Annotated in this window: 45 protein-coding genes; 7 read left to right on the forward strand and 38 right to left on the reverse strand. The window is 40.0% G+C overall.

Features of this window, described 5'->3' with window-relative positions; all coding sequences use genetic code 11:
• Together DW000_RS08230 and tnpA are read right to left on the reverse strand one after the other, a co-directional pair.
• A partial coding sequence (locus DW000_RS08230) for an ESPR-type extended signal peptide-containing protein (RefSeq protein WP_279386767.1) occupies positions 1-1,614 on the reverse strand: 1,614 nt, incomplete at its 3' end.
• Positions 1,615-2,076: 462 nt separating this feature from the next.
• Positions 2,077-2,538 (reverse strand): IS200/IS605 family transposase, encoded by a 462-nt coding sequence (gene tnpA / locus DW000_RS08235; RefSeq protein WP_120055985.1) that lies wholly within the window; start codon positions 2,536-2,538, stop codon positions 2,077-2,079.
• A 263-nt stretch (positions 2,539-2,801) separates the two neighbouring features.
• Between tnpA and DW000_RS08240 the strand changes: the two genes are divergently transcribed.
• On the forward strand, positions 2,802-2,990 hold the full coding sequence (locus DW000_RS08240; RefSeq protein ID WP_032506803.1) for a cysteine-rich KTR domain-containing protein: 189 nt from the start codon (positions 2,802-2,804) through the stop codon (positions 2,988-2,990).
• A gap of 57 nt (positions 2,991-3,047) precedes the next feature.
• Here the strand turns inward: DW000_RS08240 and DW000_RS08245 are convergent, their stop codons facing one another.
• On the reverse strand, positions 3,048-3,401 hold the full coding sequence (locus DW000_RS08245; protein ID WP_001227350.1) for a helix-turn-helix domain-containing protein: 354 nt from the start codon (positions 3,399-3,401) through the stop codon (positions 3,048-3,050).
• A 504-nt stretch (positions 3,402-3,905) separates the two neighbouring features.
• Here DW000_RS08245 and DW000_RS08255 point away from each other — a divergent pair.
• Both DW000_RS08255 and DW000_RS08260 read left to right on the forward strand, forming a co-directional pair.
• On the forward strand, positions 3,906-4,328 hold the full coding sequence (locus DW000_RS08255; protein ID WP_120055987.1) for a sigma-70 family RNA polymerase sigma factor: 423 nt from the start codon (positions 3,906-3,908) through the stop codon (positions 4,326-4,328).
• Positions 4,325-4,555 carry a helix-turn-helix domain-containing protein gene (locus DW000_RS08260; RefSeq protein ID WP_000857133.1) on the forward strand — a complete coding sequence of 77 codons (231 nt, stop codon included), beginning with the start codon at positions 4,325-4,327 and terminating at the stop codon, positions 4,553-4,555. The genes DW000_RS08255 and DW000_RS08260 overlap by 4 nt, the downstream gene beginning before the upstream one ends.
• Positions 4,556-4,780: 225 nt before the next feature.
• Here the strand turns inward: DW000_RS08260 and DW000_RS09915 are convergent, their stop codons facing one another.
• Positions 4,781-5,032, reverse strand: a complete 252-nt coding sequence (locus tag DW000_RS09915; RefSeq protein ID WP_120055989.1) for a hypothetical protein — start codon at positions 5,030-5,032, stop codon at positions 4,781-4,783.
• On the opposite strand from DW000_RS09915, the gene DW000_RS08270 reads away from it, so the two are divergent.
• On the forward strand, positions 5,016-5,219 hold the full coding sequence (locus DW000_RS08270; protein ID WP_000814511.1) for an excisionase: 204 nt from the start codon (positions 5,016-5,018) through the stop codon (positions 5,217-5,219). The genes DW000_RS09915 and DW000_RS08270 overlap by 17 nt on opposite strands.
• Positions 5,220-5,300: 81 nt before the next feature.
• Positions 5,301-6,518, forward strand: coding sequence for a tyrosine-type recombinase/integrase (locus tag DW000_RS08275; protein WP_001291561.1), 1,218 nt, complete (start codon positions 5,301-5,303; stop codon positions 6,516-6,518).
• A 266-nt stretch (positions 6,519-6,784) separates the two neighbouring features.
• Here DW000_RS08275 and DW000_RS08280 read toward each other — a convergent pair whose 3' ends face one another.
• From DW000_RS08280 to rpsD, 34 genes are all read right to left on the reverse strand, one after another.
• Entirely contained in the window at positions 6,785-7,033 is a 249-nt protein-coding gene (locus DW000_RS08280; RefSeq protein WP_101928444.1) for a hypothetical protein, read from the reverse strand.
• 56 nt (positions 7,034-7,089) lie between these two features.
• Positions 7,090-7,518, reverse strand: coding sequence for a hypothetical protein (locus DW000_RS08285; RefSeq protein WP_120055991.1), 429 nt, complete (start codon positions 7,516-7,518; stop codon positions 7,090-7,092).
• Positions 7,519-7,822: 304 nt separating this feature from the next.
• Positions 7,823-8,284, reverse strand: a complete 462-nt coding sequence (locus DW000_RS08290; protein ID WP_005385599.1) for a helix-turn-helix domain-containing protein — start codon at positions 8,282-8,284, stop codon at positions 7,823-7,825.
• A gap of 68 nt (positions 8,285-8,352) precedes the next feature.
• Entirely contained in the window at positions 8,353-9,657 is a 1,305-nt protein-coding gene (gene hemL / locus DW000_RS08295; RefSeq protein ID WP_120055993.1) for a glutamate-1-semialdehyde 2,1-aminomutase, read from the reverse strand.
• 9 nt (positions 9,658-9,666) lie between these two features.
• Complete coding sequence (hemB, locus tag DW000_RS08300; RefSeq protein WP_120055995.1) at positions 9,667-10,641, reverse strand: porphobilinogen synthase; 975 nt, start codon at positions 10,639-10,641, stop codon at positions 9,667-9,669.
• A gap of 9 nt (positions 10,642-10,650) precedes the next feature.
• Entirely contained in the window at positions 10,651-12,159 is a 1,509-nt protein-coding gene (gene cobA / locus DW000_RS08305; RefSeq protein WP_120055997.1) for a uroporphyrinogen-III C-methyltransferase, read from the reverse strand.
• On the reverse strand, positions 12,156-13,094 hold the full coding sequence (hemC, locus tag DW000_RS08310) for a hydroxymethylbilane synthase (protein WP_120055999.1): 939 nt from the start codon (positions 13,092-13,094) through the stop codon (positions 12,156-12,158). The genes cobA and hemC overlap by 4 nt, the downstream gene beginning before the upstream one ends.
• Before the next feature lie 4 nt (positions 13,095-13,098).
• Positions 13,099-14,370 carry a glutamyl-tRNA reductase gene (hemA, locus tag DW000_RS08315; RefSeq protein ID WP_004695233.1) on the reverse strand — a complete coding sequence of 424 codons (1,272 nt, stop codon included), beginning with the start codon at positions 14,368-14,370 and terminating at the stop codon, positions 13,099-13,101.
• Positions 14,339-14,986, reverse strand: a complete 648-nt coding sequence (locus DW000_RS08320) for a bifunctional precorrin-2 dehydrogenase/sirohydrochlorin ferrochelatase (protein ID WP_120056001.1) — start codon at positions 14,984-14,986, stop codon at positions 14,339-14,341. Before DW000_RS08320 ends, hemA begins: the two co-directional genes overlap by 32 nt.
• Positions 14,987-15,043: 57 nt before the next feature.
• The gene (locus DW000_RS08325; RefSeq protein ID WP_004695229.1) at positions 15,044-15,829 is read right to left on the reverse strand and encodes a YlmH/Sll1252 family protein; all 786 of its coding nucleotides are present in this window, start codon (positions 15,827-15,829) and stop codon (positions 15,044-15,046) included.
• A 2-nt stretch (positions 15,830-15,831) separates the two neighbouring features.
• Positions 15,832-16,626 (reverse strand): pyrroline-5-carboxylate reductase, encoded by a 795-nt coding sequence (proC, locus tag DW000_RS08330; protein ID WP_120056003.1) that lies wholly within the window; start codon positions 16,624-16,626, stop codon positions 15,832-15,834.
• 26 nt (positions 16,627-16,652) lie between these two features.
• Entirely contained in the window at positions 16,653-17,150 is a 498-nt protein-coding gene (gene sepF / locus DW000_RS08335) for a cell division protein SepF (protein ID WP_004695224.1), read from the reverse strand.
• A gap of 53 nt (positions 17,151-17,203) precedes the next feature.
• Complete coding sequence (locus DW000_RS08340; RefSeq protein WP_077707616.1) at positions 17,204-17,890, reverse strand: YggS family pyridoxal phosphate-dependent enzyme; 687 nt, start codon at positions 17,888-17,890, stop codon at positions 17,204-17,206.
• Positions 17,891-18,063: 173 nt separating this feature from the next.
• Entirely contained in the window at positions 18,064-18,918 is an 855-nt protein-coding gene (locus DW000_RS08345) for a polyphenol oxidase family protein (protein WP_039965269.1), read from the reverse strand.
• A 9-nt stretch (positions 18,919-18,927) separates the two neighbouring features.
• Positions 18,928-20,655, reverse strand: a complete 1,728-nt coding sequence (locus tag DW000_RS08350; RefSeq protein ID WP_008602571.1) for a radical SAM protein — start codon at positions 20,653-20,655, stop codon at positions 18,928-18,930.
• 120 nt (positions 20,656-20,775) lie between these two features.
• Positions 20,776-21,495: a DUF421 domain-containing protein gene (locus tag DW000_RS08355; RefSeq protein ID WP_038125705.1), complete on the reverse strand. Its 720-nt coding sequence runs from the start codon at positions 21,493-21,495 to the stop codon at positions 20,776-20,778.
• Between the two features lie 12 nt (positions 21,496-21,507).
• Positions 21,508-21,969: a DUF3290 family protein gene (locus DW000_RS08360; RefSeq protein WP_008602566.1), complete on the reverse strand. Its 462-nt coding sequence runs from the start codon at positions 21,967-21,969 to the stop codon at positions 21,508-21,510.
• A gap of 173 nt (positions 21,970-22,142) precedes the next feature.
• Positions 22,143-23,150 (reverse strand): ketol-acid reductoisomerase, encoded by a 1,008-nt coding sequence (gene ilvC / locus DW000_RS08365; protein ID WP_004695212.1) that lies wholly within the window; start codon positions 23,148-23,150, stop codon positions 22,143-22,145.
• 141 nt (positions 23,151-23,291) lie between these two features.
• On the reverse strand, positions 23,292-24,077 hold the full coding sequence (locus DW000_RS08370; RefSeq protein WP_008714969.1) for an ABC transporter ATP-binding protein: 786 nt from the start codon (positions 24,075-24,077) through the stop codon (positions 23,292-23,294).
• Between the two features lie 11 nt (positions 24,078-24,088).
• On the reverse strand, positions 24,089-24,577 hold the full coding sequence (ilvN, locus tag DW000_RS08375) for an acetolactate synthase small subunit (RefSeq protein ID WP_004695208.1): 489 nt from the start codon (positions 24,575-24,577) through the stop codon (positions 24,089-24,091).
• Positions 24,577-26,286, reverse strand: a complete 1,710-nt coding sequence (ilvB, locus tag DW000_RS08380; RefSeq protein WP_039965267.1) for a biosynthetic-type acetolactate synthase large subunit — start codon at positions 26,284-26,286, stop codon at positions 24,577-24,579. The genes ilvN and ilvB overlap by 1 nt, the downstream gene beginning before the upstream one ends.
• 18 nt (positions 26,287-26,304) lie before the next feature.
• The gene (ilvA, locus tag DW000_RS08385; protein ID WP_008602558.1) at positions 26,305-27,528 is read right to left on the reverse strand and encodes a threonine ammonia-lyase; all 1,224 of its coding nucleotides are present in this window, start codon (positions 27,526-27,528) and stop codon (positions 26,305-26,307) included.
• 42 nt (positions 27,529-27,570) lie between these two features.
• Entirely contained in the window at positions 27,571-29,241 is a 1,671-nt protein-coding gene (gene ilvD / locus DW000_RS08390) for a dihydroxy-acid dehydratase (protein ID WP_008602556.1), read from the reverse strand.
• Positions 29,242-29,776: 535 nt separating this feature from the next.
• Entirely contained in the window at positions 29,777-31,180 is a 1,404-nt protein-coding gene (locus DW000_RS08395) for a DASS family sodium-coupled anion symporter (RefSeq protein WP_120056005.1), read from the reverse strand.
• Positions 31,181-31,196: 16 nt separating this feature from the next.
• Positions 31,197-31,640: a cupin domain-containing protein gene (locus tag DW000_RS08400; RefSeq protein ID WP_004696849.1), complete on the reverse strand. Its 444-nt coding sequence runs from the start codon at positions 31,638-31,640 to the stop codon at positions 31,197-31,199.
• Between the two features lie 68 nt (positions 31,641-31,708).
• Positions 31,709-32,017 (reverse strand): heavy metal-associated domain-containing protein, encoded by a 309-nt coding sequence (locus DW000_RS08405; RefSeq protein WP_120056007.1) that lies wholly within the window; start codon positions 32,015-32,017, stop codon positions 31,709-31,711.
• 14 nt (positions 32,018-32,031) lie between these two features.
• Entirely contained in the window at positions 32,032-32,274 is a 243-nt protein-coding gene (locus DW000_RS08410; RefSeq protein WP_008602548.1) for a twin-arginine translocase TatA/TatE family subunit, read from the reverse strand.
• 36 nt (positions 32,275-32,310) lie between these two features.
• Positions 32,311-33,066, reverse strand: coding sequence for a 6-phosphogluconolactonase (pgl, locus tag DW000_RS08415; RefSeq protein ID WP_120056009.1), 756 nt, complete (start codon positions 33,064-33,066; stop codon positions 32,311-32,313).
• A 170-nt stretch (positions 33,067-33,236) separates the two neighbouring features.
• A complete protein-coding gene (locus tag DW000_RS08420; RefSeq protein ID WP_004695189.1) occupies positions 33,237-34,028 on the reverse strand; it encodes an enoyl-CoA hydratase in 792 nt (263 codons plus the stop codon).
• Between the two features lie 535 nt (positions 34,029-34,563).
• On the reverse strand, positions 34,564-35,532 hold the full coding sequence (locus tag DW000_RS08430) for a toll/interleukin-1 receptor domain-containing protein (protein ID WP_120056013.1): 969 nt from the start codon (positions 35,530-35,532) through the stop codon (positions 34,564-34,566).
• Between the two features lie 914 nt (positions 35,533-36,446).
• Positions 36,447-36,839, reverse strand: coding sequence for a 30S ribosomal protein S9 (gene rpsI / locus DW000_RS08440; RefSeq protein WP_004695188.1), 393 nt, complete (start codon positions 36,837-36,839; stop codon positions 36,447-36,449).
• A 20-nt stretch (positions 36,840-36,859) separates the two neighbouring features.
• A complete protein-coding gene (rplM, locus tag DW000_RS08445) occupies positions 36,860-37,300 on the reverse strand; it encodes a 50S ribosomal protein L13 (protein WP_120056015.1) in 441 nt (146 codons plus the stop codon).
• A 194-nt stretch (positions 37,301-37,494) separates the two neighbouring features.
• On the reverse strand, positions 37,495-38,256 hold the full coding sequence (locus tag DW000_RS08450; RefSeq protein ID WP_120056017.1) for a PDZ domain-containing protein: 762 nt from the start codon (positions 38,254-38,256) through the stop codon (positions 37,495-37,497).
• A 73-nt stretch (positions 38,257-38,329) separates the two neighbouring features.
• Positions 38,330-38,917, reverse strand: coding sequence for a 30S ribosomal protein S4 (rpsD, locus tag DW000_RS08455; RefSeq protein WP_008602541.1), 588 nt, complete (start codon positions 38,915-38,917; stop codon positions 38,330-38,332).
• Positions 38,918-39,214: 297 nt separating this feature from the next.
• On the opposite strand from rpsD, the gene DW000_RS08460 reads away from it, so the two are divergent.
• Positions 39,215-40,114: a LysR family transcriptional regulator gene (locus DW000_RS08460; protein WP_004695178.1), complete on the forward strand. Its 900-nt coding sequence runs from the start codon at positions 39,215-39,217 to the stop codon at positions 40,112-40,114.
• A gap of 222 nt (positions 40,115-40,336) precedes the next feature.
• Positions 40,337-40,660 (forward strand): YnfA family protein, encoded by a 324-nt coding sequence (locus tag DW000_RS08465; protein WP_008602538.1) that lies wholly within the window; start codon positions 40,337-40,339, stop codon positions 40,658-40,660.
• Positions 40,661-40,757: the final 97 nt, after the last annotated feature.

A 40,757-nucleotide genomic window follows, 5' to 3' on the forward strand; every position in this document is an offset into this window, starting at 1 on the left:
GCCGTTTGTAATGACATCTCCGCCGCTGGCAACGTTTGTGATTTGTTTGTTGCCCGCATCAATACCGTCTTTTACGATTTTCGGACCTCCGGTGATAGTCACACCATCAGTGTTCATTACGGTATTGCCGGTCGTTACACTAGTCAAGCCTTGTAGTTCTTTAGCCAATTTAACATTTAGTGTATTAGATCCATTGGATACTACACCGATATTGTTATCACTCAATTTAGATACATCAGCCACGCCACCAACAACATTAGTTTGCGCGCCTAATCTTTGAGTAAATTTATTATCATTAGCCCCTGCAGCCTTTACATCACCTGCATACACTACGCCTTTATTTACTTCCGTATTTACCGCATATAGTTGGCTGCCGTTGACAGCATCCGTAGATGTAGCGGAAAGGCGACCTGCCGCAACATTGGTAATAGTACGTTCCGCGCCTGCCTTACCTACACTTACCGTAGAACCAGGGTTAGCACCTGCAAAATTATGTACTTCGCCATTAATCATTTCAGATGCTGTACCAACCGCTGCTGCAGTTTCAGATCCGGCACCGATAGCCACGGCATTTTCATTCGCCACGTTTGCTTCATTACCGATAGCTACGCCATTCTTTACTGATACATTAGCCTTGTTACCTATCGCCGTACCATTTAGGCCCGTAACGGAGGTCGAAGACCCTATCGCAGTACCATCCACTGCACTAACTAAAGAAAGTCTACCGAGAGACGTTGCCCCTATAGCTCTTGCTCTAGCTTGATTACCGATAGCCGTGGCTTGCCCCTTTGTCGCCTCTGCCCAAGTACCAATCGCTACAGTGCTATCTTCCTGAGCCGTCGCATTCGTACCCATAGCGATAGACCACTGACCTGTCGCCTTTGAGCTTCCACCGATTGCATAAGCATAATTATTCCAAGCTTTTGAGTTATTCCCCACCGCAAAGGAACCTTCTCCCGTAGCCTCAGAGAGGCTACCAACAGCAATAGCATGCTTATTTTTCGCCTTGGCGCCGCCACCGATGGCAGCAGCATACTCTCCACTAGACTCAGCCTTTGAACCGATGGCAACCGCATTTTCCTGTGACGCATTGGCGATAGCACCTAAGGCAACCGCGTTTTTAGCATTAGCCATCGAGTCCCCACCGACAGCCATCGCATATTCTGCTAAAGACTTAGCAGTCGCACCAACAGCAACCGCATTTTCTGCTCTCGCTTCAGACCAAGGACCAATCGCTGCCGCATTTTTAGCGGTAGCATGTGATCCGCCACCTACGGCGGTAGAATATGCTCCTGTAGACTCACTATGTGCTCCTAACGACAAAGCGACCGTGCCACTCGCCTGAGCATAACCACCAAGCGCCACATTGTGCTGATCGGTTCCACTATAGGCTCCATTACCCCAGGCTACACCTGCCCCTGTTCCGGCAGGATTTACCGCTTGAGCAACATTTAGTGGCGGTGCTACGCTCCCCACTAATGCAAGTGCACATAAAAGAGTGCTCACACCTGTGCCGGTGCTTCCGTTGATCTTGCCACGATTGTTAGCGATTTCCGAAACAACCACATAACAGTTTTTCACCCGACTCCAAATAACTTTGTAAATCCGATTCATAACTTCCCTCCTAAATTCCTCCTGTTACACTAAAATTACGCTCTCTATATTGAAGTAAAAGATATATACCCTCTGTAAAAAACACCTTTTTAAAAACAGGCGAGTATTCATCTTAATAATCATTATCACATCATTATAGTAATAATTCAAGAATCGCTAAATCTTGATTATTATGTAATGTATTTGCAGTGCCAGGAAACAAAAACAAGACTACTTTGATTTATTATAGTTATAAAGATAAACGATTTAAAACAAAGCAGACCTTTCTAAATATTATTATAACAAAAAATAAAATATCTGAAAATAGTTATAAAATTATAATCAGAACCACCCGTAAAACGGGTGGTTTGCTCACGGGCTATAAGCCCGTATTACTAGGCCAGCGTCTAAAGGCGCTGGCTTTCACTACGTTCAAGCCACATAGCCATTGACTCGTAACGGTCCCCTTAAAGGGGATATGTATTACTTGCTACCCTTAAAAGGGCCCTCGTATTCTTTTACACTAAGTTTATCTTTCATTTGGTCATGTAACTCTTGCTCACGTATATACTTCTTTACGGTAGCCTCATTTAAACCTACTGTACTAACATAATAACCCTCGGACCAAAAGTGCCTATTTCCAAATTTATACTTTAAGTTTGCGTGTTTATCGAACATCATTAGTGCACTTTTACCTTTTAAATATCCCATAAAAGATGAAACTGATATTTTAGGTGGGATTAATACTAGCATATGCACATAATCTGCCATAAGCTCCCCCTCTATAATCTTGACGCCCTTATATTCGCATAAACGTCTCAGTATTTCACGTAAACTATTTCTGTATTGATTATATATAACTTTACGTCTATACTTAGGTATAAATACTATGTGGTATTTGCATAACCATTTTGTGTGCGCAAGGCTCTGTGTCTTTGTTGCCATATAAAATCACCTTTCTTTTGCATATAATGCGGCTTGAACACCTACATTATACTTAAGCAAGGTGATTTTTTTGTATAACTTTCGTTGCCGCACCCGCATAGCGGGTGGTTTTATGATTCGCGACTACGTCGCGAACCAGTCTAAAGACAATAATAAAATAACTTAGTGTATTTTATGTTGTTATATAAATATGGTTTCTTGTTAAATAAGATGAAATATTTTTTAATAAAGATTTGAATTAAAGTGTAAAGGAGGAGATAGTTATTATAAACTACAAGTGGATATTGTGTCCTATTTGTGGAAATAAAACAAGACTACGAATACGAGTGGATACTATACTTAAAAATTTCCCTTTATACTGCCCCAAATGTAAGAACGAAACTTTAATTAATGTTCAAAAAATGAATATAATAACAATCAAAGAGCCAGACGCCAAGACGCAGAGCCGATAATTTGAGAAATGAAACTCTCATCTTATCGGCTCTTTTTGTTTATCTGAATTTTACTGACTAGCCTTCAATATTTCTTGCTTCATTGATACCTTTTGCTAGTGCTTCCATTAAGGATAGTTCTTTGTCTGTAAAGCTATCCATGTATTTTTCTACCTGTAACCTTCGAGTGCTTTTAATCAAATTATCTGTAGGTAAGAAAAATTCATCAATAGATACATGGAGTAATGATACAAGATCATACAGCACTTGTGTACTTGGGTGTTGTCCTTTGTTTTCTATATTTGTTAAATAACGTGGGTCAATTTCAATCATTGTTCCCACTTGTTCACGAGTGAGACCCCGTTTCATTCGAGCCTCTTTAATCGCTAAACCAACGGCTCTAAAATCGTATTTATCTTCTTTTTTACGCATACTAAATCACCTCTATACATTTTACTGTTCCTACTGAATTAAAAACAGGTATAGAAAAACGTGTTATATGGTTTATAGGTTTATATTTAATAAAAAGCACTACTAAACGCCAATAAAAAAAACCGTTATATGGTAGTGCTATTTACGCTGTTAAAATATTGTATATTACTTCCAAATGGCGGTTTGTTGGAGGTCAACGTCGCCATGAAGTACATCATATACAATAAATTTCCTTACATTGGGTTCTTGTCAAAAAAAGTCGTCTATCTGCAATAGATAAGTACGTCCACCAATGTGGTTTTATAAATCATATAGATAGAATAACAGAAGCATGTAAACAGAGAAATAAATCTGTTTATATGCTTTTTTGGCTATTCAGAACTTTTTTACAAAGTTTATTTATCAGTAATGCAACAAATCCCCCTTTCACATTGGGACTAAGAGTGAAAGGAGATAAACGAGCAAGGCTCACTTCCTTTCCTAGACAGAAAGGGGGTGAGAAACATGAAACCATCTTCTTTTCGGACCACAATAGAAAATCAGTTTGACTATATCTGTAAACGTGCTATGGAAGACGAGCGAAAGAATTATATGCTTTATCTTTCAAGGATTGCAAAGCGTGAGGTGTCCTTTTCGGATGTTGGCGATTATCTTGTTAGCCAGTTTGCGACAACAGATAACTATTCAACTGACTTTCAGATTTTTACACTCAATGGGTTATCAGTAGGCGTTGAAAATGATTTGTTGAGTGAAGCATTACGTGAGTTGCCAGACAAGAAACGTGAAATTCTACTGCTGTTTTACTTTATGGACATGAGCGATTCAGAAATTGCAGACCTGTTGAAATTGAACCGTTCTACTGTCTATCGGCATAGAACCAGTGGACTAGCCTTAATTAAAAAGTTTATGGAGGAATTTGAAGAATGAAAACACAATATCCTATGATTCCCTTTCCTCTCATTGTAAAGGCAACAGATGGCGATACCGAAGCGATTAACCAGATTCTACATCATTACAGAGGGTACATAACGAAGCGTTCCCTACGACTTATGAAAGATGAATATGGCAATCAAAGTATGGTCGTTGATGAAGTCTTACGTGGAAGAATGGAAACCAGACTGATTACAAAGATTTTGTCATTTGAAATTAAGTAATATCCTCTCTCCTTTCGTGGAAGCGTGCTAAACCATTCCACGCTTCCCGAACAGGGAGGTTTGTTATTCCACCAAAGCATATTGAGCTTTCAATGTGTTTTGATAGGCTAACGAGCCATTGTTCTTTGAAAACTGAATAAAAGTAATCGAATACGTTTCGATAAGAAAAGAGCCAACGGAACTAACCGCCATGACCTATCTTATAAAGATAGCGAGCGATTCATGTTAGTGATCCGAGAAGCAATCTTTAGCAGGATTGCCTGCAACGACATTCTTATCGTGATAATGATACTCCCATACAGTCAATAGTCCGAGCGTGATAAAACCGTCGCAGGCAATGAGTATGGCTACATGATAACCATGCAGGGGTGGAACTCCCGTGAGCTTTGCTAAAGCTGTTCGATTGCTGGTAAAACAACTTTTATGAAATCCAAATAAGTGATTTGGAAAGGAGGATTTTATGAAGCAGACTGACATTCCTATTTGGGAACGTTATACCCTAACCATTGAAGAAGCGTCAAAATATTTTCGTATTGGCGAAAACAAGCTACGACGCTTGGCAGAGGAAAATAAAAATGCAAATTGGCTGATTATGAATGGCAATCGTATTCAGATTAAACGAAAACAATTTGAAAAAATTATAGATACATTGGACGCAATCTAGCGTCGCCAAAGGGTCTTGTATATGATAAAATAGTATTAAGTCGTATCAAGGCTCTTTCCATAAAGGAAAGGAGCAAATGCCATGTCAGAAAAAAGACGTGACAATAAAGGTCGAATCTTAAAGACTGGAGAGAGCCAACGAAAAGACGGAAGATACTTATACAAATATATAGATTCATTTGGAGAACCGCAATTTGTTTACTCGTGGAAACTTGTGGCTACAGACCGAGTACCAGCAGGAAAGCGTGATTGTATCTCACTTAGAGAGAAAATCGCAGAGTTACAGAAAGACATTCATGATGGTATTGATGTTGTAGGAAAGAAAATGACACTCTGCCAGCTTTACGCAAAACAGAACGCTCAAAGACCAAAGGTTAGAAAAAACACTGAAACTGGACGCAAATATCTTATGGATATTTTGAAGAAAGACAAGTTAGGTGTAAGAAGTATTGACAGTATTAAGCCATCAGACGCTAAAGAATGGGCTATTAGAATGAGTGAAAATGGTTATGCTTATCAAACCATCAATAACTACAAACGTTCTTTAAAGGCTTCATTCTATATTGCTATACAAGATGATTGTGTTCGGAAGAATCCATTTGACTTTCAACTGAAAGCAGTTCTTGATGATGATACTGTCCCTAAGACCGTACTAACAGAAGAACAGGAAGAAAAACTGTTAGCCTTTGCAAAAGCTGATAAAACCTACAGCAAAAATTATGATGAAATTCTGATACTCTTAAAAACAGGTCTTCGTATTTCAGAGTTTGGTGGTTTGACACTTCCAGATTTAGATTTTGAGAATCGTCTTGTCAATATAGACCATCAGCTATTGAGAGATACTGAAATTGGGTACTACATTGAAACACCAAAGACCAAAAGTGGCGAACGTCAAGTTCCTATGGTTGAAGAAGCCTATCAAGCATTTAAGCGAGTGTTAGCGAATCGAAAGAATGATAAGCGTGTTGAGATTGATGGATATAGTGATTTTCTCTTTCTTAATAGAAAGAACTATCCAAAAGTGGCAAGTGATTACAACGGCATGATGAAAGGTCTTGTTAAGAAATACAATAAGTATAACGAGGATAAATTGCCACACATCACTCCACATAGTTTGCGACATACATTCTGTACCAACTATGCAAATGCAGGAATGAATCCAAAGGCATTACAGTACATTATGGGACATGCTAATATAGCCATGACGCTGAACTATTACGCACATGCAACATTCGATTCTGCAATGGCAGAAATGAAACGCTTGAATAAAGAGAAGCAACAGGAGCGTCTTGTTGCTTAGTAGTACAAATGAATTTACTACTTATTTACCACTTCTGACAGCTAAGACATGAGGAAATATGCAAAGAAACGTGAAGTATCTTCCTACAGTAAAAATACTCGAAAGCACATAGAATAAGGCTTTACGAGCATTTAAGAAAATATAAAAAGATAATTAGAAATTTATACTTTGTTTATAAAAAAATAAATCATAGTTATACCTCTGTCCACTAATTTATTCTAGCTTAAAATCTATACGTTCATCATTAACCCGTTTTACTTAGTGAATTATAATAGTCCATTATCCATCAGCAACCCCAACAAAGTAAATATAGCAAAAATCAAAAGGATACTTAAAATAATCCTTACTACACGTCTCACTATAGGCTTAGCCGGAGTAAAAGATTCTATGCTATCATGATTACCAATCAACTCAGGGATACAAAGAAATGCAATAGTAAGACCTATAGACTGAATTGTATCTTTAACCTCATAATTAGTATTATATAAATTTAGTAAAGAATCAAAAAACTCCATTTATACACTAAATCTCCTTATAGTTAAAATGATACATACTAAATATAATATTAACTTTACCTATCTTTTTCTAATTTAACGATGACATCCTTTGTGTTTATATCATGAGTAATATCAACCCAAATATTATCATCTAAATCATATCCTATAATATGACTCTTATTTACTTCACGCCAGTTTATCTTTTCTTCTGAAAGTATATTCTTTACTGATTCCAAAGTAACACGTTTATAGGTATTTTTAAAAACATAAACCTGCCCGTTTCTACCTGTAGCAAAGTGCTCTTCACCTACTTTATACGCAGATATACCTACTAACTTTTGCTCATATACTGTTAGTTTTTGTATTTGTCCCGGTCTATTAATATACGCAAGCAAAGTAACAAGTCCCATTATGAAGAATCCGAACAAGATAAAACCAATATAAAATTTTACCCTAAAAGGTGTTCGATCTAATATAGATTTTACACCACTCCATACTTTCATAATGTCTCCTTTAAGACTAGTTAATATTCAATTCACTTCTATATTTCAATTATATATTAAACTAACTTATATCACCAACTGATATTTTAATATTGTTATATTTTATTTATTTTTATAGTTAGCCTTAACAAAGATTGCCAGAGCTTTAGCACGGGCATTTGCACTAGGGCAATAGAAAAGCACCATCTACCTAGGTCCGACTTATGTGTCGTTTCCTATTAAGATAGATGGTGCTTTTATAATTGCTCTAATTCAGTTGTTCAAATAAACATGTTCCACTCAATATACAAAGTAGTCTATTCCACTACTTTATATTTCGTCGTGCTGCCAGACTACCAGCACTGCTAGCTAGGCCCGCCCGATTGATATGTGGATTCCCATGTTTGTACGTTTTTGGCTTGCTACTTTTATCTTCTACTTTTGATTTCTCAAATTTAGTAAATAGATTATCTAGCTCACGCAAGAGCGCACGTTTTTGTGAGTCTTTCAACTCAAATACTTCACCTTTATAGGCGATGTATTTATTTTTGAGTACAGGACTGAGATCATAGATGGGCTCGTGTTGTTCTCCATTTACATCTAACAGCTCATCCAAGGTCAATCCATAATAGCGAGACAGGGCACAGAGTGTATCTAAATCTGGTTCGCGATACCCTGTTTCGTAATTTGAAAGCGCCGCATTACTGATACCTACGGCCTTTGCTACTTCGATTTGGCTTTTGCCCATGCGCACGCGAGCACGCTTTAAGTTCTTATAAAACTGCATGTTCATCACCTACATCGATACATAAATAACTACAAACTATATATTTTATAATAGTGTATCACTCATTTTTATAGTAGTGTATCACTAATTTTTTTGAAAGCTTCATCAGCTACAGCTAATGTGCGTTCGATTTCACTGCTCTTATGGCAGATAGATACGAAGTTGCTTTCATAAGGACTTGGCGCATAGTAAATACCATGGCTCAAATTATGGTGGAAGAACATTTTGAATTGTTCTTCGTTGCAAGCTGCTGCATCTTCAAAGTTCTTAACTGGTTTATCAGTGAAGAAGATGGTAAACATGGAGCCTACTCGTTGCACTACAACAGGCACATTGTATTGTGCTGCCAAACGTTCAAAGCCTTCACAAAGGGCAATTGTCGTATCTTCTACTTGTTTAAAAATAGTTGGATCCCGTTGCAAAATAGATAATGTGGCAAGACCAGAGGTAACGGCAATCGGGTTACCACTCAATGTACCAGCTTGATAAATAGGACCAGCTGGTGCGATTTGGTTCATAATCTCACGAGAGCCACCAAATACAGCAAGTGGCATGCCACCGCCAACGATTTTACCAAGGCATGTAAGGTCTGGTTTAATATTGTAACGTTTTTGTGCACCACCGCTGCTAGCGCGGAAGCCACACATAACTTCGTCAAAGATCAATACTGCGCCATGAGTCTTAGTCACTTCTCGCAAGGTTTCAAGGAAGCCTGGTTCTGGAGGCACGCAGCCCATATTGCCTGCAACTGGTTCTACGATGATAGCTGCAATAGTATCGCCAATCTCGTCGAATAATTTGCGAACCGCATCAGAGTCGTTGTACGGTAAAGTAATTGTATTTTCTGCTACGCCTTGAGGAACGCCAGGACTATCTGGCACGCCAAAGGTAGCAAGGCCAGAGCCAGCTTTTACCAAGAGTGCATCGCTATGACCATGGTAACAACCAACGAATTTCACAATCCGATCGCGACCAGTATAGCCACGAGCTACGCGCAAAGCACTCATAGTCGCCTCTGTACCAGAGTTAACGAGGCGGATAACCTCCATAGATGGCATGAAGGCTTGCACCTTTTTAGCCAATTCTGTTTCTAGTAGTGTAGGCGCACCATAACTAGTGCCGCGAGGAATCGCCTCTTGTAAGCTCGCAATAACTTCAGGGTTCGCATGGCCCAAAATCATAGGGCCCCAGCTCAACACATAGTCGATGTATTCGTTGTTATCGATATCATAAATACGGCTGCCGCTAGCGCTGCTGATAAACGGAGGGTTAGATCCTACACTACGGTAGGAACGAACAGGACTATTTACGCCGCCAGGCATATAACGTTTAGCCTCGTTAAAGGCCTTTTCAGATTTACCGAGTTGGAACATAGTTCCTCCTTATTGTTGTAACCATTTAGCAATATCTAAGGCATGGTACGTAATGATGATTTTAGCACCAGCACGCTTCATGGAAAGCATTGTTTCTATAACGAGGCGTTCTTCGTCGATAAGACCAGCCGCTGCAGCGGATTTTACCATCGCATACTCGCCAGATACATTGTATACTGCAACCGGCAATTCATAGCGGTCACGCGTTTCACGAACGATGTCCAAGTAGGACAAGGCCGGTTTAATCATGATAATATCCGCACCTTCAGCGATGTCGAGTTCAATTTCTCTGAAAGCTTCCAAGCGATTGGCCGGGTCCATTTGATAAGATTTACGGTCACCAAATTTTGGCGCAGAATTAACAGCACCGCGGAACGGACCATAGTAAGCAGATGCGTATTTTGCCGCATAGCTCATAATGGATACATTGGTATAGCCTGCCGCATCAAGGGCTTCACGAATAGCACCTACACGGCCGTCCATCATGTCGGATGGAGCCACCATATGTGCACCTGCTTCCGCTTGGCTTACCGCAACTTTACAAAGCAAAGGCAATGTTTCATCGTTCAAGATTTCATGGTCATCAATCATGCCACAATGCCCTGTTGTAGTATATTGGCACAAGCACACGTCAGCTACGACCAATAGGTTTGGTACAGCTGCACGGATGGCTTTGATGGCTTGTTGTACAGGTTGGGACATATCCCACGCAGAGGAACCTTGCTCATCCTTATATGTAGGAATACCAAAGATTTCTACACCACGCACACCAAGATTATAAGCCTCTTGCGCTACTTTCACAGCCTCATCAACAGACAAGTGATATTGACCTGGCAATGTGTCGATTCCTTTTTTGATACCTTCACCAGGCACGATAAATAATGGATAAATTAAATCAGTTACGTCGAGTGTCGTTTCGCGTACCAAATCTCGCATTTCTGGATTGATACGCAAGCGGCGAGGACGGTATGTTAAATCGTACATGTAATCCTCCTAAATGTCTTTTACAATAGCGTTTACTAAGCCATCAGTTGTATATACATCACTAATGATAGCCGGTTTAAGACCTGCACTCATAGCCGTAGCAGCCGTAATTGGACCGATGCAAGCCACTTTAGTATTGCCTAATAGCTCTAGTGCATTGTCGCCCAATAATTGGATTGTATTTGTTACAGTAGAAGAACTTGTAAAGGTAATATAATCTACTGTGCCTTCTGTTAACGCTGTTACTAATGCTTCTTGTTGAGATGTATCTTGTGTCGTTTCATACAAACGCAAGATATCTACATCCATATCGCGATGACGCAAGCAGCGTGGAATTACATCGCGTGCTACCTTTGGTTGAATCAACAATACGGAATCCCCTGCACTGAGTTCTTCTTCTAGTGCCTCTACAGCAGATTCTGCCTTGTAATCTACAGGAATAATATCCGGTACGATGCCATATTTATGAAGTTCACGAGCCGTAGCACAGCCGATAGCTGCCACCTTAGAATTGCCTAACGCACGTGTATCTTTGCCTTCTTTATAAAGAGCATCGAAGAAGTAGCGAACCCCTTCACTAGATGTGAAGACGATGCATTGGTATTGTTTTGTATTATTGATGATACGTTTATCTTCCTCAAACAATTCCAATGGAGATGTTTTAATTGCTGCTGCTTCCACTACATTAGCGCCTTGAGCCGCTAATTTTTCGCGGAATGCACTTGCTTGGGAGCGAGCGCGTGTGACTACAACAGTTTTGCCAAATAAAGGTTTATTATCGAACCATTGTAATTTTTCACGAAGGTTTACTACATCACCTACTACGATGATAGCTGGTGCTTTCAATTTAGCCTTTGCTACATCTTCAACGACATGTTCGAGGGTGGAAACCAATACCTCTTGTACTGTTTTTGTTCCCCACCGAACAAGCGCTACAGGTGTAGAAGCTGCCCGGCCATGAGCCATCAACTTTTCGGCAATGACAGGCAAGTTGCCGACACCCATTACAAAGCAAAGTGTATCTACCGCCGTAGCAAGGCCTTCCCAATGGATACCGGATACCGCTTTTGTAGGATCTTCATGACCTGTTACAACCGCAAAGGATGTGGCCATAGCGCGTTGTGTTACAGGAATACCCGCATAAGCAGGCGCTGCGATAGGAGATGTTACGCCTGGCACGAATTCAAATGGTACACCAGCTTCGCCAAGAGCCATCGCTTCTTCACCGCCGCGACCAAATACGAGTGGATCCCCGCCTTTTAAACGCGCTACAATTTTGCCTTCTTTACCTTTTTGGACTAATAGCTCATTGATTTCCCATTGATGCATTGTGTGATCTTTACATTGCTTACCAGCGTAAATCAATTCAGCATCTGGACGTGCCCATTCTAACAGATGAGCATCCGCTAAATAATCATATACAATTACATCTGCCTTTTCGATGCATTCACGACCTTTTACAGTGATAAGTTTAACATCGCCAGGGCCCGCACCAATTAGATATACCATACCTGTCATTTTATGATTCCTTCCTCTATGAGAGCATCCACAATACGTTTGCCCCCTTCTTCGTATAAGGCTTTTGCAAGATTTTTACCAAGGATCTCGCCCTTTTTAGCGGGACCAGAGATTTCCCCTTCGTACACAGTTTTTCCATCGAGGGATGCAATCATAGCCTTTAAAGTCAATTGACCTTTATTGATGGTGCCATGTACGCCCATTGGCACTTGACAACCACCATTTAATTGACGCAAGAAACTGCGCTCCCCTTCAACGGCATAGCGCGTTGCTTCATCGTTGATAGGATCCAACATGTCAAGCATTTCCGTATCGTCGGCACGACACTCAATAGCGAGTGCCCCTTGTCCAACGGCAGGAATCATTTCGTCGGCCTTGAAGACTTGTGTAATTTGGTCTTCTAACCCCAATCGCTTAAGGCCTGCTTGAGCCAAGATAACACCGTCTAGCTTTTCCGTTTCAATTTTGCTCAAACGAGTCTGCACATTACCGCGAATCACCTCTACCTTTAGGTCAGGGCGAACATGTAGCAATTGAGCTTGACGGCGCAAACTACTGGTACCAACACGAGCGCCTTGTGGCAATTTGTCCAGTGTTTTATACACAGGACTCACTAGTGCATCATAAGGTACTTCACGAGCGGAGATGGCACCAAGAGTAAGGCCTTCAGGCAACTCTGTAGGCATGTCCTTTAAGCTATGTACGGCGATGTCGATATCGCCTTTATGCATAGCCGCTTCCAATTCAGCAGTAAATAAACCTTTACCACCAACTTGAGCCAGTGGTTTCTCTAAGATACGGTCACCCTTTGTATTAAAGTGAACCAGCTCTACCGTAATATTTGGGTACAGACGTTGTAATTCTGTACTAATATGTTCAGCCTGCCATAGGGCAAGGGCACTTTTTCGCGTGCCGATTCGAATATGATTTCTCATGGCATTAGCCTTCTTTCTCAAGATTAAACATATCTTTGAATAAGTCCCAGTACAAGCCTTCTTCCTCTGTACCAGCAATTTCGTTGAAGTGAATCATCGGTTCACGCAACATTTTACGGATGATCATGCGACTCATCGAGTCCATAACACGGCGCTCCTTATCGGAAATATCTGGCAATTTAGCTAATGCGCGATGTAACTCACGACGGCGAATCCGTTCTGCCTTTTCTGTAAGCAATGCCATCATCGGACGCACTGTTAAATAACTCAATTTATCCAACAACTCTTCAATAGCATCATGAATAATAGGCTCTGCACGACGAGCTTCCTCTTCTCGTTGTGCCTTGTTTTCTTCTACTACACTTTCAAGAGAATCAATATTAAATAGATAAATACCGTCCAAGTCTGCCACCGCAGGATCGATATCACGAGGTACCGCTATATCGATCATAACGATTGGTTCACCCTTGCGAAGAGTCGTAATTTTCTTCGCTTCTTTTTCAGTAATAATATAATGCGGTGCCCCTGTAGATGTGATAAGAATATCCGCATCTTTAGCATACTCTACAAAGTTATCGAGCTTAACAGCTTTACCATTAAAGCGTTCCGCTAACATTTCAGCCTTAGCAAAGGTTCTATTAGATACGAAAATCGTTTTTACACCCTTCGCTTGTAAATGAGTAGCTGTCAATTCACTCATCGTACCAGCACCCAAAATAAGTACTGTAGCTTCGGATAATGGCTTATCTAAACTGTCCTCCGCAAGATTGACCGCCGTGTAACTAACAGATACAGGCGTATTAGCAATGCCCGTATTAGTACGTACCTTTTTACCAACGCTAATAGCCCGTTGGAATAAAATATTAAAAATTGTTCCCGTACAGCCTGCGCTATAAGCCTGAATATAAGCCCCTTTTAATTGGCTCAAGATTTGGCCTTCCCCTAACACAAGGGAATCAAGACTAGCAGAAACACGGAATAGATGCTCAATACAATCTCGTTCTTCGTAGAAGAAGAATGCATCTGCATCGATATGATCTGCTCCTTTTAAATCTTTTAACACTGCCAACATGTAATCCTTCGGGAATTCTACACCTTCTAAAGCAGCATAAATTTCCGTTCTATTACAGGTGGATAATATAACGCATTCTGAGATACAGTCAAATTCATAGAGGCGATTTAGTGCGGCAACTACCTCGTCTTTATCAAACGAGAAACGTTCACGCACCTCTACAGCGGCACTTCTATGATTTAGACCTAATACCACTAATTGCATAGTTTAGTTTCTCCTCTATAATCATCCACTCTCCCTTGAGAATGGCTTCAAATGTTTCTACCGTCAGATTGTCTCGCCAAAATTTCTGTCGAGCCTCTGGAGTAGGAAGTAGTAACTTTACTTCTTCTCTAAATATTTTAAGTCTAGGCATAGCCTTTTGCAACTGACCATAACGATTCATCATATCTTGTCGTACGAGACGATTGATACGCGGGCCTACATTATTGGCACTAATAGCAATATGAAGATCGCCGAGTTCAAGGGATGACGGCACAGTAAAGCTACACGCGCTCGGATCATCACTGCGATTTGTCCACACACGATGTTTTTTTCCTAGCTCATACAAGGTATCGTTTAGTTCATGATTATCTGTGCAGATAAACAGCAAACTACTCGAAATAATATGCTCTTCGTCGTCCATTGTGAAAGCCCGATCACACCAAGTGATGCGATTTTCCTTTGCCCATTGGCTAATCGTATCCGTTACAGCAGGAGCGATAACGACAATTTGGCAAGGCTCCTCAATAAAAAGCTGCATCCGTCGTTCCGCTACTTCTCCGCCGCCTACGAATAGGATTATATCTTCAGTTGTAGGTTGAAATGTTATGGATACCATGGCTGTCCTACTATATACAAAAAAATCGGCTTGATGGTCAAGCCGATTTTCAACTGCCTACATAAATCGTTTCAGATATACGCCGATACGCCCTTTACGAGAGGTACCTGTAATAGCTTCTACCTTCATTCGGCCACGACCACGCATGGATATAACATCCCCTTCTTTAACTTCTTGGGATGCCCCCTTAGCTGGTTGCCAGTTTACTTGTAATAAGCCCGCATTGATAGCACTCACTAGTTTAGTGCGCGATACACTAAAGCCAGAGCTGGCTACCGCATCTAAGCGCAAAGAGGCAACAGTAGTGCGGACTTCTTTAATTTTTTCTTCTTTTGGTGCTATATCTGATAACTCAATAGCCTCTACAGATACGGAAACCATAGCAATTTTCGTAAAGTTTTGAATTACGAAATCAGCCACGCTTTCATCCACCATAATCTGAGCGCCCCCTTGTTGGACGATAACGTCCCCAAATTTGGAGCGATCAATGCCTAGGCCCATTAAGGAGCCAAGCACATCGCGATGAGTGAGCAATCGGAACCGAGGGTCCCAATTCACCTTAAGGGCGCGAATGCCCATATCCACAGTACCGTTAAAGTCGCTGTCTACGAAAGCGATACGAATGCGTTCCGCCCCTTCATAGCCACCATCAGTTTTAACTGTTAACTGTGGGTAATTAGCCTTAATAGCATCTGCAATAACAAGGCCTGCAGGACTCGTAAAGTCCGCCACACGATAGGGACGACCTTTTACGACCTGCTCAGCCAAATCTAGCATGCGACGAGCTTCCTCGCCACTGCCACTGGCCTCGAAATATCGTATTAATTTACTAGTATCTGCCAAAATTATTTCCCCAACTCATTCGACCGAGCAAGACATGCTACTACGCCATCTTGGAGAGCACTGCGAAGTCCACCTTTTTCCATAGCACCAATACCGGCAATGGTAGTGCCACCTGGGCTTGTCACTTGATCTCGTAGTACCGCTGGATGATTGCCACTTTCAAGAGCCATCTTACCAGCGCCGTACATTGTTTGAGCCGCCGCCTTTATAGCCAACTGACGTGGTAAACCAATGCGAACGCCCGCATCAGCCAATGCATCAAGGATGACAAACATATAACCAGGGCCCGCACCAGATAACGCTCCTAAGCGATCTAAATCGGCTTCGCTCACCACTGCTACCTCGCCTACAGCTTCAAATAAGGCTTGTACAGCACGACCGAGGTCAGTATTCACATCATCCCCGGCGAGTGCCGTCATGCCAGCACCGATAGAAGCCGGTGTATTTGGCATAGCTCTAAACCAGTTAGCTTGTGGAATCGCCGCATCAAGAGTATCTAAGGTGACACCTGCGGCAACAGAAATCATAACAGTCCCATAAGGTACTTCTTTTAAAGTCTCTAACACAGATGGTAACACTTGTGGTTTTACAGCCAATAGAATAGTGTTATACTCGTTTACATTGGGCAATGTAGTAAAACCTACTACACCAAGCTCCTCTGTAAGAGCCTTACATTGTTCTTCGCGACGCACTAGAATGTGTGTATCACGTGCTTTCAACACACCATGCTGTAATGCTCCACGCAATAGAGCGCCACCCATTGAGCCAACGCCTATACATAGGGTTTTACCTAACATAGTTATCACCACCATTTATAGAGAGATTATTTGTTTTCCCAAGAGTATTCGTTTTGCTCAGTTGTGTTGCTTTCATTGTCATTATAATCAATGGAAATATTTACAGGTACACACATGAAAATGTCTTTACCTACTTTTTCCAATTTGCCATCCAATGCATAGGTCGCACCAGATACGAAATCTACAATACGAGCTGCTTCATGAGGGTCTGTATTTTCAAAATTAATCAATACAGGACGCATGTCGCGCAATTGATGTGTAATATTTTCAGAGTCTTCAAATACTTTTGGTTCAATTACAACTACTTTCATAGCTGTTGGACGTTGTGTCATCGTAGATTGGCCTCCTACCTTGCGTGGATGAAATTCAGATGCGCCGGACACGGGAGCCGCTGTTGCTACTGGGGTAGGTTCAGCTTCGTATTCCTCTTCATCTTCGTATTCGTAATCATCATATTCATAGTCATCATCAGTTCTGCCTAAGAATAAGTTTTTTGCTTTGTCTAAATAATCTCCCAATGCCATTTGGATTTCCTCCTAATACAATTAACGCTTCCGATTATCAGGTAACCCGAACCTTAATAATATACACGTTCCCCAAAAATTGCTGTGCCTACACGAACGATGTTAGCCCCTTCTTCCAAAGCGACCTCAAAGTCGTGAGTCATCCCCATAGATAAATATTGAATCTGCCCTTCTTCAAAGTAGCGTTTCATATCCTCAAACAAGGCATTCGCTACGCGGAAGATTGGACGAGCTTCCTGTGGATCATCGAAAAATGGTGCCATACACATCAAGCCTCGTACGCGTACATGAGGCAATGTTTTTGCATAGTCTCGTATTTCTGGAAACTCTTCAACGGTCATTCCCGTTTTAGAAGCTTCGCGGGCCACATTGACTTGCAATAATACATCTTGTATCTTGTCGTGCTTTGTAGCAACCTTTTCGATTTCATCTAATAATTTACGGCTATCCACAGAATGAATTAAATCAAACATAGGAACCGCTTGACGCACCTTATTGACCTGTAAATGGCCAATTAAATGCCATGTTAATTGTGGCCCCTTATAGGTTAGCTGTTTTTCTTTGGCTTCTTGTACTCGATTTTCCCCTACATGAGTGACACCGAGCCGTGCGACCTCTTCCACAGCCGACACAGGGTGATTCTTTGTAACTGCCACTAATAATGCTGTATCTACGCGACCAACACGCGCCATAGCATCAGCCATGCGCTGCTGTATAGCGTGTAGGGATTCTTCAATCATGTGAATGCCCCCTTCAATCTATATATCATAATCATCAAATATATTTGTATAGACTATTTTATTATATAGTATTTAAGGTCAAATGTACATGATTTAAGGCTATCCCCTCCACAAATCCAAGCAAATATAATAAAAATATCATACGTTATTATGATTCCTGTGAAAGTCGAGTTTTATCGTTCTTGTAACATCGCAAATAAAGCCATACGACCGGTTCGACCTGCCTCTCGACGATAGGAATAACAATCTACTTCCGTTACACTATCGGTACCACCAATCGTGATGTTCTCTGGAGGAACGCCATTTACAACGAGATCCTCACCAATAAAGTTCCATAAATTGATATAAGCCTTGTCCAATTTATCAGCAGAATAATTGACAACATCAGATGAATCTCGGTCTGTCATATCTCTCCAAGCCAATTCAAAGCGTTTACCTAGTTCTACATCTACTTCAAAAGACTCAGGTCCAATACTAGGCCCAAGATATATATAGCAATCTTTGAACTCGGTCCCATACGCCTCTTTCATGGCCTCAATGGTAAGGACTGGTAAACGGCCAATGGCACCACGCCAACCTGCATGCGCCGTAGCAATCGCATGATGTTTAGCATCGTAAATACCTACGCCAACGCAGTCTGCTGTGAACAGAAATAATGGCACATGCGGTAGATTTGTAAATACCGCATCACAATCATCGATAGCGGTATCTTCTCCAAAAGCACCTGCCCCAACAAGGTCTTCTGTGATTTCTACAGCCTTTAAACCATGGACTTGATTGCCACAAGAAATACGGTTTGGTTCAACACCTAAATATTTCACAATAATAGCTCGATTTTCTCGTACGCTTTGAGCTTCATCCCCTACATGAAACGCTAGGTTTAATGATTCATAAGGGGCTTTAGATACGCCACCATGACGATAAGTATCGCCCATTACAATAGGAAATCGATCAACCCAGCTTGGCGCCTCATAAGACCATGTTCCATGAGGGCCTTTCACATCTATACGTTTTACAGATTGATTCATCTGTTCCTCCTATTTACAAACGCCACAGCGTTTACAACCTGCTGCACATGGAGGGGTATATGCTTCATCGAGGGATCGTTGCCATTCCATTTCAAGATACCCCTCCTGCATGCCCATGTCTAAATGGCTCCACGGCAAGAATTCATCAAAACTGCGTTCACGATAATTCATATTATCCATATCCAGGCCAGCAGCCTTCATTTCGGACTTAAAAGATTTACTGCCTCGATCGGCTGCACATGCTGCAATAACAGCGCCTAAGCGGCGATCCCCACGAGCAAGAACGCCTTGAATATACGCCTCTTTAGGCGACTCTACGAGAACCTCGATGCGGCGATTCTTTTGCAATGCTTTCTTTATGTATTGTAACTTTTTCTCCACCACTTTTTGGTTATCCATGGCCATCCATTGGAACGGTGTAAAAGGTTTAGGAATAAACGGATTAATACTGAGCGTTAAACGACCTTTACAGCCTACTTTTTCCATATGAGCCTGTGTTCTTTCCGCAAGACCTACAATAGCCTCAATGTCCTCATCGGTTTCCGTTGGCAACCCAATCATAATATACAAGCGCATATGCTGAATACCTGACTTCGCAGATAAGGTGGCTGCATTTTGTAAATGCTCTTCACTGATTCCCTTGTTAATGACCCGACGCAAACGTTCACTGCCCGTTTCTGGCGCAATGGTAATCGTCTTTTGTCCACTATCCGCTAGTCCATCCACCACGGCTTGTGTTAACGAGTCAGCACGCAAGGATGCACAAGAGTAACGCATATCTTTAGAGCGAATATAATTAACGAGTTCGTCTACCTCAGGATAATCCGAGATAGCAGCGCCCATGAGGCCTACCTTTTTACCTAGCTTTTCTGCGCGCTCTACGCCTTCTTTCAAAATGTCTAAAGGACGTACACGAGGTACGCGGAAGCAATACCCAGCCATACAGAAGCGACAATGACGACCGCACCCACGGGCTACTTCAATGATATACATAGCACCAAATTCAGTATAGTTCGTAGCCACTACCGTTTCACCACCGCTAGTGAGCATTTCAAAGTGCCGTTTAATCGTTTTAGGCACGCCCTCTGCAATATCATAGCCTTTAAATTCACCGTCTTCACTGTAAATCGGCACATATAAGGATGGTACATACACGCCCGATATATCCGCTAATTGACGTAAAATAGTATGGCGATCCAAGCCTTCCATTTTTCCATCTCGAATGATATCTAGTACACGACTTACGATGCCTTCCCCTTCACCGATGATGAAAGCATCAATAAAATCAGCAAAAGGCTCAGGGTTGAAGGTCGCACAAGGGCCCCCTGCAATAACGATAGGATCAAACTCGGTACGGTCTTTTCCCATGATAGGGACTCGGCCATGACGCAACATCAAAGGAATATGGAAATAGTCCATTTCAAAGGTAACATCAAAAGCGACTACATCAAATTGATGCATAGGCCGTTGTGTTTCAACGCTCATAAGGGGAGTCTTAGTCTTATCGTAAGCTTCTAATTCCTTTTTCTCAGGCAAGAAAATCCGTTCGCAAACGCTATCATTTCGCAAATTGATTTCCTCATAAATGATATGAAGTCCAAGATTACTCATGCCCACGAAGTATGTATTTGGATAGACGATGGCCACCTTTTGCCCTGCATGAGGATTTACTGTTACCCGACTATCTTCATCTTTATATAATTCTTGTAATCGATCTATTAAATCTTTACGATTCACTAATTTCCTTTCTATATAAGCCCACTACGAATAGTGGGCTTAATAACATTATATATATTATTTATATATTTATAAGACTACGAAATACGTATCTCGCCTATACTATAAGAGCAATAGATATTATAATTTAGATTTCAATTTATCTTTAGTATAATTGGTCTTACTTTTAAGAGTGCTTACAATTTGTGGACGATGTTTTCTTTCGTAAGGATATACAACAACTTTTCCATCTTTATATTCTGCAATATATATATCCTTAACAGAGTATCCTTGAGCTTGGATTTCTTGTTCAAGCCACTCTCTATCTTTTTCAATTACATCGAGGGTAAACTGATTAATTTGACCATCATCGATAAGATCAAATCGGATATTATCTTCACCGAATTGAACCACGTTGAGCTGACCGTTTTGCTCCAATACGGCACGCTTAACATCCGTAACATATTGAACACCGGCAGCACGAAGTTTTAATTTAAGTTCAGCCGCTTGTATACCATAACGCATACATTCTTCTGTTAGAATATGACCTTTTTCGATTACTATAACTGGATGACCATCAAGAATTGCTTTAAAAATACGAAGATTCCCTTTTAAAAACTTAAGAGTCATTACGAGGATAGTCCATAAAATAAGGACTAACATAAATTGTAAAATACCAATTTGATCATTGTAAATAATGGCACCGATAATACCACCAAGTACGTAGTTTTGCAGTTGATCTAAGGCAGAGGTTGGGGCTAAATTGCCCTTACCCATTAAATTGATTTGTAAAATAATCGCCAAGAGACCGATGGCGAGTTTTGCAAAGACCATCCCATAGACGGCCATAGCTTCTGTCATATGTGGTCCTCCTTATTGTAATGCATCCTCTTTATCGTGAATTCGATCTATAGGGCTTACCTTATAAACACGTGTAATAGTATAGGTTGAAAATTCTGGATTAAATTGAACCTCATAGTAAGCGTCACTTACTTTTAAAATCATACCATTACGAATCTTTAAGGAGTTAACCGCCAATTGGTCGCTCGGTACGGAACGATCTGAACTAAAAGAATGTAAAAATTGAGCCATACGAGAGGAGTCCTCAGAATAGGTTTTCATCCGATTATACTCTTGGTATTCAAGCCCTAAGAAGAACACTACGATTAAAGACAATATAATCATCAGGTCACGATAGCGACTAGTAAAACCATTTCGCAATACTTGTACTCCCAAAATGAGTAATGCTAACAGAACAGCTACAATTATAATAAAGCCCCAAGTTTGACCTATTACAGCCTGACTTTCAACATAGGCTAATGTGTAAAAATCCATGCTACACTCCTTTCAAATATTACTTTTTATTATACCATATTTGATTCCAATATTTTCGATGTAATCGTCAAGATGGCCCAAAATAATGTAAGAAAAGATAAAAAATAGCGACCCCTTACGGGGTCGCTTTTAATAAGCATATAATCTCACAAAAGATTACCTAAGTAATACTCTTATTTTAACCAGCTCATCAAGTTGCGAAGTTCTGCGCCAACTGGTTCAATTGGATGATTAGCAGCTGCTTCACGATGTTCTTTAAGGAATTTTTGACCATTTTTAGAATCTGCTAAGAATTCATCAGCAAATTTACCAGATTGAATATCCGCCAAGATTTGTTCCATAGCTTTTTTAGTATCTGCAGTGATTACGCGAGGACCTGCATGGTAATCGCCGTATTCAGCAGTGTTGGAGATGGAGTGGCGCATTTTTTGGAAGCCACCTTCGTAGATAAGGTCTACGATTAATTTCATTTCATGCAAGCATTCGAAGTAAGCGTTAACAGGTTCATAACCAGCTTCAGTTAATACTTCAAAGCCAGTTTTGATCAACTCAGTAACACCACCACACAATACAGCTTGTTCACCAAAGAGGTCAGTTTCAGTTTCGGATTTGAAGTTAGTTTCCAAAATACCAGAACGGCCACCACCGATACCAGATGCCCATGCTAATGCCACTTCTTCAGTATCGCCAGATGGGTCTTTTTCTACAGCGTACAAACAAGGAACGCCAGAACCTTCTTGGTATGTACGACGAACTAAATGACCAGGACCTTTAGGAGCTACCATGAATACATTGATGTCTTCACGAGGTACGATTTTACCAAAGTGAATGTTAAAGCCATGAGCAAATGCCAAGTACGCACCTTGTTTCAAGTTTGGAGCAATATCTTGTGCATATACGTCTGCTTGCAATTCGTCTGGAATCAATACCATAACGATATCAGCGCCTTTAACGGCTTCTGCAGTTTCTTTTACTGTAAGACCTGCTTCTTCAGCCGCTTTCCAGCTAGAAGAACCACCGCGAAGACCAATTGTTACGTCCATACCATTTTCTTTCAAGTTCAATGCATGAGCATGACCTTGGGAACCGTAACCTAACACTGTAATTTTTTTGCCTTCCAATTTGCTTAAATTACAATCTGCATCATAATAAACTGTAGTACCTAAAATTTTACCTGCCATATTAGACAACCTCCAAACATATTCAATAGAATATAGATTATATATACTGTACACAATCTAACAAATTTTTGCAAGATGTGGCGTACATTAATTTAGTATCAGTAAGCCGAGTTTTAAGCCTCTGATAAAAAAATTTGATAACTAGCGAACCATCACCCATGGACGATCATCTTTCCATACAACTTGTACGGAAAGTCCAAAGACATCAGATAAAATATCATCAGTTAGTACCTTGTGTTTAGGACCTGCATGAATCATCTTACCCTCTCGCAAGATAGCTACATGAGTAATAAACGATAGTATCTCTTCAATTTGATGTGACACATAGATAATCGGTGTCTGCTGCTCAGCTACCAAAGTGGATACGGTGCGTAAAAACTGCTCCCTCGCTGGTAAGTCCAAACCAGAGCAAGGCTCATCCAAAATCAATAATTCTGGATTTGCCATAATAGACCTCGCTAACAATACCCGGCGCTGTTCGCCAGCAGATAAGGTGCGAAAACGATGACCTTCCAAATAGTCTAGTCCAAATTCAGATAATAATTGCATACCTCGTTGGCGCACCTCAGGTGCTACCTCTTGGTATATACCAATACTACTAAATGCACCAGAAATAACGATATCTTCAACGACTTGTTTATCCAAGGTTGACTGAAATTGTCCAAGCGCAGAGCTAACAAATCCTAGTCTAGCCTTGATTTTGGGCCACGCATATTTACCAAATTCCTTGCCAAACACACGTAAAGTACCCGTTGTGGGAATTTGATAAGCAGGTATCATGCTGAGCAGCGTCGATTTACCAGCCCCATTAAGCCCTAATAAAGCCCAATGTTCACCGTCCTCTATATGCCAATTTACATTATCTAAAATAGGTCTACCATCACGGCGAAAGCAGACATTTTCATAATGGAGTAATTCACGCCCCACGTTATCAGCTCCTACATTTTTTCTCCACGGCTCATAGCGGTGATACCTGTTTTGGCAATTTCAAGAATACCATAGGTTTCCATAATTTGAATGAAGCCGCGTAATTTTTCTACACTGCCAATGACTTCAATGATCATAGATGTAGGAGAAATATCTAACACATTACCACGATATACATCGGCAATCTGTACAATTTGTGATCTTGTGGAAGCAGATGCTTTTACCTTGATAAGCATTAACTCACGGCATACCACATCATGATCTTCAAACACTTTAACCTTAACAACATCGATAAGCTTGTAGATTTGTTTTTGCACTTGATCGAGAATTCGGTCATCGGCCTCTACAGTAATAGTAATACGTGCATAACCTGGCTGATTTGTAATGCCAGATGTCATTTTTGTAACGTTAAAGCCACGACGGTTAAAGAGTGCCAAAATACGTGTACCAATACCCGGTGCATTTTTTGCAATGATTAAGACTTGATGTTCTTTCGCCATTATAGCACCCCTTTCTTACCCATCATACCGCTTATCGTGCCGCCTGCTGGAATCATTGGTAATACATTATCCTCTCGTTCAACGCGACAATCCAAGACAATGCTTTCATCCGATGTAATGTATGATTTAAATTCTTTGTTGAAAGTTTCAACATTATCTAGACGCGCTGCTTTCAAGTCAAATGCATCTGCGAGTTTCACGAAGTTCGGACTCACTTCCAAATCTACATAGGAGTAGCGTCTATCATTGAAGATTTCTTGCCATTGACGAACCATACCAAGATAGCCGTTGTTAATAATAATAATCTTGATTGGCAAATTATATTGGCGAACCATCATGAGCTCTTCACAAGTCATTTGGAACCCACCATCACCGACAACAAGGATAACTTGCTTCTTAGGCGCCCCTACTTGAGCCCCAATAGCCGCCGGCAAACCATACCCCATGGTACCCGCACCGCCAGAGGTAACGATAGTATGAGGTTTTTTATGAGTTAAGAATTGAGCCGCCCACATTTGATGTTGACCGACGTCACTTACGATTATGGCATCTTCCTTGGCAATCTTATTAAGCTCAGATAACACATATTGTGCATGCAATACATCATTTTTAGACTCAGGGATTACCATAGGGTATTCCGCTTGCCATTCTCGGATTTGCTCAAGCCACGCTTCATGAGTTGTAGGTTCTACAAGAGCATTAAGCTCCGTTAATACCTGTTTTAAATCCCCTACGATAGGCACATTGATTGTAACATTCTTATCAATTTCAGCTGGGTCGATATCAATATGGATGATTTTAGCTTTTTTACAGAAGAAATCTGGATGGCCTGTGATGCGGTCATGGAAACGAATCCCTGCAGCAATCACGAGATCTGCCTCATCTGTACTATTATTAGCTGCAACAGAACCGTGCATACCAACCATACCAAGAGCCAATTCGTGATCTCCTGGGAAACCACCAAGACCAACTAATGTATTCGTCACCGGAATTTGAGCCTTTTCAGCTAATTCTTTAAGCTCATCCATAGCACCAGACTTTAATACGCCTGCCCCAGCAATGATAAGTGGACGCTTTGCATTTTTGATGAGAGTAGCTGCTTTTTTGATTTGACCTTGATGACCTTTATAGGTTGGATCATAGCCTTCAAGATGAATAGGTACTTCGTACAATTTGTTGTATTCCGCCATGGATATTTTCTCGGTTTGAATATCCTTCGGAATATCGATAAGTACAGGGCCTGGGCGACCTGTGCCAGCAATAAAGTACGCCTCTTTAATGATGCGAGGCAAATCATGAATATCTTGAACAAGATAGTTATGCTTGGTTATAGGCATCGTAATACCTTGGATATCCGCCTCTTGAAAAGAGTCCTTACCGATAAAGGGCCGGCCAACCTGACCTGTAATGGCCACCATAGGTACGGAATCCATGTACGCAGTCATAATACCTGTTACAAGATTCGTTGCACCAGGACCAGACGTAGCAAGACATACACCTACGCGACCAGATACGCGAGCATAACCATCTGCTGCATGTGCAGCACCTTGTTCATGACGAACAAAGTAATGTTTAATTTCAGGGAAGCTATATATTTCATCATAAATTGGAATTACCGCGCCACCTGGATAGCCGAACATATCGGTTACACCAAGGCGATGCAATGTTTCAAGGACAATGCGTGCCCCATTGATTGTTTCTGCGCTCATAGGAACCCTTTCACCCAGCTATTCAGACAATATCTCGCTGGAATTTAAACGTTTAATAATGTAGCCATTATGTTTGAAAGTATCAATAATGTGTTGGATGTGCTCTTCACCATTTGTTTCTACCGTTACTTGCAATTCCACTTCATGGAAACGGTCAAGGTTTTTGAACTGATTATGGTCAAGTTTAATAACATTTGCATCTGCATCGGCTAACATTTGAGATACAGCCACTAACTGGCCTGGTTTATCAGGAAGGTTAACGGAGAAAGTAAAGATACGACCACGTACGACAAGACCTTTATTAATCATAGAGGAAATGGTAAGTACGTCGATATTACCTCCACTGACAATGGCTACAACCTTTTTACCTGTGCAGTTCAATTTTCTAAGACCTGCCAATGGTAAAATACCGGAATTTTCTGCTACTAATTTATGTTTTTCAACAAGCAACAGGAATGCTTCCATCAATTCGTAGTCTGAAACAGTAATAATGTCATCTACATATTGCTTGATATATTCTAATGTAGTTTCCCCAATTTGGCGTACTGCCGTACCATCTGCAATCGTCGCTACTTCATCGAGTGGTACCGGATGATCAGCCTTTAATGCAGCGATTGCACTTGCGGCACCTTCAGGCTCTACACCGATAATCTTAACGCGCGGATTTTTTAACTTTGCCGCTGCCGCAATACCAGATACGATACCACCGCCCCCAACAGGAACAAGCAATACATCTGCATCAGGAAGTTCATCGAGAACCTCGAGAGCAATTGTCCCTTGCCCTTCGATGACATCTTCATCATCGAAGGGATGGACGAACACATAACCATGTTCTTGTTGGAGTTCCATCGCTTTTTGGCAAGCTTCATCATAGATTTCACCATGTAATACGACATCTGCGCCGTACTGTTTTGTTGCATTAACCTTTATAAGAGGCGTGTGTTTCGGCATAACAATAGTCGCTTTAATGCCAAGGCGTTTCGCAGCAAGGGCCACGCCTTGTGCATGATTACCAGCAGACGCAGCGATAACACCGCGCGCCTTTTCCTCTTCTGTCAGCTTTGCAATTTTATTATAAGCTCCACGAACCTTAAAAGAGCCTGTTATTTGCAAGTTTTCTGGCTTGATATATACATCATTTTCGCACTCGTCAGAAAACACATCGCTGTGAAGCAATTTCGTTTTCACCGTGATTGTGCTCAAGCGCTCACGAGCCTCCATAAAATCATATAACTTATACATATACACGGTCTCCTCTAGTTAGTATTAAATGAAAGTCTAGTATTAGTCTTCAAATACTTCGATAGCACCTTGTGCAGCAGAGGATACGTGAAGAGCGTATTTTTTAAGATATCCAGTTACATTGGATTTGAACGGTTTCAATGCAGCTTTACGACGAGTGATTTCATCATCAGATACAGCTAGTTCCAATTTACCGTTTGGAATATCGATGTTGATAATATCACCATTTTCAACGATGGCAATGGTACCGCCTGCAGCTGCTTCTGGAGATACATGTCCGATGGATGCACCACGAGTAGCACCGGAGAAGCGTCCATCTGTCAACAATGCTACATCTTTATCTAGACCCATACCGGCAATCATAGATGTTGGAGTCAACATTTCACGCATACCAGGACCGCCTTTAGGGCCTTCGTAACGGATAACTACAACATCACCTTTCACGATTTTACCGCCTGTAATAGCTTCAACCGCTTCTTCTTCACTGTTGAATACCTTTGCTGGACCAGAGTGAACAAGCATATCTGCATCTACGGCACCGGCTTTTACAACGGAACCATCTACAGCAAGGTTACCTTTAAGAACCGCGATACCACCAGTTTCATGTACTGGATTATCCCATGGGTGAATAACATCTTCATCCACAACATGAGCTGCCGCTGCAATTTCACCTTGTGTTTTAAGAGCAACAGTTTTGCAATCTGTATGAAGGCGACCATTTTCTGCTAAACGTTTCAACACGGCAGATACACCACCTGCAGCGTACAAGTCTTCAATGAAGTATACGCCAGATGGAGATAATTTAGATAATTGAGGTGTATTTTGAGCGATGCGATCAAAATCGTCTAAGGATAATGGTACACCTGCTTCGTGAGCAATAGCCGGTAAATGAAGCGCCGTATTAGAGGAACCGCCCAAAGCCATATCAAGAGCTACCGCATTTTCAAAGGCTTCACGAGTCATAATATCTTTAGGGCGAAGGTTTGCTTTTAATATCTCTACCGCTTGCATACCAGCTAACTTAGCTAAACGCAAACGTTCAGAATATACCGCTGGGATTGTACCATTGCCAGGAAGGCCCATACCGAGAGCTTCTGTTAAGCAGTTCATTGTATTTGCCGTATACATACCAGAGCAAGAACCACATGTAGGACATGCCGTATTTTCGATATCAGCTAACTCAGCATCATCCATTTCACCAGTTTGATGTTTGCCTACGGCTTCGAATACGTCGGACAAACCAATTTTTTTACCTTTATGTACACCAGCGAGCATGGCCCCACCAGATACGAATACAGATGGGATATTAAGGCGAGCAGCTGCAATCAACATGCCTGGCACTACCTTATCGCAATTTGGAATGAATACCATCGCATCGAATGGTGTAGCCATAGCAGTAGCTTCGATAGAATCTGCAATGATATTACGTGTAACTAAGGAGTATTTCATGCCGATATGGTTCATTGCCAAACCATCGCAAATACCGATAGTATTGAACTCGATTGGCACACCACCTGCGTTGCGAATACCGTCTTTTACGGCTTGTACAATATTTTTCAGGCCTACGTGACCAGGGATGATTTCATTGAAAGAGTTGGCAATACCGATGACTGGTCTACCCATTTCTTCATCAACAAAACCCAGAGCTTTTAATAAAGATCTGTGTGGTGCACGTGCTACGCCTGTTTTCAAATTGTCACTTCTACAACTCATGTTAATCTCCTCACTTTTGAAAGCATCCACTTGGACAGCTTTCACGACGCATAAAAAAAGACGATTCCAATGAATCGTCTTAAAAGTTTACAAATGATATTCCTTTTGTTTACAGAATTCCTATATACATAAATAATCCTATGTACCCCTTGGAAAATATACACATAAGAAACAAACCATATAGTCAAATCTTATTGATTGTATATTAAACCATTCGCGGAACTTCTAAGACAAAAACGTGTTAAGTTGTTGTTCATAATTCGAATGTCATTAATAATCACGACTAGCGCAATAATCAATAAGCTAATGACTAAACCTAACATGTTTCCTCCTAAAATATTCTGTAATAATAATCACGGAATAATAATAACACGTTATATTATCCCGCGCAAGATAATTCACAATAAATTCTATAGATTCATCATAGTTTTTTTATGAAGTTCACCATACCCAAAAACTATAGCAAACCTAGTAAGGTATAAAAAATATAGATATAACAAGAAAAATCCCTCACCGTAGTGAGGGATTGAATATATTATAAAATACCAAAGAGCCACATGCCAAAAGTGCCGCCCCAGAAATGAATAAGAAAACTTACCACAGAAATGGCAAGGCCTACGCGCCACCACGTACCTTGTGGCACATAACCAGCACCGAAGAAGATCGGTGTTACACCTGAACTATAGTGAGTCAATGTACAGCCAGGGCTGTTCATCAAACCAAAGAGCAATATCGTAAACGGAATAGGAGCCCCCATCGCCACTAAAATAGCTGCAAAGGCGGAGAACAGAGCCGTAATACGCGCCGTACCACTAGCAAAGAAATACTGAGAATACACAAAGGTAGCGGAAATGATAAAGGATGCCCAGAACCAATCAAAGCCAGCTAGATGTTGACTTATAAAGTCTGCAAACACAGCTACTACACCGAGTTTACCAAGCAGTCCAGCCATGCCCACAAGCGTACCCATCCAGATAAGGATATCCCAGCCGGTGCGTTCACCCAAAATATCCTCCCACGTAAGGGATCCTGTTACAACACACGCTAGAACCCCCATCATCGCAACAACTGTAGGATGAAGCTTAGTCCAAATTGCTGTAGCCCAAAGCAAGATGCAAAGTACAAAGATAATAGCAACAGAAATTTCAGCCTTCGTAATAGGTCCAAGAGCCTCTAGTTCTTTTTGAGCCATTGCAGCAGCCTCTGGTGTTTCCTTGATTTCTGGTGGATAGATTTTATAGATGAACCAAGGCATCAAAATCATACAAATCACACCAGGAATGACACCTGCTTGGAACCATTCCCACCAAGATATATCATAGCCAAACAGTTTAGCACCTAAAGACGTAATAAGCAAATTACCGCTACATGCGGTCAAGAAGATCGTCACAGTAATAGTGTTAATAGTATGTGCTGTCGTCATCAAGTACGCCCCAATGCGGCGGGCCGTATTACCATAAGGTTCAGAACCAAAAGCTAAGGAAATATTTTGTACAATGGGGAATACAATACCACCGCCACGCGCCGTATTAGATGGTGTAGCTGGAGAAATAATCAAGTCCGTACAAGCCAACGCATAGGCAAGCTTTAATGAGCTTGTGCCAAAAGAACGAATCAAGGTGTACGCAATACGCTTACCAAGACCAGAATTAATAATACCTCGTGAAAAGAATACCGCCACTACGATAAGCCACACATTCGCCTCTGCATAGCCACCTAGAGCCTGTACCATAGTGATGGAATTAGTGGCTACGGCTACAACAATACCAAAAAGCGCCATAATGCCCGTTGGCCAGGGACGTAAGATAAAGCCCACAATAGTAGCCGTAAAGATAGCTAATAAATGCCAACCTTCAGGCTTGATTGCCTCTGTATGAGGTAAAAACCAAATAACGAGGCCCACTAAAACGGTAAGGCCCGCTCGTGTAAAAGTATTCATAAAACCTCCATCAGGCTTAACAACTTTCCAAGAATTCTTTGATCTTAGGATTTGCTCGTAACATTTCCATCTCTTCAGGGGATAATAACTTTACCTTATCTCGATCTTGATTTACCAAGCAAAGAAAACCAATATAATCACCCTTATTAGCACGGAACTGATGAATTGTTTTGCCTGGAATTTCGATAAAATCACCAGCTTCTACATCGTGGATTTCATCGCCCAATAAGACTTGCCCCTTGCCGCGAAATATCATAACCATATGCGTATGATCGTGATACTCCAAGGTAGAATATCCCCCTGGCAAACATTCAAAATAGCGGAATTGACACGGAATATCATAAGCACCATCATATAATACTTGACGTGTTACATCTTTAAAAGGACTACCATCTTGTTTATATACCAAGGTTTCAATACCATCCCACTTAAAATTTTTAGCATCAAACTTACGTATCATCGTATTACCTCTTTAAACAAAAAAGGGCTGCATCGAAACAAGGTTTCAATACAGCTCCATCGGTTCGATTATTTGAAGAGACGTTTCAAAGTGCCTAGTAATCCATGACTATGTTTTTGTACACTGTCTGCAACGCCTGTCACTTCAAAGCCAGTTCGTTCAATGGCTTTTGTAATAACTTCTACAGATGCTTTTGTTGGATCAAAAGAAACGGTAGCTGTCTTTTCTGGCAAATCTACTTCTGCACTTAATACGCCAGGCAAACCTAGAGATGCACCTTCAACTGTTTCTTTACAGTTGTTGCACATCATCCCCGGTACAGTAAATACCTTTGTTACAACGCCATTATCTTCGCCACAACCACAATCTTTGCACATAGTGTTACCTCCTATTAATCCTTAGCTTCTTTATGTTTATCGTCGTTCTTAGCCCCTGCTGTCACATCGATAGTAGTCGCTTTCTTAACGGCTTCTTTCGTTTCATCAACAGCCTTTTTAGGCCCCGAAATAGCATCTTTAAACTCATTGATGCCTTTACCAATAGCTTTACCGACTTCAGGCAATTTACCAGGTCCGAAGATAACTAGAGCAATCACTAATATAACTATTAATTCAGGTGTTCCTATAGACCCCATATGTATCTCCTTTATTTTTACTACTACTTATACTCTTTAGTGTACATCATCATAGGCTGCCTTGTCCACATACCAAGTCATAGCTTCTTGTGAAAGCACCGCTCCAGGCAATACACGACCAATGCGTTTTTCCCAAGGTAAATCCTCGTAATCTTCGCGTTGATACAATACCTTTGTCAAAGCAGTTCGCTTACTTTCACCAGTTACGGTAAACCAAACCGCATCAGATTTTGCTAAGAACGAAAAGGTCATAGAAATACGTTCCCATACCTTTCCATCCTCAACGGCTACCACGTCTTGATCTGTGACACGCAATGCATGAGAGCCTGCAAATAGGCCAGCTGTATGACCATCTTCACCAAGATCGAGCAATGCCAAATCTAAGCCACTTTTTTTACAGGCCTTGAGAACAGTCTTAACCTCTTTCTCGTATTCTGCTGCTGCTTCTATTACAGTTTTAGAATCTGTATTGATTGGCAAGAAATGAGCCGCCCCTTTCGCCTTGCACAACAAGTAAGGTTTCACGCGATTGAAGTAATTATCCTCATGAGATTGCGGCAAGAATCGCTCATCAGTCCACACAAAGAATATGCGTTCCCAATTGAGGCGTTCAATATATTCTGGGGAATTAAGCAATTCTAATAAACCATTAATAACAGTCCCGCCTGTAATACCAACAACACACGTTTCAGTGCGATTGATTTCCTCGTTGGTGAAAGCAATAAAATCCTCTGCCAATGCTTGAACTACATCGCTAGGGCTGTCATAACATTTAATTGTATCTTGAGCCATGTAATAATGACCTCCTAAAACTATTTCAATAGTTCTATTATATACACTTTTTCTGTGTAATGAAAGCAAAACCGATGTAACTCGATAGTTGGAGCCACATCGGTTCTAATTATATTTATATTTACCTATGAATTACAGAAAATTCCATTCCGTATATTCATAAATCAATATTATTGTTGACCAAATTTAGGACGGCGACGCTCTGTGAAAGCACGTACACCTTCTTTAAAGTCCTCTGAAAGGCCTAATGCACATTGGTTTTCTACTTCAAACTTCTTGTACTCTTCCCAACCTGCTAAAAAGCTATTCCACATCATTTCCTTCATAACGCGGTAAGATTGTGCAGGTCCTTTTGCCAATTTTTCAACAAGGCGTCTTGTAGCGGTCTCTAAATCTTCTAATTCACAAACCTTATACACAAAGCCAAGTTCCTTACCCTTTTCAGCAGATACGGCTTCACCGGTCATAACAATATGCATAGCACGGTTCATACCAATGGAGCGAGTCAATAAGAATAAACCGCCCGCATCAGGAGCAAGACCTACGTTTACGAAGGCTTGAATAAAGCGTACATTATTAGCTGCTACAACAAAATCGGCAGCTAAAGCCATATTAAATGCCGCACCTGCTGCAGCCCCTTGAAGGCTCATGATAACAGGTTTTGGTAACTTCTTCATGGCCATAGAAATCTCAGCTACCAACTCAACGATTTCAAATAAAGACTCAGTATCCCCTTCGTTTACAGCGCGCTCCATCTCTGTTAAATCGCCACCCGCAGAGAATACCTTACCCTCTGCATTGATAAGCAACGCTCGAACGCTTTCATCATTATGAGCTTTATCTAAGACCTCAAGGATCTCCTTACACATCTCGATATTAAAACCATTGGCTACGGTTGGACGATTAAAGGTCAACGTACCAATGCCGTTGTCCACTACGTACTGAATTGTATTATAAATCATATGAGTTCTCCTATATAAAAATCTATTTTCGAAAAAATTCGATTATTATATATCTATTATAGGAGAATTAAATATAGATGTAAATAAGATTAATAATATTAAAAAATAAGTACTTTCACACACACATGATGAAAATCAACATCTTTTAAATTACAACCATTAAATACTACTTTACAAAATCTACTACTCTTAAAGCTTGTATTCTTTAGATTAACAAACATAAAGTCCACATTAATGAGCCTTGCCGTTCTCATAAAACATTTGGTCATGTGACCGGCTCTATACATAACATTATTAAATTCTATTTCATTAAAACAACAATTATGAATATTGATTAAATATTGATATGAATTTTTATGACCACGTAGTTCCTTAGGCCAATTTGTCAGATTAAAAGGGAGGTTCTTCCCTAATTTATTTCTATTCAGCCTTCTTTTTTGTAGTTGCTTTTTCCTTTATAATTTTCTACTAACCAAATCATAACCTCACTAAATATATACTTATTTTGTAGGGTTGTTTTCTTTCTTAAAATTTATTAAACTTCTTCGTTCATAATAAAATCATCCGTAATATCAATAGGATTTAAAATTCGATATTGAAGAGTAACCTTACTTTCTAATTCATCTTCGCTACTCACATATACATTCTGTACTTTACCAATGGCAATAAAATTATTTTTATTTACCCAAACAATACCATCGCCAACCCCAAGAGTTGTACCCCACTTAAACGGAACCAATGCATCAATTGGAATATCAGAGGTGCGCCTAATTACATCAAATGCTATAAAGTTGTGAATACGAAATGTCTTTTGAACTTTATTATAAGAGTATATACTATTTCCCCCTCTAGTAGACCAGTGAGTAGTAAAATCCATTGGAGCTAAACCTATCTGAAAATCTCCATCATTCAATAAATATTGAAATGTGACGATACCTTCCGGTTGACACTCAAAATTCATCAAATTTATTGTATCAGCCAATAACTTGAATGTTTCTACATCATTATAATAATTTTCAATCCTCGTTTGGGGCTCTACACTATCAGCAGATAACGTTTCATCTCTTAATGTACTAATAAGCTCAAAAATTTTCTTTCTATTATCTTGAGAATATGGCTCAACAAAATTCAATGCACTAACAAACTTACCTTCAAAAAATGATGGCAAATGTATATATTTTCCCGTTTCAATAATTGGAATTATAAATTTACTATAAGAGTTCTCTTTTAGCAACATAAACTCATTATATACACCTGTACCAATTTTCTGCATCTTTTTTAAATAGGTCTCAGTACAAATACATAATACAAATCTTGATGTACTTATTCCCTCAGACATAAACGCATCCAATTTTGTTCCAGGATAATTTTCATATACATCAAGAAGAACTTCAAAACCCCATTTTTTTAAATAAACCGCCAACCATTGGGTAAAACTTTTTACCTTTTGATCTTTTTCCTCTGCGTCTTCCCACGCATAAGAAATAAAAACTTTTTTCTTCATTTTTTTCTCCCCATAATGTGTCTAACACTGACCTTCACTACTTATTTTTTATTATACCATGATGTCTATGATATAAAATTATATGAATCACATTAAAAGTAATCTTAATTGGATCTGTCTTTCAAGCAAACTGTTTTTTGGCAGTTCAGGAAAACAACAAATTAAAAATATTTACAGTTATTTCTACTAAAATTCCTCTAAGTTTTCACATAAGCCATCAAATGCTTGTATTATTTATTTTATAGAGTAGCTTATTTATATAAGGGTTAATTACTAAAAATGCTATTACTCATTCCACTTAAGAAAACTAACTTGAACTCATAAAATTTGTAATTCTTACTCCAAGAGAGTATTGGAAGGGACTATACTGCAGTAATAATTTATTAAATTCATTACTTACAAAACTTATCTTTATTACTATTTTTAAAACTAAAAAATTAAATTAGAACCACCTATTTAACTGACTATTTGCTCATGTATTATAGTCCCCTCAGTACTAATTCAGTGTCTAAAGGCACAAGTTCTCACTGAGATCAATCCGCGTTCTCATTGAATCGTAGCCTCCCCCTTATATTCACATAAACCGCTCAATATTTCACGTAAACTATTTCTGTACTGATTATATATAACTTACAATTTACAATTAGGTATAAATACTATCCGGTATTTGCATAGCTATATTATGTGCGCGAGACTTTCTGTCGTTGTTGCTATATAAATCATCTTTCTTTTGCATATAATGTGACTTAAACATCTACATTATATTTAAACAAGGTCATTTTTTTTATAATTTTCATTTCAGCCCCCACATAGCTGGTAGTTTTATGATTCGCGACTCCGTCACGAATCAGTCTAAAGACACAAAAAACACCTGCAGACATTGTCTGCAGGTGTAATAACCTGTATTCCAAATATTAACGTTTGGAGAATTGGCTTGCTTTGCGGGCTTTTTTAAGACCGTATTTTTTACGTTCTTTCATACGTGGGTCACGAGTCAAGAAGCCAGCTTTTTTCAAAGATTGACGAAGTTCGCCATCTACGTCCAATAACGCACGGGAGATACCGTGACGAATTGCACCAGCTTGACCGGAAGGACCGCCACCAGCTACAGTTGCGATAACATCGTATTGTTCAACTGTGTTAGTCAAGTTCAAAGGTTGTTTTACGATCAATTCCAAAGTTTGGCGACCGAAATAATCATTAAGTTCACGTTTGTTAACAGTGATTTTACCTGTTCCCGGTACCAGACGAACTCTAGCAACGGAAGATTTTCTACGACCAGTGCCGTAATATTGTGCTACTGCCATTATATATTCCTCCCTCTAGATTATCGTACGGAAATTTCTAACACTTCTGGTTTTTGAGCTGCATGTGGATGCTCAGGACCAGCGTATACGTTTAATTTGCGGTATTGTTGTGCACCCAATTTATTTTTTGGAAGCATACCACGAACTGCCATTTCAACAACACGTTCAGGTTGTTTTTCAAGCATCATGGACAATTTAGTGAAACGGGAACCACCTGGGTAACCAGAGTGACGGAAATATTCCTTTTGTTCCAATTTTTTACCAGTTACGCGAATTTTTTCTGCGTTTACAACGATCACATAGTCACCAGTATCTACGTGTGGTGTGAAAGTTGGTTTATTTTTGCCCCGAAGAACTTTTGCAACTTCGGCAGCAAGGCGTCCTAAAGTTTTACCTTCAGCGTCAACAACATACCATTTCCGTTCGATTGTGCTCGGATTGGCCATATATGTAGTTTTCATGCTGCATATCCTCCTAATAACGTCATAATTCTACCAAAATCAGCTTGTCCTTTGCTTCCGGGGCTAATGGAAACACGACTAAAGCTTACTCAAAATAGTATACAGATTTTATGGGTTTGTGTCAATTAAAAGTTACTATGATTTTTGTCTTAAAGCCTATCTATTTACGAGCCCCATGGATTGACTATAATATCCTATTCAAACATTTCAGTTTTAGGGTTCCAATAACCCGTTTCTAATGTTATATCCTTCTCTACACCACTATTACTTGCTATCGTTACAATCTCTTTTTCTTTTGCCTCAATATTATTAGAAATATTAAAAGTATTAGTATCCTTTATAAACTTAATCTTTTGTCCATTGACCTTTACAATTAAATCTCCAACTTTTAATCCAGCTTTTTCAGCAGGACTATTAGGATCGATTTTTTCAATTGGATATCCTTTTTTACCTTTTGTACGACTAAGAGTGTATCCATTTGTATATCCGCCATCAAAATGTAGTTTGATTTTATTTAAAATTATTCTTTCTGATTCATCAGTGCTCGTTCTTTCAACACCAAAGCCACCTTTTTGTAGACTATATAGCTCAGCATTTTCAGAATAAGATACCTCACTACCTAAATGCTTTAAAGATGTAGATATAGTAAAATATGTATAGCGATTTGTTTTTACAGAAGCTTCACCAAACAATCCCACTCTTAACTTTTTCGCTGAGTTAAATACTATCATCTCAGAACTATCGCTACCTATTTGTAATGCATTAACTCCCTGCTGAGGAATTAAAGTAACTGTCGAATTTGGATGTCTCAACTCTTTGTTTATTAAAATATATGATTTAATTTCCATTGGTGTTGCATTATTGATTTGAATCGATGCAGCTATTGCAGTAGATAGAGAAAATAATATTAATAGACCTGTACATAAAGCCCATTTTTTTAATCTAGATATTACCATAATTAGCCCTTTTTTAATAATACAATATATAGAAATACCCGCAGTGCATAGCACTGCGGGCAATAGCGCCAAATTATTTGGAGTACAATTCGACGATAAGTGTTTCGTTAACTTCGATAGGAAGTTCTTCACGTTGAGGAAGACGAGTGAAAGTAGCTTTGAAGCCGTCCAAGTCTTTTTCAATGTAAGGAAGTTCGAAAGAACGAAGTTCTTGGAAGTTGGTTTTGAACATTTCGTTGTCACGAGATGCTTCGCGTAATTCGATTACATCGCCTGGTTTGCAGGAGAAGGAAGGAATGTCTACGCGACGGCCGTTTACCAAGATGTGGCCATGGTTTACCATTTGACGAGCTTGACGAATGGAGTTACCGAAACCGATGCGATATACAAGGTTGTCAAGACGTTGTTCCAAAAGGATCAACATGTTTTGACCTGTAACACCTTGCATTTTTTTCGCTTTATCATAATAGCGTACGAACTGGCGTTCTAGCAAGTTGTAGTAAGCTTTAACTTTTTGTTTTTCTAATAATTGTGTGCCATACTCAGACATTTTCTTCTGACGTTGGTCTTTTTTGACGCGATTCAAGGCTTTTGCGTGACCGAATACGTTCACACCAAAGCGACGACAAAGTTTGAATCGAGCCTCTCTTCTCGTTGCCATGTGATTATCACCTCATAAGATTAAAATAAACTTGTACCTACACATAATGGTACCCAAGTATAATATCATTTTCATCTACTTATGTCAATTATTGATAATAGTGAAAGTTATTGAAATAAGTGCATAATCACATTTTTTGATTACACTTTTTTACGATAATACTACTCTCTATATCGATTGTGCATGTTTCATCATATTTTATAGATTTAGATGAAAAATCAATTATAGTATGCTACAATATGAATAAGTAAGGTAATAGGTATCATTGGATTCTTATAACTAAATTGGGGGAATAGCATGAAAGAGTTACCTACAATGCAAGAGCTACAAAGTTTTATTACCTATAATAAAACAGGAAGCTTTACATTAGCAGCACAATCTATGAATATTACACAGTCAGCTTTCAGCGCTCAAATGAAAAAATTAGAGCGTTTAGTTGGTGTAAAATTAATCTCCCGTTCTACAAGAGGTAGCCGTTTAACACCAGAAGGTGAGTTATTTCTACCAGAAGCAGAACAAGTTCTCGACACATTGGAACGAGCTATCCAATCCATTCGTTTGGCCAGCAAGGTTGAACGACCAATTCTAAACATTGGCGTATTACGTAGTCTCGGGGATATCCGTCTAAATGGTTACGTATCCCACTTCTTCCAAAACCATCCTGAATTCTCTGTCAGTATTTACGATATGGAGGAAGAAGAATTGATGCTCGACTTGCGCGAAAATCGCATCGACATTGCATTACTCTATTTGCCAAACAATAAGGATATGTCCGCATATGAATCCACCGCTCTTAGAGAAGACGAATTTGTATACTATGCACCAAACTTAGTGAACGGTATGGAAACGGCTAGTTTGAAAGCTATCCAGCAGCAACCATTGCTCATGTATCCTCCTAAATACTTTATGTACCGCACATTAAAAAACTATGTTGGAAACGGTCAGCAAAACCTACATATCCGCGGTAGCCGCCTGTCCAATCCATATACAATGATTGACTATTGTCAAAAGAATAAATCTGGCTGCATTGTAGCACGTCAAATTTTAAGTTCCTTAAATATCAATGATGGCTTTGTACCTTTAGAAAAACCATTCAAACTTCAAGTGTGTTTCGCATTTAAGAAGAACAATTCTAAAACAGAAACCATGCATACCTTCATGGATTATGTACAAAGCGAATCACCACCACGTTTATAAAAAATAACAAAACCTCGTATACTTTTTTAGGTGTACGGGGTTTTGTTATTTTCACAACACGACTCAATTCCATCACTACTAAAATCTATATTTAAGTAAATTTTATCTTTCATTCTAAACGATAAATAGTCTAAGGGTATAAAATAATTGCTCTCTTCTAACTCAGGTTGTAAAATAGAGAATAGATTTCAATTAATACTGCAAGAATACAGTGAGGTTACTATGCTCTTATCTATTCTCTTCTTTATATTGGCAGGACTTGCGGAAATCGGTGGTGGGTATCTCGTATGGCTCTATATGCGCGATGACAAAGGACCGATTTACCTGATCGCAGGTGCATTTATATTATTTTTATACGGTATTATCCCTACCTTTCAACCAGAAGCTAGTTTTGGTAAGGTTTACGCCGCCTATGGCGGTGTATTCATTGCCCTCTCTATTCTCTGGGGCTGGCTTGTGGACGGCTTGCGACCAGACATGTACGACATCATCGGTGGTATCGTATGTCTTGTAGGTGTATATATCATCATGTACGCACCGCGATAATTTTACATACTAAAAAACGGTTATCCGAAGATAACCGTTTACTTTGGTGGACGATGACAGGATCGAACTGCCGACATCCTGCTTGTAAGGCAGGCGC

Source organism: Veillonella sp. AF36-20BH (assembly GCF_003602765.1).
GTDB lineage: Bacteria > Bacillota > Negativicutes > Veillonellales > Veillonellaceae > Veillonella > Veillonella hominis.

What these genes read in the sequence shown, in the direction of transcription:
- DW000_RS08420 (WP_004695189.1), bottom strand. Translation starts at nt 34,028, where the DNA reads ATGATTTATAATACAATTCAGTACGTAGTGGACAACGGCATTGGTACG.
- DW000_RS08255 (WP_120055987.1), top strand. Translation starts at nt 3,906, where the DNA reads ATGAAACCATCTTCTTTTCGGACCACAATAGAAAATCAGTTTGACTAT.
- DW000_RS08285 (WP_120055991.1), bottom strand. Translation starts at nt 7,518, where the DNA reads ATGAAAGTATGGAGTGGTGTAAAATCTATATTAGATCGAACACCTTTT.
- DW000_RS08275 (WP_001291561.1), top strand. Translation starts at nt 5,301, where the DNA reads ATGTCAGAAAAAAGACGTGACAATAAAGGTCGAATCTTAAAGACTGGA.
- DW000_RS08345 (WP_039965269.1), bottom strand. Translation starts at nt 18,918, where the DNA reads ATGAATCAATCTGTAAAACGTATAGATGTGAAAGGCCCTCATGGAACA.
- DW000_RS08405 (WP_120056007.1), bottom strand. Translation starts at nt 32,017, where the DNA reads ATGTGCAAAGATTGTGGTTGTGGCGAAGATAATGGCGTTGTAACAAAG.
- hemB (WP_120055995.1), bottom strand. Translation starts at nt 10,641, where the DNA reads ATGTACGATTTAACATACCGTCCTCGCCGCTTGCGTATCAATCCAGAA.
- DW000_RS08270 (WP_000814511.1), top strand. Translation starts at nt 5,016, where the DNA reads ATGAAGCAGACTGACATTCCTATTTGGGAACGTTATACCCTAACCATT.
- DW000_RS08400 (WP_004696849.1), bottom strand. Translation starts at nt 31,640, where the DNA reads ATGATACGTAAGTTTGATGCTAAAAATTTTAAGTGGGATGGTATTGAA.
- sepF (WP_004695224.1), bottom strand. Translation starts at nt 17,150, where the DNA reads ATGGCATTGGGAGATTATTTAGACAAAGCAAAAAACTTATTCTTAGGC.
- DW000_RS08355 (WP_038125705.1), bottom strand. Translation starts at nt 21,495, where the DNA reads ATGACAGAAGCTATGGCCGTCTATGGGATGGTCTTTGCAAAACTCGCC.
- ilvA (WP_008602558.1), bottom strand. Translation starts at nt 27,528, where the DNA reads ATGTATAAGTTATATGATTTTATGGAGGCTCGTGAGCGCTTGAGCACA.
- DW000_RS08340 (WP_077707616.1), bottom strand. Translation starts at nt 17,890, where the DNA reads ATGATTGAAGAATCCCTACACGCTATACAGCAGCGCATGGCTGATGCT.
- ilvN (WP_004695208.1), bottom strand. Translation starts at nt 24,577, where the DNA reads ATGGCGAAAGAACATCAAGTCTTAATCATTGCAAAAAATGCACCGGGT.
- DW000_RS08280 (WP_101928444.1), bottom strand. Translation starts at nt 7,033, where the DNA reads ATGGAGTTTTTTGATTCTTTACTAAATTTATATAATACTAATTATGAG.
- ilvB (WP_039965267.1), bottom strand. Translation starts at nt 26,286, where the DNA reads ATGAGCGCAGAAACAATCAATGGGGCACGCATTGTCCTTGAAACATTG.
- DW000_RS08465 (WP_008602538.1), top strand. Translation starts at nt 40,337, where the DNA reads ATGCTCTTATCTATTCTCTTCTTTATATTGGCAGGACTTGCGGAAATC.
- DW000_RS08290 (WP_005385599.1), bottom strand. Translation starts at nt 8,284, where the DNA reads ATGCAGTTTTATAAGAACTTAAAGCGTGCTCGCGTGCGCATGGGCAAA.
- DW000_RS08410 (WP_008602548.1), bottom strand. Translation starts at nt 32,274, where the DNA reads ATGGGGTCTATAGGAACACCTGAATTAATAGTTATATTAGTGATTGCT.
- DW000_RS08245 (WP_001227350.1), bottom strand. Translation starts at nt 3,401, where the DNA reads ATGCGTAAAAAAGAAGATAAATACGATTTTAGAGCCGTTGGTTTAGCG.
- DW000_RS08360 (WP_008602566.1), bottom strand. Translation starts at nt 21,969, where the DNA reads ATGGATTTTTACACATTAGCCTATGTTGAAAGTCAGGCTGTAATAGGT.
- DW000_RS08395 (WP_120056005.1), bottom strand. Translation starts at nt 31,180, where the DNA reads ATGAATACTTTTACACGAGCGGGCCTTACCGTTTTAGTGGGCCTCGTT.
- ilvD (WP_008602556.1), bottom strand. Translation starts at nt 29,241, where the DNA reads ATGAGTTGTAGAAGTGACAATTTGAAAACAGGCGTAGCACGTGCACCA.
- pgl (WP_120056009.1), bottom strand. Translation starts at nt 33,066, where the DNA reads ATGGCTCAAGATACAATTAAATGTTATGACAGCCCTAGCGATGTAGTT.
- proC (WP_120056003.1), bottom strand. Translation starts at nt 16,626, where the DNA reads ATGTTAGGTAAAACCCTATGTATAGGCGTTGGCTCAATGGGTGGCGCT.
- DW000_RS08460 (WP_004695178.1), top strand. Translation starts at nt 39,215, where the DNA reads ATGAAAGAGTTACCTACAATGCAAGAGCTACAAAGTTTTATTACCTAT.
- rplM (WP_120056015.1), bottom strand. Translation starts at nt 37,300, where the DNA reads ATGAAAACTACATATATGGCCAATCCGAGCACAATCGAACGGAAATGG.
- DW000_RS08450 (WP_120056017.1), bottom strand. Translation starts at nt 38,256, where the DNA reads ATGGTAATATCTAGATTAAAAAAATGGGCTTTATGTACAGGTCTATTA.
- rpsI (WP_004695188.1), bottom strand. Translation starts at nt 36,839, where the DNA reads ATGGCAGTAGCACAATATTACGGCACTGGTCGTAGAAAATCTTCCGTT.
- DW000_RS08320 (WP_120056001.1), bottom strand. Translation starts at nt 14,986, where the DNA reads ATGGTATCCATAACATTTCAACCTACAACTGAAGATATAATCCTATTC.
- DW000_RS08260 (WP_000857133.1), top strand. Translation starts at nt 4,325, where the DNA reads ATGAAAACACAATATCCTATGATTCCCTTTCCTCTCATTGTAAAGGCA.
- DW000_RS08430 (WP_120056013.1), bottom strand. Translation starts at nt 35,532, where the DNA reads ATGAAGAAAAAAGTTTTTATTTCTTATGCGTGGGAAGACGCAGAGGAA.
- hemC (WP_120055999.1), bottom strand. Translation starts at nt 13,094, where the DNA reads ATGAGAAATCATATTCGAATCGGCACGCGAAAAAGTGCCCTTGCCCTA.
- tnpA (WP_120055985.1), bottom strand. Translation starts at nt 2,538, where the DNA reads ATGGCAACAAAGACACAGAGCCTTGCGCACACAAAATGGTTATGCAAA.
- ilvC (WP_004695212.1), bottom strand. Translation starts at nt 23,150, where the DNA reads ATGGCAGGTAAAATTTTAGGTACTACAGTTTATTATGATGCAGATTGT.
- cobA (WP_120055997.1), bottom strand. Translation starts at nt 12,159, where the DNA reads ATGACAGGTATGGTATATCTAATTGGTGCGGGCCCTGGCGATGTTAAA.
- hemL (WP_120055993.1), bottom strand. Translation starts at nt 9,657, where the DNA reads ATGTTCCAACTCGGTAAATCTGAAAAGGCCTTTAACGAGGCTAAACGT.
- hemA (WP_004695233.1), bottom strand. Translation starts at nt 14,370, where the DNA reads ATGCAATTAGTGGTATTAGGTCTAAATCATAGAAGTGCCGCTGTAGAG.
- DW000_RS09915 (WP_120055989.1), bottom strand. Translation starts at nt 5,032, where the DNA reads ATGTCAGTCTGCTTCATAAAATCCTCCTTTCCAAATCACTTATTTGGA.
- rpsD (WP_008602541.1), bottom strand. Translation starts at nt 38,917, where the DNA reads ATGGCAACGAGAAGAGAGGCTCGATTCAAACTTTGTCGTCGCTTTGGT.